A 57,671-nucleotide genomic window follows, 5' to 3' on the forward strand; every position below is an offset into this window, starting at 1 on the left:
AAATTTGCTTTAAAAGCCTACTTTCATAGTAAATCTATCTTATTTAAAATATGAAAATTTGTCTAAAAATTAGTTAACTTCTAGGAGATCATAGATTTAAGACCCTAGCCACCTTTAGAGCGCTTGCAAATGCAAAATGTAAGTTATATCCGCCAAGCATGCCAGTGATGTCCAAGACCTCACCAATGAAATAAAGCCCCTTAATGTTAGAGGCTTGTAAATTTTCATCTAAAAATTCAATCTTTATACCGCCTTTTGTAACTTCCGCTCTTTCAAAGCCAAACGTGCCAGCCGGGGCAAATTCATAAGCAAAAAGCCTTTTTATGATTTGTCTCTCTTTATCGCTAAATTCATAAAAAGCTCTATCTTTTAGGCCAAAATTTTTTAAAAACTCCAGCACAAATCTCTTTGGTAAGGGCAAAACAGAACTAAGTTGCTTTTTGCCATTTATTAAATTTTTCTCACTAAATTTGGGCAAAAAATTTACGCAAATTCGCCCCTTTTGCCAAAATAGAGAGGCGTTTAGTATTACCGGTCCGCTTATCCCCCTATGTGTAAAAAGTAGATTGCCACTAAATTTATGGCTTTCATTTTTGCTATTTATCTCCACTTCGGCGTTTAGGCTAACACCACTAAGTTCTTTAAACCAAAACTCATCTTTTTGCACGCTAAATCCAACAAGTGTAGGTGCAAGAGCTGATGTTTCAATGCCAAAATCATTTGCTATTTTATAGCCAATGTCACTTGCGCCAAGGGCTTTGTAGCTTAGTCCGCCACTTGCGATGACTAAATTTCTAGCTCTAAATTTCTCATCTTTTGTCAAAATTTGAAAAATTCCATCTACTTTTTTAGCGCCAAGAACTTCTTTATTGTAAAAAATATCTGCATTTTGCCTTTTTAAAAGTACGCTCAAGACACTCTTTGCGCCGCTATCGCAGAAAAATTGATTTTGCTTTTGCTCGCTAAATTTAAGCTCGCAAAAAAAATTTAAAACTTGATCTGGAGTCAGTACTTTTAAAATTTGCTCTATAAATTTTTGCTCACCAAGGTAGTTTTTAGCGCTTATAAAGCGGTTTGTGATGTTGCATCTGCCTCCACCACTTGCTAGAATCTTTTTGCCAGCGCTGCTATTTTTCTCTAAAATCGCAACCTTTTTACCCTTTAAATTTGTCCCTAAAAAGAGCCCACTAGCTCCAGCACCAACGATGATGACGTCGTAGATCAAAACTTCAAACTCTCTTTTAAAACTGCCTCACTTGTTAGGCGAGAGTCAAATTTGATTACTTGATTTTTCTCGTTTTTGTAATAATCCACAACACCTTTTTGGCTATTTAGTAATTCTAAATTTAAGCTAACTTCAGGACTTAGATAGATGTTCTTAAAAATTCTTGGATCGCTTAGGCTAAAGAGCAAAACAAGCCATATCACGCAAAGTACCACGCAGATGATGGCTAGTGCTTTAAAACCAAAGGCATGCAATATATACCCACCAAATGCACCTCCAACAAAGCTTCCTAGATAACCAAATGAATTAAATACACCAAGAGCTGAGCCTTTTTGTGAGGATTTTACAAATTTTGTTGCGGTTGATTGCATGATGGGCTCGTGAAGGTTAAATCCTATAAAAAATATAGCAACTCCCAAAACGAAGATAAAAAGCGTAAAACTAATGGCAAAAATAGTGTAGGTTAGGGCAAAAAGTAGCGTACCAGCTATCAAGATAACCTTGCTAAGTCCCTTGCCATCGCCCAAGGCGCCAGCTAGCCCCATAGCCAAAAAGCCAAGTACGGCACCAAGTGTATAGACCTTGTAAAGCTCACTACTTTCGTAACTATACTCTTTTACCAAAACGATAGGGATCACCAAAAATGCGATGCTTGCTAGCATCTTTTGCATAAAAGAGGTGAAATTTATGATCATGTAGTCTTTTTGTAAAAAAAGCTTACCAAATGGCACTTTTTCACTTTTAGCACTCACTTTTATCTCTTTTGGCACAACGGTGTAAAGAAGTACAATGCAAAGTAGGCTAAGAGCGGCACTTAGGTAAAAGAGGCTTGAAAGCCCATAGTCTTTGGCAAGAAGCGGCCCAAGCACCATAGAAAGTGTGAAACTAAGCCCTATAAAAGCACCCATTATCGCCATAGCTTTTGAGCGTTTTTCTTCTGTTATATAGTCACTTATCATCGCAGTTGCAACTGCTCCGATAGCACCTACGCCTTGTAAAAATCTACCAAATAGCATGGTAAAAATATCGCTTGTAAGTGCACAAATTATTGAGCCGATGATAAAAACCAAAAGTCCGATCGTTAATGTTTTTTTGCGTCCTATCCTATCCGAGAGCGCTCCAAAAGGCACTTGAAATATCATCTGTGAGATCGCATAGACGCCTACTATTAGCCCTACTAAAAACTCGTTTGCTCCGCGTAAATTTAAGGCATAAAGGCTAAGCACTGGCAAAACTATAAAAAGACCTAAAAATCTGCTTGCTATGATAAAAGATAATGGTAAAACGCTTTTTAACATAAAATTTTCCTTATTTTTAAAAGGACTAAGTTTATCATTTTAACGCTAATTTAAATTTAAAAATTTAATCTACTTTTTTGTAAAATACGCCCAAAAATCAAGGAGCTCTTACAATGAAGATCGTGCTTGCGACATCAAATTTAGACAAAGTAAAAGAAATAAAAGAGTTTTTAAAAGGCTATGAAATTTACGCCTTAAGCGAGATTGTAAAGCCATTTGAGATCTTTGAAGATGGCAGCACTTTTCAGCAAAATGCGCTCATAAAGTCAAGAGCTGTCTTTGCAAAGCTTAAAGAGCAGGGGCTTGAAGGCGAGTTTATCGCTCTTAGCGATGATAGCGGCATTAGTGTAGATGCACTTGGCGGTGAGCCGGGGATCTACTCAGCTCGCTACTTTGACCTTGATGAAAATGGCAAAGTGTGCGGCAAAAACGCAAATGACGCAAACAACAGAGTAAAGCTAATTAGCAAGCTAAAGGTGCTAAATTTAAAGAGCTCACCAGCTCATTACACCGCCTGTATCGCTATTAGCTCGAAATTTGGTGATTACACGACGCATGGCTTTATGTATGGCAAAGCAATAGATGAGGAGCGTGGTACAAATGGCTTTGGCTACGACGCGCTCTTTATCCCAGATGGCTTTACTAAAACGCTTGGCGAGCTAGATAATGAGACGAAGCTTAAAATTTCTCACCGTTCAAAGGGACTTGAGCTTGCAAATTTCGTGCTAAAAAGTCTAAAGAAAAACTTTAGTTAAGCTCTTTTAGTCCTTTGTTGGCTCGCTCTAAAAGATCCCGTGCGCGAGGATTTTGCTCTTTTTCATTTAAAATTTCAAGCACTTTTTTGTAGTTTTGGGTAGCTTCGTCCTTTTGATTAAGCTTTGCTAGGTCGTTAGCAAGCTCTACTAAAAGCTCTGATCGCACAAGCTCGTTGCCACTTAACTCCGGCGTGATATCAAGTAAATTTAGCGCTAAAAGGTGGTTTTCGCGGGCTTTGTCAAAGTCGTTTTTTAGGTAGTAGGCGCTAGCGATGCCTTTTATACAGATGAGTTCGTCGTTCATTGGGGCATTTGGCGCGTTGTCATAAATTTTTAGAGCTTCTTGAAAATTAGCAAGTGCTTCGTCGTATCTGCCTAGCGCCTTTTGTGCCGCACCTAGGCTGTGATAAGAGCGAGCTAGTAGCAGCTTGTCGCTAACGTTTGCCGCAAGCTCTAGGGCTCTTTGTGAGAGCTCTAACGCCTTTTGTGGCTCTTTATTTACCATGCAAATGCTAGCGCTATTTATGAGCGAAGTGATCGCCTGCTCGGTGTTGCCCTCTTTTAAGCAGACATCAGTCGCTTGCTCGGCTAAATTTATGGCTCTCTCCAAATTTCTATCGCTTTTATAAAACTCTCTCACACTCTCTTGTATTAGCTCGTCACAGCTACTTGCAAAGAGGCAAATAGGCGCTAAAAATGGCAAAATTTTCTTCATCTTTTTACCTTTAAATTTTTGCCTTATTTTACCTTTTAAAGCGAGAAATTTATATTAACTTCGCTAAAATCACTAAAATTTAAAGGAGTCCAAATGTCAAATATCTTAATCATCGGGGCAGGTGGCGTGAGCCAAGTCGCAACCGTAAAATGCGCGATGAACGCGGACGTTTTTAGTAAGATCACCCTTGCAAGCCGCACCAAAAGCAAGTGCGACGCGATCGCTAAATTTATAAAAGACCGCCTAGGCGTGCAAATTGACACCGCCCAGATCGACGCGGACGATACCGATGCCGTAGTCGCGCTCATCAAAAAAACGGGCGCCGATTTGCTTTTAAATGTGGCGCTGCCGTATCAAGACCTAACCCTCATGGACGCGTGCTCTCGTGCCGGCATCCCATACATCGACACCGCAAACTACGAGCACCCAGACACTGCCAAATTTGAATACAAGCTGCAGTGGGCGAAGGACGGCGAGTTTAAAGCCGCAAACACTATGGCGCTACTGGGAAGCGGCTTTGACCCGGGCGTGACGAACGTATTTTGCGCCTATGCACAGCACAATCTCTTTGACGAGATCCATGAGATCGACATCCTAGACTGCAACGCGGGCGATCACGGCTATCCGTTTGCGACGAATTTCAATCCAGAGATAAATTTACGTGAAGTTAGTGCAAAAGGCCGCTACTGGGAGCGCGGCGAGTGGAAAGAGACCGAGCCGATGGAAATAATGTTCAAATGGGACTACCCGAAAGTCGGCGTCAAGGACAGCTACCTGCTCTATCACGAGGAGCTAGAAAGCTTAGTAAAAAACATCAAAGGGCTGAAGCGAATCCGCTTTTTCATGACCTTTGGACAAAGCTACTTAACTCACATGAAGTGCCTAGAAAACGTCGGCATGCTGCGCATCGACGAGGTCGAGCATAACGGCGTAAAAATCGTGCCGATACAGTTTCTAAAAACTCTACTGCCTGATCCTGCGAGTCTCGGCCCTCGCACAAAGGGCAAAACCAACATCGGCTGCGTGATCCGCGGGCTCAAGGACGGCAAAGAGCGTCAAGTCTATATCTATAACGTCTGCGACCACGAGGCTTGCTACGCCGAGACGGGCGCACAGGCGGTGAGCTACACGACGGGTGTGCCTGCGATGATCGGCTCGATGATGGTGGCAAAGGGTATCTGGAGCGGCAAGGGCGTCTTTAATATGGAAAATTTCGACGCCAAGCCTTTCATGGACGAGCTAAATAAGCAGGGCTTGCCGTGGGAGATAATCGAAATGAAGCCAGGCGAGAGGTATGAAGTCTAAATTTAGGCTTGTCTTTTTGCCTTACTCTGCGTTGTATTTAAATTTTACTCGGTCACGTATTTCATATACGCTCCCGTCATAAAATTTAAATCCGCCTTGATTAAGGCAAAAATACTTCTCCCTATTTGGTGGGTATATTTAAATAGATTTGAAATTTTTGCCCCCCCCGCGACAGACTATATGTCTAGTCTTGGAGCGAAAATTTCGTCACTTCTACTTGCAGCTACAAGCGAAGTGAAGTAGAAATTTCGCCTCATCTAAGCAAAAAATACCGCGCTTTGCTATGTAGTATTTAAATTTCTAGTTTAAATTTTGCACCGCTAGCATTCAAATTTTACATCAAATTTAATTTAAGCTTCCACACCGAAAAGCGTTTAAATTTAGCTATAATCGCGCAAATTTTATTAATGCCAATTTGAGTAAATTTATAAAGCTCTCAATCTCCAGTCGCTCAAACCCTGCGCCCACTCAAATAACAACAAAAGGAAAAATTTAAACTCTTCAAAAACTTCACTATCTTTTTTAGTCGTGCTAAGCGCGCTCGCGGCGTATTTTAATAAATAAATTTAGCCTTGCGGGTTTGACTCAAATTTCGGTCAAATTCGCAAATTTTAGGTCGCTAAAGCCAAAAATCAAATTTGACTCCAGCGGGCCGAGCCAAATTTTACTTTTTCTTATTTTCGCTTTTTTGCGCGCTTAGCGCCTAAAATTTCTGCTTTAAAATTTTAAAAACCTCGTGCTTTGAGAGCTCGTATTTGTCGTATGTCACGGCGTCATCGTCGCCGATAGGCTGCATGAGACCATATGCTAGCCTGCCTTCTTTTTTTAAATTTTATGTTTGAAACACTAATTTTGCGCTTGGCGTCTATCTCGGGGATGCCAATTTCATTGATATCTTTAAAATAAAATTTCGCATTTTTGCCGCCTTTTTGTATGAAAAATCCGTCATTTTCGATTTTTCGGTATCACAGAATAAGAAACTAGGATAAAGAGGTAACTTCGGCGCAAGCTAACTTACTGGCGCCGAATTTGAAAGTTATTTTATAGTTGCCTCAAATCCAACATCTACATCTGGATAGCTCTTTCCACCATGAAATGGTTTGGCAGCAGCGGCAAATTTATCAAAGCTCTCATTTAGCTTCAAATCATTTACAAGATCAACTGAAAATTTTGCCATTAGCTTGCCATTTTGTACTTCATATTTTGTTTTAAAAATTTTTGAATTGCCATTTATGCTAAGCTCAACATCCATTTCTCCGGCTTTATCATCGCCATTTACCGCTACGATCTTGCCATCTACTGCCTTGCCATCGAAAATAATGCCAATCCTTTTATCGCGGTCAGGCAGCTTTGTATCGATATCTTTTGGCTCTAGCTTAAATTCAAAGCTCTTTAAAAAATCAGCAAAATTTGCATTTTCTTGACTTTTAAAATTTATCGTCTTAAAAGTACCTGGTACGGCTGTTTTATTTGCTAGCTTATAGCCAGTAAATGTTACCTTTGGTTCACCTTCTACGCTAAATGCAAGAGCTGAAACTGCAAAAAATGAAGCTGCTAAAGCAACAGAAGTAAGTTTATTCATAAAATATCCTTTTTATAATATTGATAATAAATATCGCAAATTATATACCTACTTACTTCAAAAAAGACTTAAAAACTCTTTTTAATTAATGAATAAATTTTTAATATCTTTTTACTCTGGATCATCGCTAAAATCGTTATCCCTAAAGATCACATAAAAATTTATGAGCCAAAAAACAAAAGCGATTGCTATGAATGTTGCTGGTAAATGAATGTAAAAGCCACTCCAAAAATAAGCCAAAATTCCTCTGCTAATGCCAGCTAGGAGGACTAAAATAAAAGCAATTTTACTAAGGCGTAAAAACTCAAGCTCTTGTCCGCTGTGACGAAGTCCAGCGACATTAAATATAAGCATTACGCTAAAAATTACTGCATTTATCGCTATTAGATGCATAAAATTTGTTTCAAGATGGAGCCCAAAAATACCGCTAAAGCCGATCCCTAAAAAACCAACCGCTAAAAATAGTTGCATAAAATAGTATAAAAGCACAAAACTATGCCTAAAAAGCTCTTTATAGTGCCACTCCTTAAGCTTTGCAAGTACTGCACTTCCACAAGCTATCGCAGCATAATAGACACCCATGCTTGCTTCAAAAAATATATTTAAAAGCAAAAAGGCGCAAACGCAGCAGATAGCGATATTTTTATAGATAAAATTTGGCACAAAAACAGCTTCATCCATACCTTTTTCTCTTTTTAGCGCTTCTTTGCCAAGCACGACACTAACGCGGTAGGAGATGAGTAAGATAGCGATCACGTGGATAAAAACTTGTAAATTTAGAAATTTTTCATTGCCACTTATTAGATAATAAATTTCAAAGCCTAAAATGCCAAACAAAAAGCCAAGAACGCCAAATTGATCATCGTTTTTATCCTGCCAGATCATATAAAGACAAAGCAAAACCAAATAAAGCCAAAAAAGAGCGATAAAGCAGTGTGCTAAAAATAGGCTAAAAAATGCCAAGATAAAGCTTATAAAAAAGAGTGAAAATAATATATAAGCATGTATTTTTAAAGATGCTTGAAAATTTGTCCAATCAGTTAGTCCAGTTAGCAAAAATCCAGCATAAGCAAGCGCTAAGAAAAGTTGCAAAAATATAAATTTATGCAAACTCACAAAATCAGTTGGAGTAAAAAACACACTAGCACCAAGCACCGCACAGGCGGCGCTCATTAAGAAAAATATCCTCATAGGATGAGTAAAAAAGTTATTAATCATAATAAATTTGCCCTTTGAAATTTTCATCTATCATCTTGCTAATAAACGTAAAATCGCGCTCTTTGAAATCTTTGTCTATTTCAAGTTCTCTTTGTATAAATGCGCCTTTACTTGATAGGAAATAAATTCTATTTGACATCTTTACGGCCTCTATTCTATCGTGCGTGACGAGAACTACGCTCATACCTTCACTTACTCTTTGGCCAATAATTTCAATTAAAATTTCTTTCATATCATAATCAAGTCCAGAAAAAGGCTCATCCATCAAAAGCAGATCAGGTTTTGTTACGACCGCTCTTACGAAAGCGACTCTTTGTCTCATGCCGCCGCTTAGCTCGCTTGGGTATTTTAAAGTATCCTTTTGGCTTAATCCAACCTTTTTAAAAAGCTCTAAAACAGCGTTAATGTCTGGTTTATCCATAACTAAAAGGACATTTTCAAGAGCATTTTTCCATGTTAGTAGGCGATTTTCTTGAAAAAAATATGTAGTCTTTTTAAAGCTATTAGAAATTTTCCCTTTTCTGGGCTCATTTAGTCCGCTAATAAGCCGAAGTATCGTTGTCTTGCCACATCCAGATGGCCCAAAAAGCGTCACCACCTCTCCACTTTTTACATTTAGGCTAAAATTTCTTACAACCTTATCTCTTAAAATTTCATACTCTACATTTTTAAGTTCAAGCATCATCTTCTCCAAGGCATCAGAGCTATTTTTAAGGGCTCGATGATGAGGTACTCAAAAAGCATTATAAGAGTGATACTTAAAAGAACATACGCCATTACCTCGGTTGTTTCAAGCATTGCCCTTGCATTTGCTATCTTTGCTCCCATGCCGTTATTTGCACCTAGTAGTTCGGCCATTATGACTATTTTTACACCCATTGCAACAGCTACGCTAACAGAGCTTATGATATAGCTTGTAAGATGTGGGATATAAAGGTGTTTTATCTTTTTTAAAAAGCCTAAATGATAGGCATCAAACATCTCTTTTAGCTCCTCATCTACGCTACTCATAGCAACTGCTGAGCTTGCAAAAGTAAGCGGTAAAACGGTTATAAAGATAGTAAAAACGGTGCTAAAATTTCCAAATCCAAACCAAAAAATAGCAAGCACTATCCAAATAATCGGTGGCATTGACAAAAGCAAGGTGATAACAGGCTTTAAAAAGGCTGCAAAACTTTTAAAACTACCTGCTATTAGCCCTAAAAATATACCAAAAAATGTTGCCGAGCAAACTCCAATCAGTGATCTGCAAAGCGTTATATTTATCTCGCTGTTTTTATAATCTTTTAAAATTTCACAGGCTTTTAAAAATACATCTTTTGGTGGCGGAAGCAAGAGTGTGGAGCTAAACTCGCTTCCCACTTGCCAAATGGCTAAGATCAAAAAAACTACGGCAAATCCGCTAAATCCGCCCCAAAAATAGTCAATTGTTTTTAAAAAGCTTGAGCGATCTTTTTTGATGCCATCAATTAGTATCATAAGAATAGACCTTTATCTGGCATCTTGCCACCTAAAAATTTTGGATTAAACTGATAAATTTCTTCAAAAAATGCCATGATCTCATTTTGTAGTTCATTTGCTTTTGTTACTGTTAGATTTGCCTTGTCAAAAGCATTTGCGAGTGCTACTTCTGGAGCTGGCAAGTAGCTTGAGCCTATCTTTGCTGCACTTTGTTTGTTCTCAAGTATCCATGAAAGTGCATTTTTAAGATCGCTATGAAGCGTATCAAATAGATTTAAGTTTTTCTCGTAAAAGCCTCTTTCTACGATAATGCCAGCCATTGGGATTATCGGTTTTGTACCAAAGCTATCGCCCCAAATTTTTGGAAAATCAACTGAATAATGCACGCTAACGCCTGCTTTTTTACCACGCAAAATAGTCGCTTCGCCAAGAGGTTGTGGGACTATTAAAATGTCAAAATCTTTTTGTAAAAATAAAAGCAGAGCCTCAGGCGGCGTTGCTGTATAGGTGATGTCTATCTTGCTAACGTCTATGCCTTGCTTCTTACAAAGCGCTCTTAGGACAAGATCAGGCATATCACCTCGAAATGGCATGATGAGCTTTTTGCCTACAAAATCCTCTAAATTTTTGATTTTTTCATCCTTAACCATAGCGTTCATAACGCCAAGAGTCAGTAAATTTAGCATCGCAAAATCAAGCCCTTGATTTCTTAAATTTGCAGCAACATTTGATGGCGACATCGTGACTTTGATATCTCCACTAGCCACGCCTGCACGAAGCTGATCTGGTGTTTTCCAGATATTTAGACTTACATCATAATTTTTATTTAGCTCGCCTTGCAGTGAAGCAACTGCCATGATAACGCTTGGGATCGCTGGTGCGCCCCACATAGTAAAGCTCTCTTTTGCAAATAAATTTGGCGCAAATGCGCTAACGCCTAAAGCTGTGCTAAGTCCTAAAAATTTTCTTCTATTTAACATCTTTTTCTCCTTTAAAAACTGCTGTGAAAGCTAATGAAAAATGTCCTGCCAGGGGCATGAACGACTACCGGATCAAGTGCTGCTACGTGATCGCCGCTGATAAATTCTGCATAATCTTTGTCAAATAAATTTGCTACGCCAAATCTTATGCCAACTTTATTTTTAAACTCTACACCACCATAAAGATCAAGCAAGCCAAATCCCTTTGCGGCCTCTTTTTTATCGATGCCTAGACCATTTTGCTTGCTAAAATCACCTCTAGTTTGCTTTGAAACTAGCCTTAGTGCAGTGCCAAGATTATAGCTACCAAAGCTTGCATAGTCTTTGTAGTCAAATGCAAAATTTGCCTCAAAAGGCCTTATTTGATAAAGCGGTCTGCCATCGGTTTTGTTTTGTCCGTAGTTGTAGTAAAGTGAGCTTTTTAAGCCAAAGTGCCTTGCAAAGCTATACTCTGTATTGAAATTTACACTATAAAGCGTTGCATCAACGTTTCTTGAGATGACTGCGTTTTTATTTGGTTGCATCGCAGCTTTTGAATGGCGTCTATCAAAAATGATCAAATTTCTAACGCTATCAGCGATGAAATGTCCTCCAAAGCTAAATGCATCTTTGTTTTGAAGTGAGTTTAGGTATTCTTTGTAAAACTCACTGCCAAATTTAAAGCCAAGAACTGCTCTATTGTGTCTTTCTGGCTCTAAATTTGGATTTGCTATCCAGCCTTTATCGTCTGCGCCATAAAGTGCGTTAAAACGCTCCATATTACTTGGCAGGCGAGATAAGCTTTCAAGCTTTGCAAAGTAGCTATCCTTGTCGTTTGGCGTAAATTTATATTTTAAACTTGCGCTAAAAGCGTCTTTTTTGATCTTATCGCTTACGTCTTTGCCATAAATTTGGCGAAGTAGTCCGCGAGTCGTGCTAATAGCTGGATTTGGTGCAAAAAATTTAGTATCAAGTCCGTTAAGCTTACTTCTTTGCTCTTCATATTTTAAGGCAAGAGAAGCTTCATTTGCTTCATTAAATTTATAAGCAAGTGTGTCAAAGAGCATAAATTTATCATTTCTAACATCAGCAAATCTGTATCCATTAAAGACCCAGTTGTTGCCTTGCTTCATGTATCTTTTGCCGTCATGTTTATCTTTTTCAAAGCCAGCGCCTATTTGATTGTGAAAGCTTGCAAAGTCAGCGTCATACTTTAAATTTGCCTCAAATATATTCCTCTTTAAATCCACTTTTACATTTTGAGTGGCATCTCTTAGATGAAAATTATCAGCTTTTCGCTCAACTTTTTTTAGGGCAAATTCAAAATTTAGCGTATTTGAAAGATCTTCCTCGCCTAATCTAATATTTAGCTTGCCGACTTTTCTTGTCGTTTTAAAGGCATCCATCACGTGCTCTGGCTGCTTGTCTTTATCGATATTATCCCTTAAAAACGTAAGCCTAAGCTCGCTAAGATCATTTGGCACGAAGCCTAAGATAGCGCTTTGGCCTTGCCTATTGTAGCCATAGTTCCATTTTTTGCCACTTCCATCTTTATAATTATTTGCTTTGGTGAAATTTGCATTTAAAATGGTATAAAAATTTGCGCCACGATATTTAAAAAGCGATGAGTTGTAAAAGCTTTTGCCATACATTCCAGCCGAAATATGAAACATATCAGCTGAGTTATCAAGCAAATTTGTAACAAATGGATATTCGCCTCTTTGAGTGCGGTCAAATTGATTTTCAACAAAGGCACTTTGTGCAACGTTTGGCGTAATGACTGGTGGCGGAGCAAATTCTCTAATAGACTTTATAATGTCTAAATTTGCTTCATTTGCTATAAGCAGTGATGAAAGAACTGCTAGGCTTAAAATAGGCCTCATGTAAACTCCTTTTAAAGATATAATTATGATTTCTTTTATCAGAATTGTAGTAGCAAAACCCTTTATAAAAGTTGATGTAAGTCATCTTTTAAATTTTTAATCCACATTTACGAGCTTATTGTAGATAAAATGCTTTATTTTATTTTTGCAAGAGTAGCTAAATGGTGTAAATTTAATGTGAAAAAATGTATAAAATTTTGATAATTGTTATATAAAAAATTTTAGATCATAGGTCGATTTAATTAGGCTCTAAAATTATTAAGCCTATCTCTTAGCTCTTTTGAAATGGTAAATTTTGAAAGTTCATATTTGTCAAAAATGATGATCAAATCATCACCTAGTGGTTGCACTAATCCAAAGCAAGCATTTCTATCAAGACGGTTTTTCTTAAATTTTACGCTTAATGTTTCAACTTTTTTCTTATCGCCAAAGCTTTTAATGGCGATCTCGTCGATATCCTTAAAGTAAAATTTTATGCTTTTTGAACCTTTTGTGATGATAAATCCATCATCTTCAATACTTAAAAAGTTGTTTTGAAAAATTTTTCTAACACAAAAGAATACTGAGAGAGCACCAATGATGATGCCAAAGAGAGACGCTGTGCCAAGAGCTAGATAAAAGTAGCCAACGATGCTAAAGGTAAAAAGCCCAAGCCCAAAGGCTAGCGCCCAAAAAACATCTTTTTTACTCTCTTTTATTATCATCATTTTTCCTTTTAAGCTAAAATTCCAGCACCATTTATCGCTTGGCTACGCTCTTTTGCATAAATTCTCTCGCCATTTATCACATCATATTTCCAGATCGGTGCATTTGCCTTAAAGTCCTCGACAAACTCATTGATTAGCCTTAGCGCGACCTTTCTTTGAGGGCTCACAATGCCTGCTATATATGAGCTCGTATGCACAGCCACATCGCCTTTTGAATGAGCAAAGAGTACGTAGCCATTTTCTTTTTTGGCTCGCTCTTCCCAAGCTTCTAGCCATTTTTTAAGGATCGGCTCATAGATATCAAAGCTAAGCGCCGAAATACCACCTTCCTCTCTTACGATCCCAACAAAAGTGATGAGTGCACCGCAGTTTTTATCTTTAAAGCGTTCATACCACTCGTTTGTGATGCTTTGAACGTCCAAGCTTCCATTATAAATTTGCATCTTAGCCCCCACAAACTGGCGGTAATATAGAAATTTTATCGCCTGATTTAAGAGCGAAATTTATATCACTTACGATCTCGTCATTTACAGCCACAGCACAGATATTTAGCCATTTTTTAAGTTCTTCTTTTTTGCTCAAAGTCGCTTTTACATCACCTAAATTTTTCGCTTCTATTTTTATACTCTCAAGTCCGATAGGCCCAAGAAATTCGATCTCTATCACATTTTATCCTTTGAAATTTTTGCTGATTTTACTTAAAAATAAATTTAGATATACTTATTTGAAAATTTAAAAAGCGAGAGAAAATGAAGGAAATTTTAAAAAAAATAAAAACCCCAGCCTACGTCTGCGAAGAGGCAAAAGTACGTAAAAATTTGGAGCTTTTAAAATACGTCAAAGAACAAAGCGGAGCCAAAATTTTAGTAGCACTTAAGGGCTTTGCATTTAGTGGAGTGATGGATATGGTGGGCTCATATCTTGACGGAGCGACTTGCAGTGGGCTTCATGAGGCAAAATTTGCAAACGAATACCTAAAAGGCGAGATCCACACATATAGCCCAGCCTTTAAGGACGAGGATTTTGATGAAATTTTAAAAATTTCAAAGCACATTACATTTAACTCTTTTGCACAGTGGCAAAAATTCAAGGGTATTGCCTTGCAAAACGGCATCATCTGCGGCCTGCGCGTAAATCCAGAGGTCTCGCTAGCCCCAACTGACAGCTATAATCCATGCGGTAAATTTAGCAGGCTTGGCATTACAAGGGCAAATTTTAAGCCTGAGCTTCTTGGTGGTATTAGTGGGCTTCATTTTCACGCACTTTGCGAGGAGAGTGCGAGCAGCTTGCAGGTCGTGCTGGAGGCATTTGAGGAGAAATTTGGGGAGTTTATCCCAAGGATGAAGTGGATAAATATGGGCGGCGGTCACCACATCACGAGGGCTGATTATGACGTGGAGCTGCTTATAAATATCATTAGACGCTTCCGCGAGAAATACGGCGTAGAGGTCTATCTGGAGCCTGGCGAGGCCGTTGGCTGGCAGACTGGCTTTTTGATAAGTAGCGTGCTTGACATCGTGCATAACGAAAAAGACATCGCCATCCTTGACACCTCGGCCGAGGCGCATATGCCTGATACTGTGCTCATGCCGTATCGTCCAGCCGTTAGAGGTGAGAGTGAAAATGGCAAATTTGCTTATAGATTTGGCGGTAATACCTGCCTGGCTGGCGATATAGTGGGACTTGAAGCAGGCGATGCGGAGTATAAATTTGATAGCGAGCTAAAAATCGGCGACCGAGTCATCTTTGAAGACCAAATTCACTACACTATCGTGAAAAACACGACATTTAATGGTATAAAACTACCTGATCTACTACTTTTAAAAGAAGATGGCGATATAAAGATGATTAGAGAGCTTGACTATGAAGAGTATAGGCGTAGAAACTAATAGCTGGTGTTGCGGCTAGTTTCTAGCTACTAAATACTAAAAACTCATTTGTATTTATATCTATAAATTTTTATACGGATCAGTATCCATAAATTTTGGCAAATTTGTCTATCTTTGCACTCTTTTGCCAGTTGCATTCGGTTTCATTTGCGATATTTTAAGCTAATTCTTTACCGAAATGATCACTTATGAAGCCAAGAGCCATATCCATGCCAGCGGCTACACCTGAGGCGGTGTAGAATTTACCATCTTTTACCCACATGGCGTGCGATTGCCATTTTACGGCATCACGGCACTGTTTTACCCATTCAAACGACTTTTTATTTGATGTGGCTTTTAGCCCATCGAGTACTCCAGTGCGAGCTAGCAAAGCTGATCCAGTGCAGACACTAAGGCAAAAATTTGAAGCCAAAACACACTCTTTAAGATGTGATATAAACTCGTTGTCTTTTACTAAAATTCTTGTGCCCTGACCACCAGGTACCAGCAAAATACTATTTTTTGGTAAAGTGACCAGCTTTTTTGTTTTTACTTCAAAGCCTTGCTTGCTTTTTATTGCTTTACCATTAAACGATACAAAATTTAGATTTATTCCAGGTACTCTTGCTAAAAATTCTACAGGACCCATGAGATCAAGTGTCTCGTAATCATCAAAAAGAAGACAAAATAGATTCATCGCTCTGCCTTTTGGATAGAAATTTCAAAAATACTTTGATATTTTAGTTTAAATTTTTAAGAAATAAAGGGGAAAATATAAATTTTGAAAGAATTTTTATCTAAAAAATTGAGATAACTGAAAATTGTTTTTAAAATTTAGATAATAAATTTTTAGGTATATTCTAGTAAAAAATTAACAAAACTTAAATATATTTTATCAAATTATTAGTAATTTTTTTTACTAAGGTTTACTTGTGATTAGCTCTGATATAATAGCAACTAAAACAGCATAACTATGTGATTTTAGCATATTTAACTAAAAGCTCAAATCATTAAGTTTTATGCAAATAAAGGAATAAAATGACGAGAATTCTTACTCTACTTTTTACATTGTCCGTTGCGGCAATGGCCATTGAAGGACCAACTGGTGTCAATCAATTTGACAGCACCATTTGGGCAGCACAGAGGATAGAAAATATCAAGCCTTATGAGCATGGCTGGGGCCCGATATTTACTTTTATACAAGGCAACGACTACTTCGCGATAGCTGCACTTTCTATCATTTTAGCTGTTATCGGCGCGTTCGTGCTACACTTCTTGATCATCGGACCAAAACACTTTAGTCACGATGGCAAAAAAGTATTTGCGTTTTCACTGATCGAACGTATAGCTCACGGCTTAGCTGCGATCTCTTGGATCATCTTAGTGCCAACTGGCATCATCATCATGTGGGGTGCAGAGCTTGGTGGTGGCACATTTGTGCGTTTCTGTAGATACTTGCACGATATAGCGACTATTATATTTGCTATTTCTGTGCTTCCTATGCTATTTGCTTGGACTATCAGAATGCTTCCAGCTGTTTATGACATAAGATGGATGATGATAGTTGGTGGCTATCTATCAAAGAAGAAAAAACCAGTCCCTGCTGGTAAATTTAACGCTGGTCAAAAAGCATGGTATTGGATCGCTATTCCTGGTGGTATCGTGATGATCATCACTGGTGCGATTATGTATTTCTTAGACTTCAAAGAGCCAGCAGTTGCTACATGGCTTGGCATAACACAGATCGACCTTTTAAGATATAGCGTAGTTATACACAACTGCCTCGGTATAGTCTGTGCGGTATTTTTCCTAGTTCATATCTATATGGCTGCTATCGCTATCCACGGTGCGATCTGGTCGATGGTCACTGGATACAAAGAGGAAGAAGAAGTTTATGTTCTTCATCACTACTGGTATCAAGAGCTTGTTAGAGAGAATAAAATTCCAGTATCTGATTATGAAAAGTCTTATACAAATTTAAAATAATTAACTTTACTTTGACCTTGCTAGTAAGCGGGGTCAAAGCTCTCTTTTATCTCAAATTTATACATTAAAATTTTTAAAATAATTAATATTTTTTTGGCTATAATCCAAACTAGTTTCAAGGTTTGAAATACTAATTGCAAAAGGAAAAATCATGACAACAATTGATTGTAGAAATTTAGAATGTCCAAAACCAGTCATAATGACAAAAAATGCACTTGATAGTTTAAGTGAAGGCGAAAGCTTAGAAATTTTGGTAAATGCACTAGCCCCAAAAGAAAATATTTCAAGATTTTTAAAAAATCAAAATATAAACTTTAGCCTCGAAAGCAATGGCAACGAAACTAAAATTTTAGCTACAAAAGGCAAAAATGCGCTTGAGCTTACAAATTTTGATGAGTTTGTCTGCGACATAACACCAAAAAATAATAAAGTACTCTATCTGAATGAAGAGCGCGCTGGAAGTGGCGAAGTGGGAATAAATTTACTATCAAAATTCTTAGGAGCATTTCTTCAAGTTGAGAAAAAACCAAAGATAATAATCTGCGTAAATAACGCTGTAAAGATGACTACAAACCGCTCACACCCAAGCTTTAAGCCGCTTAAAGATCTTGAAGCTGCTGGTGTTAAAATTTTAAGCTGCGGAAGCTGCTTGGAGGCTTATAAGCTAGTGAGTGATCTTGCGATTGGCGAAATTTCAAATGCTTATGAGATCATCGACATACTCTCAACTCACGAGCAAATCAAATTATGATCTATCACGACAAAAAGCTTACGCAGTTCGTTAGAGCCGCTGGTTGAGCTGCTAAGCTTGACCCGTCGGGTCTAAACAAAACGATTAGTAGTTTAAATTTATCTCATCCAAATCTGCTCTCAAGCACCAATTCTAATGAGGATGCGAGTGTCTTTAAAATTTCAAGTGATCTTGCACTTGTTCAAACGCTTGACTTTATAACGCCTGTGGTAAATGATCCATTTATTTACGGTCAAATCGCTGCTGCAAATAGCCTAAGCGACGTTTTTGCAATGGGTGGCGAGGTGATAAATGCTCTAAATATCGTGGGCTTTGATAGCTGCAACTTGGCACCTGAAATTTTAGGTGAAATTTTACAAGGTGGAGCCGATAAAGTAAAAGAGTGTGGTGGCATTATTGTTGGCGGGCATACGATCGAGACACAGCAGATGTATTATGGGCTTAGCGTTACTGGAAGGGTACATCCTGATAAATTTTGGGCAAATAATACTGCCATAAATGGCAATGTTTTGATACTTACAAAGCCCCTTGGAAGTGGTATTTTAAGTACAGCGATAAAGGCTGATTTATTAAGCATGGAGCAAATAAAAGAGGCTGCAACTATCATGGCACAGCTAAATTTTTATGCATTAAAGGCACTTGATGACATCAAAGTCTACGGCACTACTGATGTGACTGGATTTGGCTTTTTGGGACATTTAAGCGAAATGCTAAATGAAAAGATCAGTTTTGAAATTTATGAAAAAAACGTGCCAATTATTGCAAGCGCAAAGGAATTTGCAGATATGGGTATCATTCCAGAAGGAAGCTATAAAAACCGCGAATTTGCAAAGCATTTTGTAGATAAAGAAGCTGACATTTTACTATTTGACGCACAAACTTCAGGCGGACTTTTGCTTGCAGTTGGTGAAAAGGATGCAATGCTTGCAGTAAAACGCTTAAAAGAAGTAGGTTATGAAAGTTCAGCTATTGTTGGCTCCGCGGTATCAAAGAGCGAGTTTGGTATATTTTTAAAATAAATTTTTAAAAATAGCATGCTATCTCATTGCGTTAGTGAAATCTTTTAATTTACTTAGCCATTCTATAATTTCAAAAACTACAAAGGAGAGATAATGAATTATCTTGAAATTTTAAAATTTCGTCATGCTTGCAAGGTTTTTGATGAAAGCAAAAAAATCGGCGCTGGAGAGTTTGATTTTATACTAGAGGCTGGCAGGTTAAGCCCTAGTTCAACCGGTCTTGAGCAGTGGGATATCTTAGTTGTTCAAAATAAAGAGCTTAGAGAAAAAATAAAAGCTCTTTCATGGAATCAAGCACAAATCACATCTTGCTCGCATTTAGTTGTCGTTTTAGCTAAGATCAAAGAGGTGAAATTTGGAAGCACATACGTTAATAAAATGATCGCTAGAAATACCAATAAAGATCCTGAAGCCATTGCTGCAAGGCAAAAATTTTATCACGACTTTTTGCTAGCAAATTTTAAAAATGATGATGAGCTAACATTTCAGTGGTCACATGAACAATGCATGATAATTGCCACAAATATGATGAATGCAGCCGCGAGTTTGGGCATTGATAGTTGCCCAATAGAAGGCTTTGATAGACACGCTTTAAATGAACTTTTGGGGCTTGATGAGAGCTTTCAAAGAGTGGCTATCATGGTACCATTTGGCTACCGCCTAAATCCACAGCCAAAAAAACTTCGCAGAGAAATTTCTGATATCGTTACTTGGATTTATTAAGATATTTGAGCCAAATTTTAAATAAATTTTTGGCTCAATTTTAAATAAATCAATAAATTCTAAATAAATACTTACCTTTATAAACCCAAATCAAGTAAAAATGGGATAAAATCAGAGCCAAAACCTAAACTAATGAGGTGTCTATCGTGCTTGAGAAACAAAAAACCAGCCTTCAAATAGTAAAAATGTTTTATACAAAGGCTATTTTACTTTTACTCTCATTTATATTTTTAGCATTATTTGTAGTTTGTGCCGGCACGAACGATATAAAGTATGATCTTAGCTCAACTAATTCAAATATAAAATCATCAATCTCAAATAGCTTTTTTATAATAAAAAATGATCTATTTTTAAAATCAAAAATGGTTGAAGCAGGTCTTAGTGATATACTATTTGATAAAAATTCAACAAAAAACGATCTTTATATAGCTTTTTATGTTTTTGATAAAAATAGAAATTTACTCTATTCAAAGAGATTTTTAGGTGCTGATGACATAGCCGAAAAGGATCTATCTTGGCTTAGTTTAAACGAGACAGATGCTGGGAAATTTACAGTATCAGATCGAGTTTATAAAAACAATCGTTTTAGAGATATTTATGCATCTTATGGACTAAAAAATGGAGGCAGCATTTTAGTTCAAATTGATATAAAATTTTTGCAAAACTATACTAATGTAGATTACGATGAGAAAACCAAAACTTATGCTTATCTGGTAGATAAATATGGAAATTTATCAAGAGATGAGTTTTATAAAAAATTTGATGAATCGATGTTTTTGCCTTATGTGAGTCTTGGCGACGAGTTTAAAGAGGATAAAATAATATTTTCTTTAAGCCATATGGACTTTTATCTTATAAGCTATATGCCAGAGTATAAAATTTTTGTTATTACAGCTTCAACGAAGCATTTTCACATCTTTATGCAGTTTGTGTTATTTTGGCTATCGATCTTTTGTTTTATATCTTCTTTAATTTTATGGGTTAGAGATGTAAAATTTATAAAAAATAGAATAATGCCAGCTTTAAAAGAGGTAAGAGATACTTTAGATGGCGATGAATACGAGATAAGACGAAGCCTTAATGTAACAGAATTTGAAGATATAAAAAATGGAATAAACAAGCTAAAGATAGAAACCAAAAAAGCAACTGATGGACTAGAAGAATACAAAAGTAGATTTGGCTATATTTTTGAGCAAAGCTTTTTGAAAATAGTAGTTTATGATGCTTATAGCGGCGATATTATTGATGCTAGTAATGCATTTTTATCTTCCGTTGGCTACACAAAAGATGAGATTATAGAGCTAAATTTAAATGATTTAATAGATGGCGATTTTGCATTGTTTATGCAGATGAAACAAGACGCTCAAAATAGCGATATGAGCTTTAAGATCGAGCTAAAAATAAAAGATGGCGGCACTAAAGAGGGATTTTTACAAGAGTCGCAGATCGAGCTAAGGGATTCTAGGCTAAATTTTATGCTTATACACGAGCTTGACGATGAAAAATTTACGAAAAAGGATAACGAAGCAATAAATGATTATTCGTTTTTATCGCCAAATGTAATAGCAGAAGCATTAAATAGCGATCCATTTTCTATCGTAAGAAGTACGCAAAATATCGATAGTGTCTTTAAAGCCCCGCAAGATAAGAAGCTTATAAATTTAAAAGATCTAATAAGCCCTGAAAGTTTAGATGAGTTTGCTGTAAATATTTCTAATGAATCTAAAAAATTCTTTGAAAAAGGTAGCAAAAATAGCGAGATAAATCTCGTAGCCAATATGCAAACAAATGAAAACAACAAAACGCCATTTAAGATAAAAGTAAAATTTATAGATAATGGTGCTGACAAAGAGCAAAAAATCATCTACTTTTTTAATGACCTAAGCGATATAGCAAAGTTGCAAGAAAAATATGATGCTGAATTAAAATATTTTCAAAGCATACTTTGGGCAAGCCAAGCGCTTGTCTTTTCATGGGATAAAAAAAGCGATACCCTTTATATCCCAAATGCTATTGCCAAGTCGCTCGGATATGCATTAAATGGGGATATGAGTATAAATTTTGAACGCGCAAAAACTATATTTGTAGATGAATTTGTAAGCTTTAAGGACTTTTTTGACCTTATAAAAAAAGGTGAAGTATATGATGGCGAAGTGCGTTTTTATAGGGCTGATAAAGAGATTATTTATGTAAGGATTAGAGCAAAAGCAATAGCTTTTTATGATGGTGAAGTAAGCGTCATAAAGGGCACAATGCAAGATCTTAGTGTGCAAAATAGCTTTTTTTCTTATCAAGACCTTTTAGCAAAAATTTTCTCATACGCAAAAGAGCAAATTATTATGCTTGATGATGAGTTTAGGATCATAGATGCTAATGACGCTTTTTTTGATACGCTTGATATTTCTAGAGATAAAAATTTTATAGAGAAAATTTACTCAAAAGATATAATAAATTTTAAAAACGGACTAAAAGATATTAAAGATGAAATTTTAAATTCACTTAAAATAACTAGCTTTTGGCAAGGTCTTATTCATGATGTTCGAAGCAGAAATAGACTCGAAGTTATAAGTATAATCAAGCTTTTAAACGCATTTGGCGATCAAGAGGGATATATTTTGTTAGCTTCAAGCGCAAATGATGATTGCTACAATAAAGAGTACCTCGAATTTATCGCGTATCACGATACACTGACTGGACTACCAAATAGATTTTTACTTTTTAATAAGCTAGAAAATCTGCTAAAACAAGCGAAAAAAAGCTTAAAAATAGCAGCTTTTTATGTCGATTTTGATAATTTTAAATCGATAAATGACGGATACGGACATCAAGTAGGCGATAAAATCCTAATAGAAATTTCAAAAAAAATAGATGAAATTTTTCCAAAACAAGGAATATTTGCAAGAATAGGCGGGGATGAGTTTATAGGTGCTATGCCTTATGAAAATTTGGGAGAAATTTATGAAACTGCTGAAAATATCTTAAGAGTGGGTCAGAGTAAAATTTCTATTGATGATGATGAAAAAAAACTTAGCGTAAGTATTGGTATTAGCTTAAGTAGTGATGCACTTAGCGTTGATGATCTAATTGAAAGAGCCGATTGGGCTATGTATCAAGCAAAGCTTAATGGAAAAAATAAATATTATGTATTTAATTCGAAAAAAGATACATACTTTAAAAATGAATATAGAGATGACTCAAAGATCATTGAAGCTATCGATGCTGGCGAGATGTTTTTACTATATCAGCCTGAGATTGATATAAAAAGTGGAGAAGTTAGCAGCTTTGAGGCATTTATTAGATGGAAAAATGGTGATAAGATATTAAGGCCATCAGACTTCTTGCCACTTGCAAAAGGCTCAAAAGCAGTTGTTGCTATCGCATTATTTACACTAAAAGATGCTTTAAAAGCTAGGGCTGTATGGCTAAAAGAGGGAATAAATGCAAAAGTTAGAGTAAATTTATGCATTAAAAAGCTAATGACTTCTGAGTTTTTTGAGAAATTTAAAAAGCTTTTAGAAGATGAGCAGCTAGACGCTAATGGGCTAATCATAGATATCGTTGACTCTGCAAGTGGCGTAAATTTAGATGATGTTGTTAGATATATCGATGCTTATAAGGAACTAGGCGTTAGCTTTTCGCTTGATGATTTTGCGTCTTATTCAGGCTCGGTAGAAGCTTTAGGTATGTTAAAAACAAATAGATTTAATATAGATAAAAGATTTTGTAAACAAATTTTTGATTCAGTAGAAGCACTAAAGACCATACGCATGATAAAGTATGTATCAGATACATTTAATTTTGATGTCATGATAAAAAATTTAGAAGATAAAAGCATGCTTGAAATTTTTGTCGGATTTGGCTTTAGTAGATTTCAAGGACGGCTTTTTGCGCCAGAGCTTAGCCTGGATGATGTGCTCAAATTTAAATTTGCTCTATCATCTCCGCTAAATGTAAGAAATTTTCAAGATGATGAGAACTACAATATGCTTTGCAAAATAGTAGGTGCAAAAGAGCTTATGATTCGTTTGATAAATTTGCTTAAATGTGATGAAAAAGTAAGCGAAAAATTAAAAATCGAAATAGCAAATCAAGTAGATAATATCAGAACAATAAATGAAAAATTAGCTGAAATTTTGGATACGATCCTTGCAAAAATAGACAAAGAGAACGTAATAAATTTAGCTAATGAGGCAATTTTATTATGCGATAATGATCTAAATTTGAGTGGAGCGAATAAATAATGAATGAAAATGCTTTAAATGTTTATGAGCATGAAATCCCAAATGGAAGCAAGCTGTACTTTGCCAGTAGCGCAAAGCTAAAGAGGCAGATCGAGCAAAAAGCTAGTGAAATTTTAGAAAATGAAGGCTTTAGCGAGATCGTAACGCCATTTTTCTCATATCACCAGCATTTAAGTGTAGATGCTACAAATCTTTTACGTTTTAGCGATAGCCTAAATCACGAAATAAGTCTAAGAGCTGATAGCACGGTAGATACTGTAAGGATCGTACTTAGAAGGCTAAAGGCAAGCGAGTCAAGAAGGTGGTTTTATATCCAACCAGTCTTTCGCTATCCAAGCCAGGAAATTTATCAAATTGGAGCTGAGCTAATTGGCGAAAATGATGTTTTAAAAAGTATTAATATCGTTGCAAAGCTTATTGATGAGCTAAAAATGGATACATTTTTGCAAGTGAGCAATATACAAATTCCAAGGGTAATTTGTGAAATTTTAAGTGTGCCTATTGAAATTTTTGAAAATGGACAAATGGAGAAAATTTTATCTCAAAATGTTCCATGGCTAAGCGCTCTTGCTCTTTTAAAGTCAGTTGATGAGCTGGATGAGGTGATTAAAATTTCTCCAAGCAAACTAAAAGAACCGCTTGAAAATTTGAGAAATTTAGCCAGTGCTTTAGAATATAAAAATTTAAGAATAGTTCCGCTATATTACTCGAAAATGAGATATTACGATAGTTTATTTTTTAGATTTTTAAGAAATAACAGCATAATAGCAAGTGGCGGCAGCTACGAAATAGACGGAAAAATAAATAGTGGTTTTGCTGTTTATACAGATGCATTGATAGAAGAAAAAATTAATTTAAGGAAGTAAGAATGAGAAAGGCTGATTTAGTAGTTGGAGTTCAATGGGGTGATGAGGGCAAAGGCAAGATAGTTGATATGCTAGGACTAAACTATGACATGATCTGTCGCTCACAGGGCGGCCATAATGCCGGCCATACGATCTGGGTTGATGGCGTTAGATACGCGCTTCACCTTGTTCCAAGCGGAATTTTGCATAAAAATATTATAAATATCATTGGCAATGGCGTTGTTGTTTGCCCAGAAGTATTAATCACTGAAATGGCGCAGTTTGAAAATTTGGAAGGAAGGCTTTATATTAGCGATAAAGCACATTTAAATCTAAGCTATCATAGCCAAATCGATCAAGCAAAAGAGAGACTAAAAGGCGAAAAAGCTATCGGTACGACTGGCAAAGGCATCGGACCAACTTATGCAGATAAAATAAGCAGAAGTGGCCACAGGGTAGGCGAACTACTTGAGCCAGAACGTTTGTGCGATGCTTTGATGCATGATTTTGAGACAAACAAATGCGTATTTGACGCACTTGGTGTAAAAATTCCTAATGAGAGTGAATTGCTTGAAGAGCTAAAAAGATATAAAGAGGTGCTTGCTCCGTTTATCGCAAACACTACAAATTTAGTTTGGAAAGCGCTAGATGAAGATAAAAAAGTCCTACTTGAAGGTGCTCAGGGCACGCTTTTAGATATCGACCATGGCACATATCCATACGTAACTAGCTCAAATACCATAAGTGCAGGTGCTTGCACAGGTCTTGGACTAAATCCAAAAGAAATCGGTGAAGTAATAGGCGTCATAAAGGCCTATACGACTCGTGTTGGCTTTGGCCCTTTCCCAACAGAAGATAAAGGCACGAGTGGTGATAAGATGTGTGATATCGGCAAGGAATTTGGCACAACAACAGGCCGCCGCAGACGTTGTGGCTGGTTTGATGCTGTGAGTGTAAAATATGCCTCAAGACTCGATGGTGTAGATAATTATGCGCTCATGAAACTTGATGTACTTGATGGATTTGAAGTGGTAAAAATTTGCAAAGCTTATCAATATAATGGTGAAACTATCGATTATATGCCGACAGATCTTGAAAATGCAACTCCTATCTATGAAGAACTTGCAGGCTGGGATAGCGTAAAAGGTATAAGCAAATATGAAGATCTGCCAGCAAATGCAAGAGCTTATATCGAGAGAATAGAAGAGCTAACTGGCGTAAAGATCGGCTATATCTCAACAAGCCCTGAAAGAAGCGATACGATCATTAGATGAAAAGCAAATTTACCTCTATCGTCCGCGTAAAAAAACAAGAGATGGATAAGGTAGAGGCAAAGCTTGCCGTTGCTAGGCTTAATGTAAGAAATTTTGAAGAAAATTTAGTACATTTAAGAGCAAGGCTTGAGGAGTTTTGCTTGCCAAAAAGTGGCAATATAGGCAAGCTAAAGGAAAATTTAGAGTTTATAAAGATAGCAAGGCAAGAGTTAAATGCCTGCAAAGAGAGCCTTGAAATAGCTAAAAAAGAGGTTTCGCATTACGAACATAAATATAAAAATGCAAATTTAGAGTACGAAAAGATGAAATATCTAGAAAAAGAAGAGTTTAAAAAAGAGATAAAACGCATACAAAAGGCCGAAGCACTTGCGCTTGATGAGTTTGCAGTGATGAAATTTACAACTAAGAGCGAGTTGTGATGAGAGCGGTTTTATTACTCTTAACTATTTTAAATTTTGCATTTTGTTTTGAAGTGCCAGTTGATTGTACGCAAATTTTTGAAGCTAGAAAAGAAGAAATTTCGAAGGAACTTGAGATCATAGATGAACAGCGCCAAGCTTTAGAGGTATTTCGCGCAAGCTCAGCAGCAGCTTATGAAGAAAATAATAAAAAGCTTGCCAAAAAAGAAGCTGACCTAAATGCGACAATGAAAGTGATCGAGCAAAAACGCAAAGAGATCGATGAAGTGGTCGCCAAAAATGAAAAAATTTTAAAAGAACTTCGCACAATGACTAGTGATAAAGTCAATGAGTCGTATTCTAAGATGAAAGATGGCGCGGCAGCCGAGGTGCTCTCTAAAATGCCTAGATCAAACGCAGCCACCATACTTTATACTCTTGATGCCAAAAAGATATCTACTATCATGGCAAAAATGGATCCAAAAGTAGCATCTGAGATCACCACTTTGCTTCAAAAAGGGCCACCATTTGCTGATGAAAAAGGAGATATGCCAACTCCAGCCGGTAGCATAAATATACAGTAATAAATTTTTGCACAAGCAAACAAAATTTTAAAAAATTTAGATACCAAGATATAAAGCACTTCCTTATAAATTTTTAATTTTAAGCTCACCTAACTTTAGCTTGTATACTTTTGTGGTAGCTATTTTTTAACCAAACTTACTAGGACCCCAACTCCAAGGATGGTTAGAATGATAAAAAGGCTAATTTGTGCAGAAATTTCAAAACCATGATGAAAGATATGAGCAGTCGCATTTACAGCTAGCTTTGCTGCGATAAAAAACAAAAGTACTATCACAGAAATTTCTAAATACTTTAAAAAATTTTTGAGTGCTTCAAGCACAAAATAAAGCGTTCTTAGCCCAAGTATCGCAAATATCATTGCTGAATAAACAATCACAGGATCTTTGCTCACAGCAATGACGGCTGGAACGCTATCAAAAGCAAATATCACATCGCTTAGCTCAATCACGCAAAGACACAAAAATAATGGTGTTGCTATCCAAGTGGCTTTTAGCCTTAAAATTTCATCGTTAAGAGTAGTTTTTTGACTATCTGAAATTTGCTTAGAAATTTTGCTAAATTTAACAAAAAAACTATGTCCAAAAAGCTGTGGTAAAACCGGAAAGAAGCGATAAACTGCCCTATAAGCTATGTGGTTTGAATAATCTTTTATATCCTCATCACACTTATCTTTTTTTATCATCATTACGGCACTATATGCGACTATTGCTGCAAATATTAGCTCCATCCAAGGCGAGATGGCAAAAAGCATCGTACCTATGGCTACAAAGATGAGTCTAAATATCATAGCTCCTATAACGCCAAAATAAAGCACTCTGTGGCGGTAAATTTCAGGTATCTTAAACCATGAAAAAATCGCCATCATCACAAAAAGATTATCTACTGAGAGCGACTTTTCTAGCGCATATCCTGCAAAATAAAGACTTGCTATTTCGCTGCCTCGCTCAAAATATAAATATATGCCAAAAAGTACCGAAACTCCTATCCAAAAGATAGACCAAATACCGGCTTGTTTTAGTGAAATTTTCTCATCATGCTTATGAGCAAAAAGATCTATTCCAAAGGCAAGTGATGTCATTAGCAGAAAAACTATAATTGTTTGAATTTCTGACGTGTTCAACTTTTATCCTTAAAATTTTAGTAAGGCATCATCAAGACTTCTACTATCTCGCCTTTTTTAAGAATTTCTTTATCCATTGGGATCATTAAAAGTGCAGCTTTGTTTGTTAAATTATTTACGATTGCTGAACTGCCAAGCTTTTTGCCATTTAGATTTACAAAATTTTTTCCTTCACGATTTTCTAAATTTACAGCCGTAAATTCTAAAAATGGTGAACGCTTTTTATAGTCTTCGTCCATTATTGCCGTGATCTTTGGCTCTTCTTGACCAAACCACGCATTTATTAAGACCCTTACGTAAAGCACACACATAACCATTGCCGAGTACGGAAATCCTGGCAGTGCAAAGATATATTTATCGCCTGACTTTGCCACTCTGATGTGACGGCCCGGTTTTATGGCAGCACCTTCGATGATAAGACTAAAATTTTCATTTAAAGCGCCTTTTACAAAGTCGTAATCACCCATGCTTATGCCACCAGTCGTCACTAATATATCAGCTGATTTTAGTGCGTTTATGATCGCTTTTTCGACAAGCTCGGCCTTATCTCTTACGATCTCGCAAAGGACCGGCTCTGCACCCATTTTGCGTATCTGCATAGCGATGCCTACGTGATTTGAGCTGTGAATTTGCGCTGGATTTTCTAATGGCTCGCCAAGGTCTTTTATCTCGCTGCCAGTCGCTAGTATCGCAACTCTTGGACGGATAAAGACGCTTATGTGAAAGTGGCCAAGCTCTGCTAGAAGTGCGATTTCAGCGTAGCTTAGACGTGTGCCTTTTTTGATCAAAATTTCACCTTTTTTGTAGCTTTCTCCTACTTCGCGCACGGCAAAACCCTTTGGCACGCTTTTTTTAATGAGTATTTTTGATCCGACAACCTCGACATTTTCTACCGGCACAAGTGTGTCAGTGCCTTCGCTCATTAGTGAGCCAGTGAAAGTTTTTACACATTTACTACCCTCTATGACTAGTCCTTTGTCGCTTCCAGCAGGCAGGTCTGTGATGAGCTCAAGCTCGCTTAGGCCATCTTTAAAGGCAAAAGCGTATCCGTCCATTGCTGAAACTGGCTTTGCTGGGTAATTTTCGGCGGCTGTCACATCGTAGGCGATATTTCTATCAAGTGCGTCCGTGATGGCTACTTTTTCGACCTTTTCCCATGCATTTATTGTATCTTTTAAAATTTTTAGGCTATCTGCGTAACTCATAAAATCTTTCATTTTTATCCCTTTTATGAAATTTTTGCATATTTTATCTACTTTGCTCTTAAAAAAATTAATCTTTGTTTTATTTAATGATTATTAAAATGTCGTTTAAGAAATCAGTTTGATTTTACCCTATACACAGGAATATTCATGAATAAAACAGTGCTTTACATCATTGCAGGTGCAAGCCTTGGCATTCTTGGCCCAGTGCTTGTTTATTTTGGTAACCCAGCAAATATGGGTGTTTGCGCGGCTTGCTTTTTAAGAGATAGCGTAGGTGCTTTTGGCTTTCATCAAGCCAAAGTGGTACAGTATCTAAGGCCTGAAATTTTAGGGCTTATCATCGGAGGCTTTTTAGCAAGCATGCTTTGGAGCAGAAATTTTACTCCAGTATCTGGCAGTGCGGCTTTTTCTAGATTTTTCTTAGGCGTGTTTGCTATGATTGGTTGTCTTATCTTTTTGGGTTGTCCATGGAGAGCGTTTTTGCGCCTTGGCGGCGGAGATATGACTGCTATTGCTGGTCTTGTCGGTCTATTTGCTGGCGTTTTTGTTGGACGATTTTTCAAGAAAAATGGTTACGTCATACCTGAAAATGATGTCACAACAAAACCAGTTGCGTTTTTGCCATTAATCATTGCTATTTTGCTTTTAATAGCCCTTGTCTTTGGTTTAAAACTTGGCGATAATGGTGCATTATTTAGCTCAGAAAAAGGCCCAGGTTCACAGCATGCAAATATCTTTATCTCACTTATTTGTGCCATTGTTATTGGCATTTTTATGCAAAGAAGTAAATTTTGCTCAGTTGGAGCGATTAGTAAAGTTTTTGAGCGCGATCTTTCAATGTTTTATGGCATTGTATCTATCATCGTTTTTGCAAGTATCACAAATTTAGCTCTTGGACAATATAAATTTGGCTTTGAGGCTCAACCTATCGCTCATAATGACGTCCTTTGGAATTTCCTTGGCATGAGCTTGGCTGGTCTTTGCTTTAGTCTAAGTTATGGCTGCCCAGGCAAACATTTAGTGCAAATGGGAGCTGGAAATTTAAGCTCAGCTGTATTTGTTTTAGGCATGGGGGCAGGCGCTGCGATAAGCCATAACTTCATACTTGCAAGCTCTGGAGCTGGCATCACTCCTTACGCTCCATATGCCGTAGCGATCGGCTTTATCTATGCTATTTATGTCGGAGTTTTTACTAAAAAAGCATAATATAAATTTGGCTGCCTTTGCAGTCAAATTTACTCACTTTTTATATCTATCACCTCATCAAAAAGTTCAAAAAGCTCACGTTGATGTGTGATCATCATCACGCCAAGTTCCTTAAAATCGCTCTTTAAATTTTTCAAAATTTTAGCTGCTGAAGTATTATCAAGTGCCGAGGTTGCCTCGTCTAAGAATAAAAATTTAGGCTTTGCAAGATAGACTCTGGCAAAATTTAGCCTCTGAGCCTCGCCTTCACTCATGATCTTAGGATAGTCTAAAATTTCATCTAAATTTTTAAATTTGTTAAGGCCAACTCTGGCTAAAATTTTATAAATTTCACTATCATTTTGCTCATTTTTGTTCGGATAGGAGATGAGTTCTCTTAGGCTAGATCTAACCAAATATGGCTTTTGGGATAAGATTTGTTGCTTTTAGGTAGCTTATGCTAAAGCTAAAATGTATATTTATGGGAGTTAAAATTGAAAAAAGTTTAATTCTATTGAGAGGATTTAGCCGCCAAATGACGGCTAAGAGAAGTTATCTTAAAATTTGAATCTTTGCTTTTGCGCGGAGTTTGTCAAAATAATCAGCCATAAGTTTTTCTTGCTCACCTTGATAAAGCTCGTTTATAACATTATCCTTAACGTCTGCAAAGCTTGGAGTGTATGAGCCTATTTTTTCCTTTACATAAAACATATCAAAACTATCAGCGCCTTGTAGTATTTGGGTAAATTCTCCATTATTTGTACCAGCTATGATGGCAGCTAGTCTTGGATCTATGCTCTGATAGTCTAGGCTAAGCTCTTGTGTTCGTACGCTGTTAAGTAGTGATGGACTTGTTTTTTGAGCTTCTAGCTCTTCTGGATTCTTTGCCCTATAAAGGACCACTTTAGCAGCGCTAAAGACCTTAAATTTATCAGGATTAGCATCAAAATACATCTTTGCTTTTTGCTCATTTACATTTTTACCAGCTTCAGCCAAGATGCTTTTATAAAGCTTTTCTTGAAGCATCTTTTTTTCTATGTTGTTTTTAAACTCCAAAAAGTCCATGCCTTGAGCTTGGATAGAGCTTCTAAACTGCGAATTTGTCATGCCATTTTGCTTTGCGATCGATTCGATTCTATCGTTTAGCTCAAATGGCGTTACACTAATGTTTAAATTTTTTATCTGAGCATCTTCGAGCCTATCTCTTATGAGTAAATTTAAAGCATCTTGTTCGCTAGCTCTTAGCTGTTCTTTCAAGCTATAAACTTCATAAAGCGTGATTGGTTCGTTCTCTACAATAGCTGCGATACCGTTTATCATCTGAGCCGAATATAAATTTAAAGCACTTAGCATGCCAGCAGCCAAAAAGAGCAATTTTTTCATAATAAAACCTTTATTTAAGTATTTAGTAAATATAATTTTGGGCAATTATAACATAAAAATAAGGCACAAAATGATAGTTACTAGATTTGCTCCGTCGCCTACTGGATACCTACATATAGGCGGACTTAGGACAGCCCTTTATAATTATTTATATGCAAGAGCTAATAATGGAAAATTTTTACTTCGTATCGAAGATACTGACCTAAAACGAAACTCAGAAGAGGCCACGCAAGCCATAAAAGAGGCATTTGCTTGGTGTAAGCTTGATCACGACGGCGAAGTGACATATCAGTCAAAGAGGTTTGATCTTTACAAAGAGTATGTTAAAAAATTACTTGAAGAAGGCAAAGCATATAAATGCTATATGAGCAAGGATGAGCTTGAGGAGCTTAGAGCCAGCCAAGAGGCTAGAAAAGAGCGCCCAAAATATGATAATAGATATAGAGATTTTACTGGCACGCCTCCAGCTGGCATCGAGCCAGTCATCCGTATAAAAGCCCCGCTTAGCGGCGAGATCGTCATACATGATGGCATAAAGGGCGAGGTTAAATTTAAGGTTGAAGATATCTTAGATGACTTCATCATCGCAAGAAGCGACGGCACACCAACTTATAACTTCACGGTTGTGATAGATGACGCACTAATGGGCGTAACAGACGTCATCCGTGGTGACGATCACCTCTCAAATACTCCAAAACAGATCGTTCTTTACGAGGCACTTGGCTTTAAGGTACCAAAATTTTATCACGTCGCTATGATAAACGGAGAGGATGGTAAAAAGCTTAGCAAAAGACACGGCGCAACTGACGTTATGGAGTATAAAAAGATGGGCTACCTGCCTGAAGCGCTCTTAAATTTTCTCGTTCGTCTTGGCTGGAGCCACGGCGATGATGAGATTTTTACTATTGAGGATATGCTTAAATACTTCAATCCAAACGATATCAACAAAAGCTCAAGCACTTACAACGCTCAAAAGCTTGACTGGCTAAATTCTCACTACATTAAGACCCTGCCTTACGAGAGACTAGCTCACGATATGCTCGAGTTTGGCGTTGATTTTAAGGCTTTGGTAAAGGGCGAGCTACTGCTAAATTCGCTCCGTGAGAGATCAAAGACATTAATTGAAATGGCAAATAGCGCAAACGCGATCATCAACGCTCCAAAAAGCTACGATGAGAAAGCTTGGGCTAAATTTATAAATGAAAATAGCAAAGAAATTTTGGCTAAATTCGCTCAAATTTTAGACCGTGACCTCGACGTGAAGGGCTATGAGGAGCTAACTAATAAATTTTTAGAGCAAAATGGCTTAAAGCTAAAAGACCTAGCTCAGGCTCTAAGGATAGCGCTAACTGGCTCAAGTGTTAGCCCAAGCATATTTGAAGTGCTTGAAGTAGTGGGCAGTAGCGAGACGAAAAATAGAATACAAAATTTATTAAAGGAAGAGAAATGACACATGTAACTAAAGAAGAAGCACTAAACTACCACATAGGCGGTAAGATCGAGATAAAGGTAAAGACGCCTTGCGAGACATCAAGAGACCTTTCAATGGCCTATACACCAGGCGTTGCTGAGCCTTGTAAAGAGATAGAAGCTGATAATGAACTAGCTTATAAATATACAAATAAAGCAAATTTAGTAGCTGTCATCACCGATGGCACGGCTGTACTAGGCCTAGGCGATATCGGTGCGATCGCTGGTAAGCCAGTTATGGAAGGAAAGTCAGTCTTATTTAAAAAATTTGCAAACGTGGATGCCTTTGACATCGAGCTAGATGAGCACGATCCTGATAAGATCGTTGAGATTTGCAAGGCTCTAGCTCCGACATTTGGTGGTATAAATTTAGAAGATATCCGTGCTCCAAAGTGCTTTGAGATAGAAAGAAAGCTTCAAGAAGCAGTCGATATCCCTGTAATGCACGACGATCAGCACGGCACAGCGATGATAACAAGCGCTGGTATGATAAATGCGATGGAAATTTCTGGCAAAGATATATCTAAGATAAAAATCGTAGTTAGTGGCGCTGGTGCAGCTGGCATTGCATGCGCGAAGATGTATAAAGCGCTTGGTGCAAAACATATCGTTATGATAGATAGCAAAGGTGTCATTCACTCAAAAAGAACAGACCTAACGCCTGAAAAGATAGAGTTTGCGCTTGAAACTGAGGATAGAACTTTGGCTGATGCGATGAGGGGTGCTGATATGTTTTTAGGTCTTTCTAAGCCTGGTGTGCTTACAAAAGAGATGGTTGCGTCAATGAATAAAGAACCTATCATCTTTGCTTTGGCAAACCCAGTGCCTGAAATTTATCCAGAGGATGTTGAGGCTGTAAGAAGTGACGTTATGATGGGTACAGGCAGAAGCGACTATCCTAACCAAGTAAATAACGTTTTAGGTTTTCCTTTTATCTTTAGAGGCGCGCTTGACGTTAGAGCTAAAAAGATCACTGAAAATATGAAAATGGCTGCAGCTAGAGCGCTTGCGCAGCTTGCAAAAGAGCCAGTACCAGCTGAAGTTTTAAAAGCAAGTGGCGTTAGCGAGCTAAAATTTGGCAAAGAATACATCATCCCAAAACCATTTGACAAACGTGTGCTAACAGCAGTCGCTCCAGCAGTTGCAAAAGCTGCTGTTGAAGATGGCGTAGCGAGAGTAAAAGATTTTGATGTTGAGGCTTATAAAGCCAAACTTGCAAAAGGTTTTTAATCAAATTTAGCCCAAATATGGGCTAAATTCTTCTCTTGGCATTTTGTAAAAGACAAACCTTGTAAAAACAGTAAATTTAAGGACAAAAAATGCAAAACGTAAAGCTCATCTCGCACCCACTGATCGAGCATAAATTAACCATTCTACGTGATAAAAACACCCAACCTTTTCAGTTTCGTATGCTAGTTGATGAGATCAGTTATCTTATGATCTTTGAGGCGACTAGAAATTTAAAGGTAAAAGATGTCAAAGTCCAAACCCCAGTTGCGGTAGCAGATGCAAAAAGGCTTACTACAAAGGTGATGATATGTCCTATTTTAAGGGCTGCTCTTGGTATGCTTGATAGTGTTTTTACCATCATCCCAGATGCGAGTGTGGGCTTTTTGGGTTTTCAGCGAAACGAAGAGACCGCTCAGGCTGAGTTTTTCTACGCAAAGCTTCCAAAAGACGCAAAAGAGCGCATGGCGATCATCATCGATCCTATGTTTGCAACTGGCGGCACGGCGATAGATGCGGTCAAATTCTTGCGTGAAAAGGGCGTTAAGGAGATCAAATTTATCTCTATCATCGCTGCACCTGAGGGGCTAAAGAGATTTAGCGAAATTTACCCAGACGTCGAGGTCTATACGGCATCGATCGATGAGAAACTAAATGAGAAAAACTACATCGTACCAGGTCTTGGTGATGCTGGCGATAGAGTTTTTAACACGCTTTAAGGGCAAAATTTGAATAAAAGACTTTTGCCAGCTTTAGTTGCCTTTGTCATTGCTATCATCATCGGTACTTTATTTTTTTCAAAAGATGGCGGCGAGGCAAACAAAAACGCTCAAATTTTACTTGAGCAACTAAACAAAGAGGGACAAAAGAGCCAGAGCATTACAGAAAATGGCTCGTACACCTCAAAAGATGAGGTCGCTCTTTATATCTATAAATTTAACAAGCTACCAAAGAATTTCATAACCAAAAAAGAGGCACTTGATCTTGGCTGGAATGCAAAAAGCGGAAATTTATGGCAGATAAGTGGTGGCAAAAGTATCGGCGGAGATAGATTTTCAAACAGAGAAAAGAGGCTGCCAGATGCTGATGGTAGAAAGTGGTTTGAGTGCGATGTAAATTATAATGGTGGCAGGCGCGGTGCTGAGAGAATTTTATACTCAAACGACGGGCTTATCTACTACACACCCGATCACTACGAGCATTTTTATCTGCTTTATGAGAAGAGGATGCAATGAAAAGTGTGATCTTAGATGCCAAAGAGATGGTTGAAAAAGAAAAAATGCATGAGTATTTTACAAAAAAATTTGGCCTGCCAGAGTACTACGGCAAAAATTTAGACGCACTCTTTGACTGTCTTTGCGAGATAAATGAGCCAACATTTATAAAGCTAAAAAATGAAAATTTTTTGGATAGTGGCACAAAAGAGAGCTTGATTCAGCTATTTCATGACGTTTGTAACGAAAATGATCTAGTTAAATTTGAGTTTGTAAAAGATGAAAAATGATATTTGGAAAGATTGATTATCTAAATTTACTTCCATTTCACGTTTTTTTAAAATCAGCTCCACTAAGCTCTCAGATAAAAAAGGCGATCGAGTTTAAAAAAGGCGTGCCAAGCAAGCTAAATAGGGCACTAAATGCCAGAAAGATCGACGCTGCGGTGATCTCAAGTATAGCTAGTAAAAAGGCAAATTTAAAGAAGCTAAATTTTGGAATAGTCGCCAAAAACGATGTAAAAAGCGTGCTTGTGCGCAAAAACTCAGCCCCAAAGCCAGATCCTGCCTCTGCTAGCTCAAACGCCCTAGCTAAGGTGCTTCGTCTAAATGGCGAGGTGATCATAGGCGACAGGGCACTAAAGGCATACCTAAGCGAGGGCAAAGAGTGCTTTTACGACCTTGGTAACATTTGGCACGAAAAGACAAATTTGCCATTTGTTTTTGGTAGATTTTCATATGTAAAAAATGGCTCGTTTTACAAAAAACTGGTCGCAAAATTTCTACAAAAAAATGTAAAGATCCCAAACTATATCTTAGCACAGTATGCTAAAAGTCGCGGCATAAGTGAGCAAGATATCAAGTGGTATCTTAAATTTATAAGCTACAAAATAGGTCCAAAAGAGCAAAAATCACTCAGAAAATTTTTTAAAGAAAATAGATTATTAAAAGTAGCAAAAAGAATTAAATTTTTATAGCTTCTTAGCAGCTGCCAAGAAGCTATAAAATTTAGTGATGCATGTGCATATTAGTTGAGTTATCATCACCCATATTTTGCATCATCATATTCATATGCATCTCACCCATATTTTGCATCATCTTGTGGTGATCGTGCATTGGCATATCTGCTGGCATGTTCATTGGCATATTCATATGCATACCCATCTCACCGTTTTCAGCCTTGTAGCCAGTTATGGTAGGATCAACCATGCCAAATATCATTGCGACGTGTGCGACGATCAAGGCAAATATGAGTAGGAAAAAGTGAAGCTTTAGCTTTGCCTTTTCGCTTGCGTTTTTGTAGATCAAATTTAGCTCTAAAAGCGCGATGCCAAGAAGTGGTATGACGCTGATGAGATATGAGTAGACAGCGATGACATCGGCATATCCACGCCATTTTATACTTGGATAAATTTTTGCCATAAAATAGATCACAAGAGCTGTAAAATAGACCCCAAGCACTATGCCAGCAAATTTGCCAACAGCCTTATAGCCAGCATTTTTACCGCTATCCATGTGATACATAGTGAGAAACTCCATCGCCACTAAAAGCTCCGTAAGCCCCACAGGTATCACCATGAAGAGGATTAGATTGTAAGGTTGATTGAGCGATAAAAGCTCCATGTAGTGTGTCATTACCATTGTAAGTCCTTTGTAAAAAATTTAAAGAAGATTAACGCCAAATTGCTAATAATTATAAAATATCAAGATAACGAATTTAAGCTAGTCTTTAAACTCGTGTGAGATGACTGGAGAAAATTCTTCCCAATGAAGTTTGGTTTTGATTGTTGGCATCTTGCTTTGAAATGGTTCTTTCTTAAGTGCCGCCATAGCGACACTATCGCCTTTTGGCTTAGCTGGTGCTTCTACGTTTAGTATGGAGCGCTCAAGCTCGATGAAGTCTTTTAAAATGACTGTGTATGATTTAAAGAAATTTGCCTCTTTGCAAGCTGAAAGTAGCTGAGAAAACTCATCTACAAATAAATTTAAAGTTTCAGAAAATAGCTTATTGCTAATATTTTTTGCATCATCAAACTCATCTTTTAAAAATGTAGCCATCGCTAAAAATATAAATCCAACGTAGTCCTCGCTATCTTTGCAAAGCTCGCTATCACGTCTATATGGGCTTAGTTTTAAACATTCGATAACCCTAAGCCTAGCTGCTCCGTTATCTCTGCCCTCTTCATAAAATGAAGCGCTTAAGGGGATATTTGTAAAGCCAAAAAGAACGTCATTTTGTTCTTTTGAAAATTCTTTAAAGCTAAATTTATCTAAATTTTTAAACGCAGCATTACTATCCTCGCTTAAAGGATTTGCGCTTAAGTATCTTAACTGCTCTTTCCACCTTGCAAATTTCTCATCATTTGTGTAAAAAAACATAGGATATGCTAGAAATTCGTAAAAATATGATCTTGCTTTTATGATGTTTTTATCCATTTAATAAATCCTCTTTCATCGCGTTTATTTGGGCTTGAACCATTAGTTTGGCTTTACAGTCAGCACAGCAGTAAAGTGCTTTTATCTTGACCCTATCGTTGCCAAATCTTGGTTGCATTATAGTTGCGATCTTTTCGACTGCTTTTTTGGTTGCAAACTCTTTTCCGCACTCAACACAGGCAAAAAGCTCATCTCGTGCCAGTTCATTATAGGTAAAAAACTCAGGCTTAAGAGAAATTTTTCCAACTTCAAGGCTTATGGTATCTTTTTCAGCACAGCTTAGTTCGCAGTATCCGCAAGCTGTGCAGACGCTTGGATTAAATAAAATAGAATTTGTCTTTTTATCAGCCACTAGAGCACTTACGTTACAAGCGCCAACGCAACTTAGACAAAGTGTACAGCTATCAGTGTTTATCTTGACATCGCCGTATCTTATCATCTCGCCGCTTTTTACCATGCCAAGATCTTCGCTACCTACTAAAAACTCGAGCCTTTTTGCAAAAATTTCTCTTTTTGGTAAGGCATATTCGTTTATCGTGTGTTGTGAGTCAGCTATAAATTTTGCTTTTTTGAGCGATTCTTCAAGCTCATTTTTATCTTTAGCGTGATAGATCGCCGTCTCTTTAAATTTAAGCTCATAAATTTGATTTAAGATGCTAATGGCGTCTTTTTCGCCTTTGCCAAGAGTTTTGCTAAATAAAATCACACTCGCACCACTTTCTTGAAGCAATGTAAGAAGATGAGCTTGATTTAACATATGTGGTGCTGATATGAAAAAAGGCAAGACATTTTCAGGTAGGCTTATATTTAGCTCGTCTAAATTTGTTTCATTAGAGATTATTAGTGGAATTTTACCTTTGTAAAGTTTGGCAATAGTAGCAAAAGAATTTTGTGGCATAAGTGTAGAGTCAAGAGATCCGCTAGGGCAGACGCTAATGCAGTTGCCACAATTTACACAATCGATTTGTGAGAAAACAAGATGCTTTGTCTCGTCTTCTTTTAAAATGGCTACAGTTGGACAAACATCGACACAGCGTCCACAAATTTCATTTCGTCGTTCGTGATATTGACAGATCGAAGAGTCATATTGAGTTAGGCTTTTGTACTTAAATTTTGGAGTTTTTTCATTTAAAATTTTAAGCACAGCTTCATCTTCTAGCCCAGCTATTTCATAACAGCCGCTTTGCTTTAGCATATAATCCCTTGCATTTTCAACCAAGAAAAAGTCGCAATCAACTTCAAATTCGTCGTTTGCTCTAAGCACCAAAACACTTAACTCGCCAGCCGCACCGTATAAAAATTTTACTTCAAAGTGCGTTAGCTCAATGACTTTGTAACCATTTTCTTTTAGTAAATTTGCTAGCTCTTCGCGGCCTGAGTTGCTAACTATTACGACATTTTTGCCAACCTCTTTTTCGTAGTCGACATCCTTTGCCATGTCAAAGGCGCTAGCTCTTGCCTCGTAGAGCAAAAGCGTGTTTTTGGCTTTTTCTAAGACGCTTGCGGTTGTATTTTTTAGATAAAAATTTATCTCAGGTGCGATAATGTTTGCTTTAAGCTTTGGTGAGTTAGAAACTAAATATTCTTCCTTTTCGTTATTTATTTCTATCTGTTCATTTAACATCAAAGTATCGTCAAAATCGTTATAAAAGCCAAATTCTTTCATAATTTCTCCTATTATCAAAAACAGGCTTATTTTAATATTAATGGGATTAATAGACTCTGAATTTTATATGTTCCTTTTTGCTCTAAGGTTTAATTTATAATATTTTTTATGTTAAAATCACGGCTTGGTAAAACTAACTTACTAGGAGCACGAATTGAGCGATTTAAGAGATATCCCACAAGTTGATAAGATTATAAAAAACGAAGCATTTTCAGGATTTGATATAAATTTAGTCACATTGCTTGCAAGGCAAATTTTAGATGAAATAAGAGCTAAAATTTTAAATGAAAATGCAAATTTCGCGTTGCAAGAAATAATAGATTTAATCTTAAACGAATATCATAAATTTAATGAATCAAGCCTTCAAAGAGTGCTAAATTTAACCGGTGTGACCATTCACACAAACCTTGCTAGAAGCGTTATCGATAAAGAAATTTTAAGCCGTGCAACTCCGGTAATCACAGGGTATTCTAACCTTGAATACAACCTAAAAACAGGCAGCCGTGGTAACAGATATGACTATATAGGCTCACTCATAGCAAGAGCATTTGGCTTTGAAGATGCCATCGTAGTAAATAACAACGCAAGTGCAGTATTTTTAGTGCTAAATACCTTTGCAAAAGGCAGAGAAGTCGTCGTTAGCAGAGGCGAACTAGTAGAGATCGGCGGTAGTTTTAGAGTGCCTGAGGTGATGGCAAATGCAGGTTGCTTTTTAAAAGAGGTCGGCACGACAAACAAAACTAGACTTAAAGACTATGAGTCGGCTATTTGTGAAGATACTGCAATGCTTGTAAAAGTGCACCGCTCAAATTTCGACATCGTGGGCTTTAGCGAAGAGGTTACAGCAAATGAACTAAGTAAATTGGCGTGTGAGCAAAATTTGATAGATTATTTTGATCTTGGCAGTGGATTTTACGGAAATTTGCCGTTTAACTTAGATAAAAATGAGCCAGATCTAAAAAATTTAAAAGATGTTTCGCTAGTTAGCTTTAGCGGTGACAAACTCCTTGGTGCGGTGCAGTGCGGCATAATAGTTGGCAAAAAAGAGCTCATCGCAAAGCTTAGAAAAAATCAGCTTTTAAGAATGCTTCGCGTAGATAAAGTGATCATTTCGCTTTTGGCTGAGAGCATGAAAGCTTATTTAAATAAAGAATTTGAGCTAATCACAACACAAAAACTACTTCATAAAAGCGTAAAAGAGCTTGAAAACTTAGCAAATTTTATAAATAAGAATCTAAAAACATCGCTAGAAATCGTTCGCACACAAACCTTTGTAGGAGGCGGTGCGATGCCAAATAAAAAAATTCCAAGCGTAGCTTTGGCGGTTAGTGGAGATGCAGTTTTAAATGAGCAGAAATTTAGGCAAAAAAAGGTAATCGGCCGCATAGAAAATGATAAATTTTTGCTTGATTTAAGAACGCTTTTAGATGAAGATGTAAATGAACTAATAAAAATAATAAATGAAACGGAAGAAAAATGAGTTTAATAATAGGAACAGCAGGGCATATCGACCACGGCAAAACCGCACTTATAAAAGAGCTAAACGGCTTTGAGGGAGACAATCTTGAAGAGGAGAAAAAGCGTGGCATAACGATCGATCTAAGCTTTTCAAATTTAAGTAAAAATAATGAAAACATCGCATTTATCGACGTACCAGGGCATGAAAATCTCATAAAAACGATGATAAGTGGCGCATATGGCTTTGACGCATGCTTATTTGTGGTGGCGGCAAATGACGGACTTATGCCTCAAAGCTTGGAACACCTTGAAATTTTAAATCTTCTTGGCGTAAAATCCGTGATCGTAGCGCTTACAAAGTGTGACCTCGTAGATGAAGCGACTATAAATTTAAGAAAAAAAGAGATAAGAGATGAAATTTCTAAATTTAAAAACCTACAAATTTTAGAAATTTTTGCCGTTAGTATAAAGGATAGGGCAAGCATCGATGAGCTTAGAAACTATCTTTTTACTCTAAGAGCCAAAAAGCGTGATGAGGACGGCGTTTTTAGATACTACATCGATAGGGTTTTTAGCCTAAAAGGTATCGGTAGCGTCGTAACTGGCACCGTGATAGAGGGAAGCGTTAGCAAAAATGAGAAGCTTTTTAACTATGACGCTGGCAAAGAGGTGCTAGTAAGAAGCGTGCAAAGCCACGATAAATTCGTAGATAATGCAGGAGTTAGCAGCCGTGTGGCGCTAAATTTAACTGGCATTGAGCTTAATGAGCTAAAAAAGGGTCAGCTACTTAGCAAAAAGGGCTATTTTAGAGGATTTAGAGAGGTTGATGCGGTCGTAACTGCTAAAAATCTCATTCACTCGCAAAGCGTAACCTTTTGCGTAGGAGCTAAAAATGTGCCTGCAAAGGTGCTAATCCTTAGCCAAAAAGATGATAGCTACTTTGTTACCTTTAAATTTCAAAGCGATATGTTTTTGAAATTTGACGAGGCCTTTGTTCTCATCTCAGATGCACGCGTGATAGGAGGTGGCAAGGTGCTAAATCCTGTGCTTGAGCCACTAAAAAAGGCTGGTAAAATTCTCTTTTTAGCTGCACTTTTAAAGTATGATTTCGTTGGGGTATTTTCTATACTTAAAGAAGCCCACAAAAATGGCTTTGGCATCATCTCTTCTTATCAAAGGTTTGGACTAAGTCACGAAGAGGCCGTAAATGTGGCTAAAAAAGTCTCAAACGTCTTTGTCGATGAAAAGGCTTTAAATATCTACGATCTAAGCGCGGTTGAGCGGATAAAGTCTGTGGTTAAATTTATGATAGAAAAGAACGAATTTGCCGTTTTCTCAGCTCAAAGTATAAGCTTAAAGCTTGCTTGGGCTAGTCAAAATTTGGCTCAAAAAGCACTTGATGAGCTTGAAAGTATAAACTTGATCTCTAAAAATGATGGCGTCTATACAAAAAAGGGCGTTGATATAAGCAAACTAAAAGTAAGGCTTGAAGAGAAAATTTATGAAATTTTAGAAAGCGGAAAGCTAGCTCCAACGGCACCTTATAATATATATGATGAGCTTGAAATAGATAGACTAAGTGGTGATAATGCACTTAAAAAACTAACTGCAATGGGCAGGGTTGTAAGGCTGGAGCATAACCTTTTCATCACTAGAAATTCACTAAAAATGGCACTTGATAAGCTAAGAGAGATCATAAAAAATCAAGGCTTTGTAAATGTCACAAACGCCAAGGATGCGCTAAATTTAAGTAGAAAATATGTAATTGCTTATCTTGAGCAACTTGACCTTGAGAGTGGCATAATGAAGCAAGGAAATGATAGAGTCTTTCGTGGTTAGTATTCATTTACAAAAAGTAAATATAATCCGCCAAATTTTTAAAAAGGAAAAAAATGAAAAAAGTGGTTTTGGCCTCAATATTAGCGGCAACTAGCCTAATGGCAGCTAGTAATAAGCAAATAGAAGATTTTTACTCAGAAGTTTTTAAAAATCAAAATATCGATGGTGTTAATGTAAAAGTCGTAGAACGCACTAAAATTTTAGATGATATAGAAAAAGTAAGCTTAAGATTTAGCAAAGGAGATATGTCTCAAGAAGATGTGACTTTTGTTAAGGGCGATCTTATGTTTCCTGATGTTGTAAATTTAAAGGAGCAAAAGTCTTATTTAGCTGAAGAAAAAAAGGTTATCGCAGAAAAAGCAGCACTTGATTTAGTAAAATCACTAGCTAAAATTTATAAAAATGAAGACAAGGCAAATGTTATAACTCTTGGCAATGATAGCAAAAAGCCAACTCTTATCATGTTTTCAGATCCTGAATGCCCATATTGTAGAGCCGAGCTAGCAAAGATCGAAACTACGCTAAAAGACAATAACGTTGAAATCATCCTAACTCCAGTGCATGAACTATCATCTTTGCAAAAAAGTGCTTTGATCTATAAAGATATAAAAAATGCAAAAAGTGATAGCGATAAGGTTAAAATTTTAAGAAAGTATTTTTCTGAAGATTATAACGTGGATGAAAAAAATGTTAGCAAAGAAGAGAGCGACAAGATCGATACTTTACGTAAAAAATATTTCTCAGCCGGCGTTAGATCAGTACCATTTATCATAAACAAAAGTGATCTAAAATAACCTTTTCTAGGGATCTCTCCCTAGAATTTCTTCTTTTAATAAAAATTCTTAAATTTTAAAATACATTTAACTATATTTTTAATAAATACTTAATAAATATAACTAATATTATATATTTACTTTTATTATTTTATAAATATGCTAAATTTACACAGTTTAATTCTAGGCTCTAAAAGCCCTGAAATAGACTGTTTGCAATATTTTAGTATCTCTAAATATGCAAATTTTACATATTATGGAACCAAATTTCTCAAATTTTTAAGATTTGAGGGGCAAGGAGAAAAAATGCAAGGATCAAGAAGAGATTTTTTAAAGAAATCTCTAAAAGTTGGTACTGCTGGCGGAATACTCGCAGTTTCTGCAATAGCAAAAACAACTAGTGATGACTTAGCTCCTGATGGCAATGGCGTCGTCGTTGGCAAGTCAAACAAAAAAGAGGTGCTTTATAAAAAAAGCAAGAACTGGGAAACCTACTATAAAATCGCATACTAAGGGAGAAAACCATGAGTGATGCACGTATAGGAAGACGTTCATTTTTAAAGCTAGCCGCACTTGGTGCTGGAAGCACAATGGCTTTTGGAGAAAATGAAACAATAAGAAAAGCAAGTGATGAGGAGATAAAAAATCCTTTCCCTGGCTCAAAAAAGGTTAGAACGATTTGTTCTATTTGCTCAGCAGGCTGTGGTATCGAGGCTGAGGTAAAAGATGGTGTTTGGGTTCGTCAAGATATGGCGATGCATCATCCGATATCTCAGGGCTCACACTGTTCAAAAGGTATCGATCAGATCGACCTTACACATAGCAAACAACGCATCAAATATCCTATGAAAAAAGTTGATGGTAAATGGCAAAGAATTTCATGGGATCAAGCTGTAAATGAGATCGGCGATAAGATGCTTCAGATCCGTAAAGAAGATGGCCCTGATAGTGTTGTTTTCTTAGGATCAGCTAAATTTAACAACGAACAGTCTTATTACTTTAGAAAATTTTGTGCATTTTGGGGTACAAACAGTAACGATCACGTAGCAAGAATTTGACATAGCGCAACAGTCGCCGGTGTGGCGAATACTTGGGGTTATGGCGCGATGACAAACCACTTTGGAGATATGGCTGCAAACTCAAAATGTATATTTATCATTGGAGCGAACCCAGCTGTGGCGAACCCAGTTGGTGGCATGAAGCACACTTTACAAGCAAAAGATAGAAACAATGCAAAAGTAATTGTAGCTGATCCAAATTTTACAAAGACAGCTGCACATGCTGATCTTTATTTGAGACAAAGATCAGGAACTGATATTGCGCTTGTTTATGGTCTTATCCACATTATTCTTAAAAATGGCTGGGAAGATAAAGAATTTATAGAAAATAGAACTTATGGTATTGATGAGATAAGAAAAGAGGCTGAGCACTGGACACCAGAGGTTACATCTGATGTTACTGGAGTACCAGTTGATAAGCTACTAAAAGCTGCAGACATTCTAGCTCACACAAAACCAGGTACTGTTATTTGGGCTCTTGGTATAACTCAACACTCAGTTGGTACATCAAATACAAGAATTTTACCTATCCTTCAACTAATTCTAGGAAATATGGGTAAAGCAGGCGGCGGCTGTAATATCATTCGTGGTCACGACAACGTTCAAGGCTCAACTGATATGTGCAACCTTTCAGATAGCTTGCCAATGTATTATGGCTTAACTGATGCAGCATGGAAATATTACTGCAAAGGCTGGGGCGTTGATTATGATGAATTTATTAAACGCTTTGCAGTCTCAACAAAAGAGCCAAAACAAGGCGGTACTCCTGTTAAAAACACAGTCTTTGAAGAGTATTATTACCATGATCCTAAAAATCCAGAGGATAGAAACTGGAGAAACGAAAAAGGCTGGTCACTTTCAAAATGGTGGCAAGGCGTCTTGAAAGAGGAGAATACATTTAGTAGTGGTGCATTGAGAGTTCTTTGGGTTCAAGGAACTGGTCTAACATCTATGGCGCACTTAGCTAAAATCCAAGAAGCAGCTTCAAAACTAGATATGATCGTTGTAGCTGAGCCATTTGTAAATGAAATTTCTATCCTTTCAGACAGAAAAGATGGTGTTTATATCTTGCCAGTAGCGACTGCATTTGAAAATGAAGGTCACTTAAGTGCTACAAACCGCTCAGGACAATGGAGAACAAAAGTTGTTGATCCACTTTATGAGAGCAAGGGCGATCACGAAGTAATGTTCTTATTTGCTAAGAAATTTGGCTTTTACGATGAATACGTAAAAGGCATGAAAATGGGTATCGTAGATCGTGAAATAAAACAAGTAAAAGATGACTTTGTATGGCCTGATGATGCGACAAATGAGATAGCAAGGATTGGAAATTCTATAGGTTATGGTGGTAGAACAGCTGAGATGTTTAGACGCCATCAAGCAAACTGGGATAAATTTGATCCAGATACGCTAATAGGTATTGGCGGTGAAGTCAAAGGCGAGTACTACGGTAAACCATGGCCGGCATGGGATGAAAAACACCCTGGAACTCCAATACTATATGATATGAGCAAGCCTTATGTTGAGGGTGGTTCAGGCTTTAGAAATCGCTTTGGTCTAGAGCATAATGGCGTTAGTCAACTAGCTAGCGAAGAGACAACACTTGTTGGCTCAGCTATAAAAGGTGGCTATCCACAAATCACAAAAGAGAATATAGAAAAAGTCTTAGGCATAACTCTAACTGAAGAAGAGAAAGCTAAGATCGGACCAAGCTGGAGCATGGATTATAGTGGTATTATCTTTGAAAAATGCCGTGAAAAAGGTGTTGTGCCTTATGGTAATGCAAGGGCAAGAGCTATCGTTTGGGAATTCCTCGATCCTATTCCAAAACATAGAGAGCCTATTCACTCACCACGCTGGGATCTTGTTCAAAAGTATCCGACATTTGAAGATCAAGCTAGAAATTTCCGTGTTTCTACTAAGTTTAAGTCAGAGCAACAGGCAAAAGATTGGTCAAAAGAGTTCCCTATCGTATTTAGTACGCAACGTGTCGTAAACTTAAGTGGTGCTGGCATGATCGAAAGAACCAGTAAATATCTATCAGCTATTACGCCAGAGATGTTTGCTAATGTTAACCCAGAGCTAGCTTTACAATACGGCATAAAAGACCGCGATATGATGTGGATTCACAGCCCACAAGGCACAAAGATCAAAGTAAGATGCTATCACAGCCAGATGGTAACTCCAGATAGAATTTGTATGCCATACAACTTCGCTGGTATTATGCAAGGCGTTGATCTTTCAGCTCGCTATCCAGAGGGCACTAAGCCTTATGTTATCGGTGAGAGCTTTAACACAGTTACTAACTACGGATTTGACCCTGTTACTCAAATATCAGAGTTTAACGCAGGTCTTTGTCGTATAGAAAAAGCTGAGGAAAATACATTTAAAACATCGTTTTTCCATGAATATGGCGAGAGAGACGCCATGGGTAAAGAGTAAGGAGGAATAAAATGGCAAGAATGAAATTTTTCGTAGATACTGATAGATGTATTAGTTGTTATGGTTGCCAAGTTGCTTGCTCTTCTGCTCATGAACTTCCAGTGGGAATTTACAGAAGAAAGGTCATTACACTTCACGATGGTATCGAAGGCAAAGAGGTTTCAACTACTATTGCATGCCAACACTGTACTGATGCACCTTGTGAGCAAGTTTGCCCAGTTGATTGTTTCTACATTAGAGCTGATGGTATCGTGCTTCATGATAAAAATATATGTATAGGCTGTGGTTACTGCTTATATGCTTGTCCGTTTGGTGCACCACAGTTCCCTAAAGATGGAGCATTTGGCGTAAAAGGCGTAATGGATAAATGTACTATGTGTGCAGGTGGTCCAGAGCCAACAAACTCACACGAAGAGAGAGAGCTTTATGGCCAAAATAGAATGGCTGAGGGTAAAGTGCCTATGTGTGCAGCAGTTTGTGCTACAAATGCACTTTTGGTTGGTGATGCAGCTGATGTGTCAAATGTATACCGCAAACGCGTTATGCTAAGAAACACCGGGCTAAATGCCTAACAAGAAGGAGAGCATTTGCTCCCCTTTAAATTCTAAATTTTAAACTTAAAAACCTTTTCATTTTTTATAAAGCGACTATTTTTTATTCAAAAGATAAATTTTAAATTTACATTAGAAAATTTCTAAAACCATTTAAAATTGGCTATTTGAAGACAAATTTCTTTTTATTATCTCAATTTGCTCTATTTTATGATAATCGTTTTTATTTTAATCAAAGTAAAGCCTTGATAATATTCACTTCAAAAAAATCTCACAGGTGGTTTATTTAATGAATAAATTCTTAAAATTTATGCTAATTATGTTGTTGCCTATTTGGCTTATGGCAAAAAATGACGACTATGAGCAGGTCGCAGCTCAGATAAAAGAGTCGCTACAAAAAGTAATAACAGAGTATAGAGCGGGCAATGTTGAACAAGCGGTCAGTGATACTCAAAATGCTTATTTTGGCTTGTTTGAAGATGTTGAAGCTGGCATCAGAATAAATTTAGGTCAGAAAAAAGCTTACTCTATGGAGAAGCAGTTTGGCGAGATCAGAAAGGCGATAAAAGCAGGCGAAGCGCCAGATGATGTGCAAAAAAGAATAGATCAGATAAATAGCGAGATCGCTGAAGTTCTACCAGTTATCTTAAAAGGACATAGACTAGTTGGTGAGTATTCAGACAGCCCAGCTCAAGCTGCTACAACTGATTATGATACTTCTAAATTTATCCCTGAGTGGAAGGTGGCATTTGCAAATTTATCAGCCGATCTAGATAAAGCAATAGCAAGCTATGAGAGCGATAAGCAAGATGACGCCAAAAGTGCTATTCAAGATGCTAAATTTACAGATTACAGAAATACTCAACTTGAAATCGCTATTCGTCAGCATATAGAAAATGGTAAAAGCATAGATGCTGACATCCAAAGAAAGATGGGTGAAGCAATAAGCGGCATCACAAATGGCATAACAAAAGATGACTTTAAAGTAAAGCTAGAAGAGATCAAAAAGCTAGCTTATGACGCTGTCTCAAAACTCCCAGCTGATACTGCAAAACTAGCAAAAGTTGATATGAGTGATGTAGAAGCAGCTTCTGAAGAAGATAGTGGTGCAGATTATACCAAAGTCGTTCAAAACATAAACGACAAAATTCAAGTTGCTATCACACTTTATAAAAATGGTGATGTAAAAAAAGCTATGGGCGATATCCAAGACATCTACTTTGATGAGTTTGAAGGTAGCGGTATGGAGAATAAAGTAGGCGCAATAGATGTAAATTTAAAAACAGCTATTGAAGCTACATTTGGCAATCTTGTAGCCCTTATGAAATCAGGTGTAGACGAAAAAACTCTTCAAGAAAGCGCAAGCAAGATGTCATCTCAGCTAGCAGCCGCACTTGAAAAAACTAGCGGTTCAAGCTCACCTTGGACGCTATTTATCTGGGCACTAACTATCATCTTAAGAGAGGGCTTTGAGGCTCTTATCATCGTTGCAGCCGTCGTTGCATACCTTGTAAAAACTGGCAATGCAAAAGCTATGGGTAAGGTCGTATATAGCTCAGTTGGCGTGGCTGTCATCTTAAGCTTTGTTATGGCGTGGATCATGAACGTCATCTTTGGCGAGGCAGCAGGTCAAAAAAGAGAGCTTATGGAAGGCATCACGATGCTTGTTGCAGTGGGACTTCTATTTTATGTTGGCTTCTGGCTTCTTTCAAATGCTGGTGCTAAAAAATGGAACGACTACATCAAATCTCACGTATCTGAGTCTATCTCAAGTGGCTCAAGCACAGCGCTTTGGTGGACTGTATTTTTAGCCGTATTTAGAGAGGGCGCTGAGACAGTGCTATTTTATCAGGCACTTATCTTTGACGCAAAAGACTCAGCTGGCTACTCAATGATTGCAGCTGGCTTTGTCGTAGGTCTTATCGTTCTTTTAATAGTCTATTTCTTATTTAAAATTTTTGCTGTTAAAATTCCTATTAAACCATTTTTTATATTTACGTCAGCGATCATCTTTTACATGTCGATCGTCTTTGTTGGCAAGGGTGTTGGCGAACTAGTTGAGGGCAAAATTTTCATCCCAACTATCATAAAAGGACTTAGCTTCCCTGACTGGATGAGAGACTGGCTAGGACTTCAGCCATATTATGAGAGCTTAGTACCTCAAATCATTATGGTGCTTGCCCTAGTTATAGGCATCGTTATCATGAAATCAAAACAAAATAAAAATTAATCTTATTTAAAGGAGAGAATATGAATAAAATTCTTAGTTCAGCTCTAGCACTTAGCCTAGCAGCTGGTTTTGCACTTGCTGGTGAGCACCCAATCGGCGAGCCTGTAGAGGCTAATGGTATGGAGATAGCTGCAGTTTATTTGCAACCAATCGACATGGAACCAAAGGGTATTGACCTAGCTCCAAGCCTAGCTGATTTTCACCTAGAAGCTGACATACACGCTATTGCTGGTAATAAAAACGGCTTTGGCGAAGGTGAGTGGATCCCATACCTAAAGATTAACTACGAGCTAAAAAACCTTGATAACGGCAAAGTTAAAAAAGGTACCTTTATGCCAATGGTTGCAAGCGATGGCCCACACTACGGTGCTAACGTAAAAATGGATACAGGTGTTGGTAACTATGAGCTTAAATTCCACATCGACAATCCAGAAAAACAAGGTTTTGGTCGCCACGCTGACAAAGAGAGCGGTGTTGGTAAATGGTTTGAGCCTTTCACAACAACTTATAAATTTCAATGGACAGGTGGTCCTGTTAAATAATCACCAGGGGCGTTCTCGCCCCTTTTAAAAAATTCTCACAGGGTTTAGTTATGTCAATTTATTTCTATCAGGTCTTTTTAGCCCTCCTTGGATTTACGCTTTTTGCTGCCTTAAATAACAAGGATAAAAGTTTAAAAACACTCTTTTTACCGTCACTTTTTGGAGTCGTAGCTGGCGTATTTATTTTTAAAGTCGTTCGTCACGCACTTATAGATGATCAGTTTAAAATTTTCATCGATTCAGTGACGCTAGTTTTTCTACTAATTAGCGTTTTATGGATATTTCTTGAGCTTAAGATAGCAAAAATTGTAACGTTTTTTATTTTAGGCATCGGCTTTGGCTTTGGCTATAGTTCAAGCAGTGTGTTATTCCCGCTATTTGGTGGTGAGCTACTAGATACGCTTTCGGTTATTAGCTTCTTTCTAATGATATTTGCAATGATTTTACTCGTATTTTTATTCTTTTTTATTTCGAATTTAAAATCTAGCGTTTCTCCATTAATAGCTAAAACTTTAGCCCTTATCACTTTAGTTTTCTTGCTAATCGATAGGAGCTCTCAGACAGCACTTGAGCTTTTGCGTGCTGGGGCTTTAAAAATAAGTAGTGAGTTAAACTCTCAAATTCTATCTATCAGTGCAAAAGGTATTTACGTATCAGAATTTGGTACTTATTTTTATATCTTTGTGATCTTACTTTTATGCATCACTGTACTTTTCTTTATGCCAAAAAGTATTGATAAAAATAAATTTGGTTCTATCAAATACCGCTTTATAAAAGCCATTAGAGAAAATATTTCTGATAATGCAAAATTTGCATTTTGTAGTATTTTGATAGCACTTGGATTTTCGCTCTATTATGATCTTTACGCATCTCGTCCACCTGAAATTTCAGAGCCAGTCTTGGTTGAGCCAGTGGGAGATAAATTTATATTTGATGTTGATATGCTAAAAGATAATGAACTTCACAGATTTGCTTATATAACAGATGAGGGCAAACAGATAAGATTTTTCTTGTTAAACCGCTTTAGCGACCGTGTATCGCCTGTCATCGTCTTTGACTCTTGTATGATTTGCGGCGATATGGGCTATATAAAAAGAGGAAATGATCTTATTTGTATCTCTTGTAATGTTAGAATTTTCTTGCCATCAGTTGGTAAAGAAGGTGGTTGCAATCCGATACCAATGCCATTTATCTTCGATGGTAAAAATATCATAGTTGATTATAAAACCATTACAGATGGAGCAAATTTCTTTAGTAAGGTTGTCGAAAAAATGGTGCTTGACCCAGTTAGTCGCAAAAAAGTGAGCAACCTTGAGTCAAGATCATATTTATATTATGGACGCACATATTTCTTTGAAAATAACGAAACTCAGGCGAAATTTGAAGCAAATCCAGAAAAATATGTAGAAACAAATGGAACGTTAAAATGAAAAATATGCAACTAAGAATGATAAAAAGCTCGATCACGGGCTCAAAGGTGCAAAAGACGATGGCCTTTATCACTATCTTGCTAGCTGCTCTTTTGATAGCTTGCATGCTAAACATTACACTAAAAATCGGCGATCAAGTAGCAACCGAGCTTAGAGGATATGGCTCAAATATCGTTGTTTTACCGCGCGGTGAGAGTTTAAGCATCGAGATCGAGGGTAAAAATTTCACTCCACTAAAATCACAAAATTTACTCCCAGAAGCTGATATCTACAAGATAAAAGAGATCTTTTGGAGAAATAATATCGTTGCTTTTGCGCCGTTTTTAGAGGCAAAAGTTAAAGATGAAAAAGGAATTGAATTTGCCTTTGAAGGAACCTATTTTGATAAAAATGTCGGTCTAAAAGATGAGCCAGAATTTAGTACAGGCGTTAAGAGTTTGTATGGATTTTGGGGCGTTGAGGGTGTTTGGCCAAAAGATGAAAGCATGGATGAAATTTTAGTTGGTGAAGAACTTGCTAAGGCTAAAAATTTAAAGGTTGGCGACAAGCTTAGCCTTGTGGGCAAAAATGGCACAAGGGAGGTTAGAATAGTTGGAATTTTAAAAGGAGCTAGTGATGAGACGCATAAGCTAATAGGCTCGCTCAAACTCGCTGGTGATCTCTCAGGGCATCCTGGCTCATATACAAAAGCTGAAGTCTCAGCCATGACGATCCCAGAGAATGACCTATCGTTAAAAGCAAGAAGAAATTTAGACAATCTTGATAGCGCAGAGTACGATAAATGGTACTGCTCAGCCTATGCAGGATCAATCGCATTTCAGATAGAAGAAAATTTACCAAATGTTAGCGCAAAGGCAAGCCTTCAAGTAAGTGATGCGGAGAGTAATATCGTAAAGAAAATCCAAAGCCTAATGGGTATCGTTAGCATCATCGCTCTTGTGGTTTCAGCCATTGGTATAACATCGCTAATGACAAGTGAAATTTACCGCCGCAAAAAAGAGATCGGTCTTTTAAAAGCCATAGGCGCAAGTAACTTTGAAATTTACGCCCTTTTTGCTAGCGAAAGCCTTGTGGTTGCATTTTTTGCGGGCATCACTGGAGCATTTTTAGGATACGTACTAAGCTACGTGATGTCTTACATTATCTTCTCTCACGGCATAGGCATAGCGTGGATCGTGCTGCCAATCAGCGTGGCATTTGCCCTACTTATCTCAGTCGTTGGCTCGCTAATGCCAATGAGAAACGTCATAAATTTACTACCTGCGGAGGTGCTATATGACCGCAAATAGCAAATTCTTTTACAATACAATTTATAAAAGTTTAAAAAACGGCTCATCAAGAGTAATGGTCATCGTGATCTCTATCTTGCTTGGAGCATGCGTGTGTGCTGCATTTGTCAATGTCTATCTTGACATTGACTCTAAAGTCTCACGCGAGCTAAAAACTTATGGTGCAAATATGATCTTTGCTCCAAAAGATATGGCTACAAGCGATGATATGAGTGAAAAAACTTACAATGAAATGATCGCTAAAGTGCCAAAAGACAAGCTTCTTGGTGAGAGCGGTTATCTCTTTGCTCAGGCAAATATCGGTCCAACAAACGCTATCGTCATGGGAACAAAATTTAGCAATCTAAAAAAAGTTAAACCATTCTTAGATGTTAGAGATGGAACGATGATAAATGTTGATTTTGACGATAAAAATGTGCTAATAGGCGTCGATCTAGCTCGTCAGGCTGGCTTTAAAGCAGGCGATGATATAGAAATTCGCGCCATTGGCTCAAATGAGAGCATAAATGTAAAGATAAAAGGCGTAGTCGCAAGCGGCGATAAAGAGGATGCACTTTTGATCACGTCACTATCTTTGGCTCAAAAAATTTCAAATAAAGCTGGCAAAATAAACTATGCTGAAGCTGTTGTGCTTGGTAACTTTGACGAGATAACATCGCTTGCAAAGACTATAAGCAATGATGAAATAGCTGCAAAACCAGTGGCAAAGGTCTCAAAGTCTGAGGGCTATATTTTGGAGAAAATAAAGCTATTAATGGCACTTGTTAGCCTTGTTATTTTGCTCATTACTTCAATGTGCGTAAATACAACGCTTAGTGCTATCTTGCTCTCTCGCTCAAAGGAGATCGCACTTCTAAGAGCCATAGGTGCAAGCAAAAAAGATGTATTAAAGCTATTTGGCTTTGAAACATTTGTGACAGCGCTCATCTCAGCATTAGTTGGTGCATTTTTAGGATATTTACTAGCTCAAATTTTAGGTTATGCGATATTTGATTCTAGTATTGATTTTAGAATTTTAAGCATCCCAGTAGCTGTGATAATATCGCTTTTATTTGCAGCGATCGCAGCATTTTATCCGATCAAACGGGCACTTAATAATAAAATGGCAGATACATTAAGAGGAGAATGATATGCAAAATGCACTAGAATTAAAAAATATTTGTAAAATTTTTGGTGATGTTAAAGCACTTGATGATATAAATTTTGAGGTTAAAAAAGGTGAGTGGGTCAGCGTAATGGGGCCAAGTGGTAGTGGTAAGAGTACGCTTGTAAATATCCTTTCACTAATGGATACTCCAAGTAGTGGCACTTATATGCTTGGTGGCGATGATGCGAGCAATCTAAATGCTGATGATACACTTAAATTTAGACGTGAAAAGATCGGTCTTATTTTTCAGCAGTTTCACTTAGTGCCATATCTTAGTGCACTTGAAAATGTGATGATCGCTCAGTACTATCACAGCTCAGTTGATGAAGAGGACGCTAAAAAGGCACTTGAGGCAGTTGGTCTTTCTCACAGGCTAACGCACAGACCAAGTCAGCTAAGTGGTGGCGAGCAACAACGCCTTTGTATCGCTCGATCACTCATAAACGATCCTGAAATTTTAATAGCAGATGAGCCAACTGGTAACCTTGATGAAGCAAATGAAAGAGTTATACTTGATCTATTTTGCAAGCTAAGAAAAGATGGCAAGACGATACTTCTAGTAACTCACAACCCTGATCTTGGCGAGTATGGCGATAAGATCGTCTATCTAAGACATGGTAAGCTAGAGAAAATTCGCACTATTGAAAACCCAAAGGTGCCAAATGAGATATAAAATTTTATTTTTATATCTAGTCTCAGCCCTAGTTATGGGCTGCGTCAAGCAGTATGAGAAGCATCACATTACGCTAAATGACTCAAGCGGCATTGATACGCAGTTTTTTCCAACAGAAAAGAGGCTAAAGATAGGTGATAAGCCATATATGCTATTTTTCTTTGGTACGGACTGCGGAGTGTGCAAGGCTGCTATACCTGATCTAAATACACTTGAAAAAGAGTATGGTAAAGAGGTTCAATTCATTGGTGTTTTAGGACCTAGTAAAGGCTTTGATAAAGATATTGAGCTTTTAAAAGAGCACAACATCACCTTTAAAACTACGAGTGACAAGGTTTCAGTTGATTACTTTAGTAAGGCAGTTGGTGGCGTCATGGGCGTGCCAGTTATCTATTTTTTTGATAAAGATGGTAAGATGCGATCAAAATTTATCGGTCTTACACCAAAAAGTGTACTTGAAAGTGCTATAAGATCGCTCTTGTAGGAGTGAATATGAAAAATTTCTTTTTATTTGTCTTAGCGGTATTTTTTGTTGGATGTGCTAGTAGCACTCCAAATATCTCGGTCAAAACGAGTGATCCGATCTTTTTTACGCTTAATGAATCAAACAGAAGCGTCTATGTAAATTTTAAAAATAGTGCGACCGGACAAGATGTAAATGCTGAAATTTTAAGCGAATTTATAAAGGCTGGTTTTAGAAACGAGCCAAATATCAAGAATGCTGACTTCATCATCCTTGGCGATGTGCAAAGCTTTTCTAGGATAATCAAAAGAGATCCTAGATTTTCAATGGGGATGGGATATGGCTTTGGTAGACCAAGCTTTGGCTTTGGCTACTCGATGTTTTTCCCATTTGGCTATTACGACGATGATGACTTTAGTACAAATAGCTATACTTATCACATGCAAGTAAGCGTGCTAGTGCGTCCAAAAAATGGTGGCGAAAAGGCGACAAATATTTCGCTTATGCAAGCTGGCAATGTCTATTCGCCAAGCTACATTTGGCCATTTTTTAAAGAACGCCTAGCAAAACAGATCGTTAGCTTTTTTTATAATGTCTCGCAAAAATAGGAGAAATTAGTAAATTTAAAAGGATTTAAATGCTAGTTGATGAAAGCTATGAAATTTTATCTTGTGATGATATTGAGCTTGGTATAAAAAGAAGCTCTCCTCTCTCCTTTTATTCCTGTTATGACAATGCCAAAGATGCAAAAGCTCTTTTGGTAATTATCCCTGGGCTTGGAGAAGACTCTGACCTTGGATATAGAGCTAATCTTATTCGGACTATGGCAGAGACTTATGATGTTGCATGCATTAGTGTGGATTATCACTGCATAGGCAACCGCCCACAGCTTGGGGCGAAATTTGGACTTGATGATATAGATCGCGAAATCTTAACAAGAGAACTATCAAGCATAGGTATAAATTTACCAATTGATCTAAAAAGTATCGACTGCCACGAGAAGATTGATTTGCTGCTTAAATTTCTCAGCAAAGAGATTACTATTCGAAAAGAGAGAGGTATTTTGCCGGCTGATTTTAGACTAAATGCTAGCATTACGATGGTGCCAACAAAAAATGAATATCAAAATTTTGGCGTTATGCAAGCAATGGATGTGCTAAATGCTGTGCTTTACACAAAAAAATATATAAATAATGCCAAATTTGAACATCTGCCAGTGATAATGGTAGGTAGCTCACATGGTGGATATCTGGCACATATGTGTGCTAAGATCGCTCCATGGCTAGTTGATGCCGTGATAGATAATAGCTCTTATGCCATATTTTTATGGCGTCTTATTGGCTTTGGTAAAGAGATAGATTTTACTAACTATTTTTGTTTTGGTACTGACACTTTGTATCAAAATTTATATATTTATTTTTTTTGATAAGACCTACTGGACGCTTAATGAAAAATCACCATACTATTTTATTGACGCAAGAGAAGAGATAAGAAACATCCTAAATTTAGATCATTTAAATGTTCAAAGCAGCTATAAAAAGCCAATTTACGTGAGCTATCACTGTATTTGCGATAAAGAAATAGCTCCAGCAAAGGATAAAATCGAGCTTTACGAGGCTCTTAAGAAGCTTAAATTTAACGCAACACTACATATGATAAAAGATGGGAGTGAGGTTGATGGCAAATTTATAAAGTCTCTAACGCATGGGATGGGGATGTCTTATAAACTACTTTTACAAAAAGAGCTTCCCAGTATGATGGAGAAAATTTTATCTCAAAAAAACAAGAAGAGCAGCAAGAGTATTGAGTATAAATGCGGCGATACGATCTATAAATTTAGTGAAGTCTTAGATCAAATAAATCTTGAAATTTTAGATATTGCTTAGTATTTAACTAGGCTCATAAAGACCTAGTTTTTATCAGTCATTATCTATCTCAAAGTCGTAAAATTCGCTTTCATACTCAACATTTCCTATTTTGCTGTATTGCATAAGAGCTGCTTTTATATTGTCTATCTGCTGATACATTAGGCCAAGAGCTATTCTATTTTCGATAGCACTAGCATCATTTAGT

General features: G+C 37.2%; 53 protein-coding genes and 2 pseudogenes (1 of these 55 running past the window's edge). 34 read left to right on the forward strand and 21 right to left on the reverse strand.

Annotation, left to right across the window (positions count from 1 at the left end; translation table 11 throughout):
* Nucleotides 1–88: 88 nt before the first annotated feature.
* Nucleotides 89–1,225, reverse strand: coding sequence for a BaiN/RdsA family NAD(P)/FAD-dependent oxidoreductase (locus tag F3G75_RS08730; protein WP_149717272.1), 1,137 nt, complete (start codon nucleotides 1,223–1,225; stop codon nucleotides 89–91).
* Nucleotides 1,222–2,523: an MFS transporter gene (locus F3G75_RS08735; RefSeq protein ID WP_149717273.1), complete on the reverse strand. Its 1,302-nt coding sequence runs from the start codon at nucleotides 2,521–2,523 to the stop codon at nucleotides 1,222–1,224. The genes F3G75_RS08730 and F3G75_RS08735 overlap by 4 nt, the downstream gene beginning before the upstream one ends.
* Before the next feature lie 113 nt (nucleotides 2,524–2,636).
* Here F3G75_RS08735 and F3G75_RS08740 point away from each other — a divergent pair, with 113 nt between their 5' ends.
* On the forward strand, nucleotides 2,637–3,278 hold the full coding sequence (locus tag F3G75_RS08740) for a non-canonical purine NTP pyrophosphatase (protein WP_149717274.1): 642 nt from the start codon (nucleotides 2,637–2,639) through the stop codon (nucleotides 3,276–3,278).
* Here F3G75_RS08740 and F3G75_RS08745 read toward each other — a convergent pair.
* Nucleotides 3,271–3,993, reverse strand: a complete 723-nt coding sequence (locus tag F3G75_RS08745) for a tetratricopeptide repeat protein (RefSeq protein WP_149717275.1) — start codon at nucleotides 3,991–3,993, stop codon at nucleotides 3,271–3,273. The genes F3G75_RS08740 and F3G75_RS08745 overlap by 8 nt on opposite strands.
* A 93-nt stretch (nucleotides 3,994–4,086) precedes the next feature.
* Here F3G75_RS08745 and F3G75_RS08750 point away from each other — a divergent pair, with 93 nt between their 5' ends.
* Nucleotides 4,087–5,298 carry a saccharopine dehydrogenase family protein gene (locus F3G75_RS08750; protein WP_149717276.1) on the forward strand — a complete coding sequence of 404 codons (1,212 nt, stop codon included), beginning with the start codon at nucleotides 4,087–4,089 and terminating at the stop codon, nucleotides 5,296–5,298.
* 1,036 nt (nucleotides 5,299–6,334) lie between these two features.
* On the opposite strand, the gene F3G75_RS08760 is transcribed toward F3G75_RS08750, so the two are convergent.
* The 9 genes from F3G75_RS08760 to F3G75_RS08800 all read right to left on the reverse strand — a co-directional run bounded on the left by F3G75_RS08760 (nucleotide 6,335) and on the right by F3G75_RS08800 (nucleotide 13,774).
* The gene (locus F3G75_RS08760) at nucleotides 6,335–6,880 is read right to left on the reverse strand and encodes a hypothetical protein (RefSeq protein WP_087585204.1); all 546 of its coding nucleotides are present in this window, start codon (nucleotides 6,878–6,880) and stop codon (nucleotides 6,335–6,337) included.
* A gap of 111 nt (nucleotides 6,881–6,991) precedes the next feature.
* On the reverse strand, nucleotides 6,992–8,098 hold the full coding sequence (locus F3G75_RS08765) for an NnrS family protein (protein WP_149717277.1): 1,107 nt from the start codon (nucleotides 8,096–8,098) through the stop codon (nucleotides 6,992–6,994).
* Nucleotides 8,091–8,780, reverse strand: a complete 690-nt coding sequence (locus tag F3G75_RS08770) for an ABC transporter ATP-binding protein (RefSeq protein ID WP_149717278.1) — start codon at nucleotides 8,778–8,780, stop codon at nucleotides 8,091–8,093. Before F3G75_RS08770 ends, F3G75_RS08765 begins: the two co-directional genes overlap by 8 nt.
* On the reverse strand, nucleotides 8,780–9,577 hold the full coding sequence (locus F3G75_RS08775) for an ABC transporter permease (RefSeq protein ID WP_149717279.1): 798 nt from the start codon (nucleotides 9,575–9,577) through the stop codon (nucleotides 8,780–8,782). The genes F3G75_RS08770 and F3G75_RS08775 overlap by 1 nt, the downstream gene beginning before the upstream one ends.
* Nucleotides 9,574–10,539: an ABC transporter substrate-binding protein gene (locus F3G75_RS08780; RefSeq protein ID WP_149717280.1), complete on the reverse strand. Its 966-nt coding sequence runs from the start codon at nucleotides 10,537–10,539 to the stop codon at nucleotides 9,574–9,576. The genes F3G75_RS08775 and F3G75_RS08780 overlap by 4 nt, the downstream gene beginning before the upstream one ends.
* An 11-nt stretch (nucleotides 10,540–10,550) precedes the next feature.
* Complete coding sequence (locus tag F3G75_RS08785) at nucleotides 10,551–12,401, reverse strand: TonB-dependent receptor domain-containing protein (RefSeq protein WP_149717281.1); 1,851 nt, start codon at nucleotides 12,399–12,401, stop codon at nucleotides 10,551–10,553.
* A gap of 242 nt (nucleotides 12,402–12,643) precedes the next feature.
* The gene (locus F3G75_RS08790) at nucleotides 12,644–13,105 is read right to left on the reverse strand and encodes a molybdate transport repressor (protein WP_149717282.1); all 462 of its coding nucleotides are present in this window, start codon (nucleotides 13,103–13,105) and stop codon (nucleotides 12,644–12,646) included.
* A gap of 11 nt (nucleotides 13,106–13,116) precedes the next feature.
* On the reverse strand, nucleotides 13,117–13,551 hold the full coding sequence (locus F3G75_RS08795) for a molybdopterin synthase catalytic subunit (protein ID WP_149717283.1): 435 nt from the start codon (nucleotides 13,549–13,551) through the stop codon (nucleotides 13,117–13,119).
* Nucleotide 13,552: 1 nt separating this feature from the next.
* Nucleotides 13,553–13,774, reverse strand: a complete 222-nt coding sequence (locus tag F3G75_RS08800) for a MoaD/ThiS family protein (RefSeq protein ID WP_149717284.1) — start codon at nucleotides 13,772–13,774, stop codon at nucleotides 13,553–13,555.
* A gap of 83 nt (nucleotides 13,775–13,857) precedes the next feature.
* Between F3G75_RS08800 and nspC the strand changes: the two genes are divergently transcribed.
* The gene (gene nspC / locus F3G75_RS08805; RefSeq protein WP_149717285.1) at nucleotides 13,858–14,997 is read left to right on the forward strand and encodes a carboxynorspermidine decarboxylase; all 1,140 of its coding nucleotides are present in this window, start codon (nucleotides 13,858–13,860) and stop codon (nucleotides 14,995–14,997) included.
* 157 nt (nucleotides 14,998–15,154) lie between these two features.
* Here the strand turns inward: nspC and F3G75_RS08810 are convergent, their stop codons facing one another.
* Entirely contained in the window at nucleotides 15,155–15,673 is a 519-nt protein-coding gene (locus F3G75_RS08810; RefSeq protein ID WP_223154363.1) for a DJ-1/PfpI family protein, read from the reverse strand.
* A 341-nt stretch (nucleotides 15,674–16,014) separates the two neighbouring features.
* Here F3G75_RS08810 and F3G75_RS08815 point away from each other — a divergent pair, with 341 nt between their 5' ends.
* From F3G75_RS08815 to F3G75_RS08855, 9 genes are all read left to right on the forward strand, one after another.
* Complete coding sequence (locus tag F3G75_RS08815; protein ID WP_107686242.1) at nucleotides 16,015–16,962, forward strand: formate dehydrogenase subunit gamma; 948 nt, start codon at nucleotides 16,015–16,017, stop codon at nucleotides 16,960–16,962.
* A 151-nt stretch (nucleotides 16,963–17,113) separates the two neighbouring features.
* A complete protein-coding gene (gene yedF / locus F3G75_RS08820) occupies nucleotides 17,114–17,713 on the forward strand; it encodes a sulfurtransferase-like selenium metabolism protein YedF (protein WP_084041655.1) in 600 nt (199 codons plus the stop codon).
* Nucleotides 17,710–18,732 carry a selenide, water dikinase SelD gene (gene selD, locus F3G75_RS08825; RefSeq protein ID WP_410470372.1) on the forward strand — a complete coding sequence of 341 codons (1,023 nt, stop codon included), beginning with the start codon at nucleotides 17,710–17,712 and terminating at the stop codon, nucleotides 18,730–18,732. Before yedF ends, selD begins: the two co-directional genes overlap by 4 nt.
* Nucleotides 18,733–18,825: 93 nt before the next feature.
* On the forward strand, nucleotides 18,826–19,455 hold the full coding sequence (locus tag F3G75_RS08830) for an NAD(P)H-dependent oxidoreductase (protein ID WP_087576581.1): 630 nt from the start codon (nucleotides 18,826–18,828) through the stop codon (nucleotides 19,453–19,455).
* A 146-nt stretch (nucleotides 19,456–19,601) separates the two neighbouring features.
* On the forward strand, nucleotides 19,602–23,696 hold the full coding sequence (locus F3G75_RS08835) for a diguanylate cyclase domain-containing protein (RefSeq protein WP_149717286.1): 4,095 nt from the start codon (nucleotides 19,602–19,604) through the stop codon (nucleotides 23,694–23,696).
* Entirely contained in the window at nucleotides 23,696–24,562 is an 867-nt protein-coding gene (locus F3G75_RS08840) for an ATP phosphoribosyltransferase regulatory subunit (protein ID WP_149717287.1), read from the forward strand. Before F3G75_RS08835 ends, F3G75_RS08840 begins: the two co-directional genes overlap by 1 nt.
* A gap of 2 nt (nucleotides 24,563–24,564) precedes the next feature.
* Nucleotides 24,565–25,815, forward strand: coding sequence for an adenylosuccinate synthase (locus tag F3G75_RS08845; RefSeq protein WP_149717288.1), 1,251 nt, complete (start codon nucleotides 24,565–24,567; stop codon nucleotides 25,813–25,815).
* A complete protein-coding gene (locus F3G75_RS08850; protein ID WP_149717289.1) occupies nucleotides 25,812–26,234 on the forward strand; it encodes a flagellar export protein FliJ in 423 nt (140 codons plus the stop codon). The genes F3G75_RS08845 and F3G75_RS08850 overlap by 4 nt, the downstream gene beginning before the upstream one ends.
* Complete coding sequence (locus F3G75_RS08855) at nucleotides 26,234–26,797, forward strand: MotE family protein (protein WP_149717290.1); 564 nt, start codon at nucleotides 26,234–26,236, stop codon at nucleotides 26,795–26,797. The genes F3G75_RS08850 and F3G75_RS08855 overlap by 1 nt, the downstream gene beginning before the upstream one ends.
* 119 nt (nucleotides 26,798–26,916) lie before the next feature.
* Here F3G75_RS08855 and F3G75_RS08860 read toward each other — a convergent pair whose 3' ends face one another.
* A complete protein-coding gene (locus F3G75_RS08860; protein ID WP_149717291.1) occupies nucleotides 26,917–27,918 on the reverse strand; it encodes a TerC/Alx family metal homeostasis membrane protein in 1,002 nt (333 codons plus the stop codon).
* Nucleotides 27,919–27,935: 17 nt separating this feature from the next.
* The gene (locus F3G75_RS08865) at nucleotides 27,936–29,135 is read right to left on the reverse strand and encodes a molybdopterin molybdotransferase MoeA (RefSeq protein ID WP_084109051.1); all 1,200 of its coding nucleotides are present in this window, start codon (nucleotides 29,133–29,135) and stop codon (nucleotides 27,936–27,938) included.
* 135 nt (nucleotides 29,136–29,270) lie between these two features.
* On the opposite strand from F3G75_RS08865, the gene yedE reads away from it, so the two are divergent.
* Nucleotides 29,271–30,329 carry a YedE family putative selenium transporter gene (yedE, locus tag F3G75_RS08870; protein WP_084109048.1) on the forward strand — a complete coding sequence of 353 codons (1,059 nt, stop codon included), beginning with the start codon at nucleotides 29,271–29,273 and terminating at the stop codon, nucleotides 30,327–30,329.
* Between the two features lie 29 nt (nucleotides 30,330–30,358).
* Here yedE and F3G75_RS08875 read toward each other — a convergent pair whose 3' ends face one another.
* Together F3G75_RS08875 and F3G75_RS08880 are read right to left on the reverse strand one after the other, a co-directional pair.
* Nucleotides 30,359–30,724, reverse strand: coding sequence for an ATP-binding cassette domain-containing protein (locus F3G75_RS08875; RefSeq protein WP_180378690.1), 366 nt, complete (start codon nucleotides 30,722–30,724; stop codon nucleotides 30,359–30,361).
* A 136-nt stretch (nucleotides 30,725–30,860) separates the two neighbouring features.
* Complete coding sequence (locus tag F3G75_RS08880; RefSeq protein WP_103644339.1) at nucleotides 30,861–31,691, reverse strand: peptidylprolyl isomerase; 831 nt, start codon at nucleotides 31,689–31,691, stop codon at nucleotides 30,861–30,863.
* Nucleotides 31,692–31,761: 70 nt separating this feature from the next.
* On the opposite strand from F3G75_RS08880, the gene gltX reads away from it, so the two are divergent.
* The 6 genes from gltX (at nucleotide 31,762) to F3G75_RS08910 (ending at nucleotide 36,578) form a co-directional block, all read left to right on the forward strand.
* Nucleotides 31,762–33,141, forward strand: a complete 1,380-nt coding sequence (gene gltX, locus F3G75_RS08885; protein ID WP_084109284.1) for a glutamate--tRNA ligase — start codon at nucleotides 31,762–31,764, stop codon at nucleotides 33,139–33,141.
* Nucleotides 33,138–34,391: a malic enzyme-like NAD(P)-binding protein gene (locus F3G75_RS08890; protein ID WP_084109039.1), complete on the forward strand. Its 1,254-nt coding sequence runs from the start codon at nucleotides 33,138–33,140 to the stop codon at nucleotides 34,389–34,391. The genes gltX and F3G75_RS08890 overlap by 4 nt, the downstream gene beginning before the upstream one ends.
* An 89-nt stretch (nucleotides 34,392–34,480) precedes the next feature.
* Nucleotides 34,481–35,107, forward strand: a complete 627-nt coding sequence (gene upp / locus F3G75_RS08895; protein WP_004317747.1) for a uracil phosphoribosyltransferase — start codon at nucleotides 34,481–34,483, stop codon at nucleotides 35,105–35,107.
* Between the two features lie 9 nt (nucleotides 35,108–35,116).
* Nucleotides 35,117–35,623, forward strand: coding sequence for a ribonuclease domain-containing protein (locus F3G75_RS08900; protein WP_084109036.1), 507 nt, complete (start codon nucleotides 35,117–35,119; stop codon nucleotides 35,621–35,623).
* Nucleotides 35,620–35,892 carry a barstar family protein gene (locus F3G75_RS08905; RefSeq protein ID WP_084109033.1) on the forward strand — a complete coding sequence of 91 codons (273 nt, stop codon included), beginning with the start codon at nucleotides 35,620–35,622 and terminating at the stop codon, nucleotides 35,890–35,892. The genes F3G75_RS08900 and F3G75_RS08905 overlap by 4 nt, the downstream gene beginning before the upstream one ends.
* Nucleotides 35,889–36,578 carry an MqnA/MqnD/SBP family protein gene (locus F3G75_RS08910; protein ID WP_149717292.1) on the forward strand — a complete coding sequence of 230 codons (690 nt, stop codon included), beginning with the start codon at nucleotides 35,889–35,891 and terminating at the stop codon, nucleotides 36,576–36,578. The genes F3G75_RS08905 and F3G75_RS08910 overlap by 4 nt, the downstream gene beginning before the upstream one ends.
* 31 nt (nucleotides 36,579–36,609) lie before the next feature.
* On the opposite strand, the gene F3G75_RS08915 is transcribed toward F3G75_RS08910, so the two are convergent.
* From F3G75_RS08915 to F3G75_RS08925, 3 genes are all read right to left on the reverse strand, one after another.
* Nucleotides 36,610–37,242 carry a DUF6803 family protein gene (locus F3G75_RS08915; protein ID WP_107792796.1) on the reverse strand — a complete coding sequence of 211 codons (633 nt, stop codon included), beginning with the start codon at nucleotides 37,240–37,242 and terminating at the stop codon, nucleotides 36,610–36,612.
* Between the two features lie 81 nt (nucleotides 37,243–37,323).
* On the reverse strand, nucleotides 37,324–38,037 hold the full coding sequence (locus tag F3G75_RS08920) for a formate dehydrogenase-specific chaperone (RefSeq protein WP_149717293.1): 714 nt from the start codon (nucleotides 38,035–38,037) through the stop codon (nucleotides 37,324–37,326).
* The gene (locus F3G75_RS08925) at nucleotides 38,030–39,703 is read right to left on the reverse strand and encodes a 4Fe-4S binding protein (protein WP_149717294.1); all 1,674 of its coding nucleotides are present in this window, start codon (nucleotides 39,701–39,703) and stop codon (nucleotides 38,030–38,032) included. Before F3G75_RS08925 ends, F3G75_RS08920 begins: the two co-directional genes overlap by 8 nt.
* 154 nt (nucleotides 39,704–39,857) lie before the next feature.
* Here F3G75_RS08925 and selA point away from each other — a divergent pair, with 154 nt between their 5' ends.
* The 15 genes and pseudogenes from selA to F3G75_RS09005 all read left to right on the forward strand — a co-directional run bounded on the left by selA (nucleotide 39,858) and on the right by F3G75_RS09005 (nucleotide 57,484).
* Entirely contained in the window at nucleotides 39,858–41,183 is a 1,326-nt protein-coding gene (gene selA, locus F3G75_RS08930; RefSeq protein WP_149717295.1) for an L-seryl-tRNA(Sec) selenium transferase, read from the forward strand.
* On the forward strand, nucleotides 41,180–43,000 hold the full coding sequence (gene selB, locus F3G75_RS08935; protein WP_149717296.1) for a selenocysteine-specific translation elongation factor: 1,821 nt from the start codon (nucleotides 41,180–41,182) through the stop codon (nucleotides 42,998–43,000). Before selA ends, selB begins: the two co-directional genes overlap by 4 nt.
* Before the next feature lie 53 nt (nucleotides 43,001–43,053).
* Nucleotides 43,054–43,794 carry a thioredoxin fold domain-containing protein gene (locus F3G75_RS08940; protein WP_149717297.1) on the forward strand — a complete coding sequence of 247 codons (741 nt, stop codon included), beginning with the start codon at nucleotides 43,054–43,056 and terminating at the stop codon, nucleotides 43,792–43,794.
* A gap of 285 nt (nucleotides 43,795–44,079) precedes the next feature.
* The gene (locus tag F3G75_RS08945; protein ID WP_087579573.1) at nucleotides 44,080–44,286 is read left to right on the forward strand and encodes a twin-arginine translocation signal domain-containing protein; all 207 of its coding nucleotides are present in this window, start codon (nucleotides 44,080–44,082) and stop codon (nucleotides 44,284–44,286) included.
* A gap of 11 nt (nucleotides 44,287–44,297) precedes the next feature.
* Nucleotides 44,298–47,204: pseudogene (locus F3G75_RS08955) on the forward strand (formate dehydrogenase subunit alpha); the annotation flags it as partial.
* Between the two features lie 80 nt (nucleotides 47,205–47,284).
* A complete protein-coding gene (fdh3B, locus tag F3G75_RS08960; protein ID WP_149717298.1) occupies nucleotides 47,285–47,845 on the forward strand; it encodes a formate dehydrogenase FDH3 subunit beta in 561 nt (186 codons plus the stop codon).
* A gap of 268 nt (nucleotides 47,846–48,113) precedes the next feature.
* On the forward strand, nucleotides 48,114–50,054 hold the full coding sequence (locus tag F3G75_RS08965; protein WP_149717299.1) for an FTR1 family iron permease: 1,941 nt from the start codon (nucleotides 48,114–48,116) through the stop codon (nucleotides 50,052–50,054).
* 20 nt (nucleotides 50,055–50,074) lie between these two features.
* Nucleotides 50,075–50,596, forward strand: coding sequence for an iron transporter (locus tag F3G75_RS08970; protein WP_084041674.1), 522 nt, complete (start codon nucleotides 50,075–50,077; stop codon nucleotides 50,594–50,596).
* Nucleotides 50,597–50,646: 50 nt separating this feature from the next.
* A complete protein-coding gene (locus F3G75_RS08975; RefSeq protein ID WP_149717300.1) occupies nucleotides 50,647–52,026 on the forward strand; it encodes a Fe-S-containing protein in 1,380 nt (459 codons plus the stop codon).
* Nucleotides 52,023–53,315, forward strand: coding sequence for an ABC transporter permease (locus tag F3G75_RS08980; RefSeq protein ID WP_149717301.1), 1,293 nt, complete (start codon nucleotides 52,023–52,025; stop codon nucleotides 53,313–53,315). The genes F3G75_RS08975 and F3G75_RS08980 overlap by 4 nt, the downstream gene beginning before the upstream one ends.
* Nucleotides 53,302–54,444, forward strand: coding sequence for an ABC transporter permease (locus F3G75_RS08985; protein ID WP_072593884.1), 1,143 nt, complete (start codon nucleotides 53,302–53,304; stop codon nucleotides 54,442–54,444). The genes F3G75_RS08980 and F3G75_RS08985 overlap by 14 nt, the downstream gene beginning before the upstream one ends.
* A gap of 1 nt (nucleotide 54,445) precedes the next feature.
* Complete coding sequence (locus F3G75_RS08990; RefSeq protein WP_054196145.1) at nucleotides 54,446–55,135, forward strand: ABC transporter ATP-binding protein; 690 nt, start codon at nucleotides 54,446–54,448, stop codon at nucleotides 55,133–55,135.
* Complete coding sequence (locus F3G75_RS08995) at nucleotides 55,125–55,619, forward strand: TlpA family protein disulfide reductase (protein ID WP_149717302.1); 495 nt, start codon at nucleotides 55,125–55,127, stop codon at nucleotides 55,617–55,619. Before F3G75_RS08990 ends, F3G75_RS08995 begins: the two co-directional genes overlap by 11 nt.
* A gap of 8 nt (nucleotides 55,620–55,627) precedes the next feature.
* Nucleotides 55,628–56,206, forward strand: a complete 579-nt coding sequence (locus tag F3G75_RS09000) for a hypothetical protein (RefSeq protein WP_087585167.1) — start codon at nucleotides 55,628–55,630, stop codon at nucleotides 56,204–56,206.
* Between the two features lie 29 nt (nucleotides 56,207–56,235).
* A pseudogene (locus F3G75_RS09005) lies at nucleotides 56,236–57,484 on the forward strand (DUF2920 family protein).
* A gap of 33 nt (nucleotides 57,485–57,517) precedes the next feature.
* Here the strand turns inward: F3G75_RS09005 and F3G75_RS09010 are convergent.
* Nucleotides 57,518–57,671: the end of a tetratricopeptide repeat protein gene (locus F3G75_RS09010; RefSeq protein WP_149717303.1), read on the reverse strand. 2,216 nt of this gene lie beyond the right edge of the window; the window shows 154 of its 2,370 coding nt (coding positions 2,217–2,370); the start codon falls outside the window, past its right edge — the gene reads right to left on this strand; the stop codon is at nucleotides 57,518–57,520.

Source organism: Campylobacter concisus, assembly GCF_902460705.1.
Classification (GTDB): Bacteria; Campylobacterota; Campylobacteria; order Campylobacterales; family Campylobacteraceae; genus Campylobacter_A; species Campylobacter_A concisus_Z.

Bases quoted from the DNA above. Each gene is read 5' to 3' on its own strand.
- F3G75_RS08735 (WP_149717273.1), bottom strand. From the start codon at position 2,523: ATGTTAAAAAGCGTTTTACCATTATCTTTTATCATAGCAAGCAGATTT.
- F3G75_RS08740 (WP_149717274.1), top strand. From the start codon at position 2,637: ATGAAGATCGTGCTTGCGACATCAAATTTAGACAAAGTAAAAGAAATA.
- F3G75_RS08745 (WP_149717275.1), bottom strand. From the start codon at position 3,993: ATGAAGAAAATTTTGCCATTTTTAGCGCCTATTTGCCTCTTTGCAAGT.
- F3G75_RS08750 (WP_149717276.1), top strand. From the start codon at position 4,087: ATGTCAAATATCTTAATCATCGGGGCAGGTGGCGTGAGCCAAGTCGCA.
- F3G75_RS08760 (WP_087585204.1), bottom strand. From the start codon at position 6,880: ATGAATAAACTTACTTCTGTTGCTTTAGCAGCTTCATTTTTTGCAGTT.
- F3G75_RS08765 (WP_149717277.1), bottom strand. From the start codon at position 8,098: ATGATTAATAACTTTTTTACTCATCCTATGAGGATATTTTTCTTAATG.
- F3G75_RS08770 (WP_149717278.1), bottom strand. From the start codon at position 8,780: ATGCTTGAACTTAAAAATGTAGAGTATGAAATTTTAAGAGATAAGGTT.
- F3G75_RS08775 (WP_149717279.1), bottom strand. From the start codon at position 9,577: ATGATACTAATTGATGGCATCAAAAAAGATCGCTCAAGCTTTTTAAAA.
- F3G75_RS08780 (WP_149717280.1), bottom strand. From the start codon at position 10,539: ATGTTAAATAGAAGAAAATTTTTAGGACTTAGCACAGCTTTAGGCGTT.
- F3G75_RS08785 (WP_149717281.1), bottom strand. From the start codon at position 12,401: ATGAGGCCTATTTTAAGCCTAGCAGTTCTTTCATCACTGCTTATAGCA.
- F3G75_RS08790 (WP_149717282.1), bottom strand. From the start codon at position 13,105: ATGATAATAAAAGAGAGTAAAAAAGATGTTTTTTGGGCGCTAGCCTTT.
- F3G75_RS08795 (WP_149717283.1), bottom strand. From the start codon at position 13,551: ATGCAAATTTATAATGGAAGCTTGGACGTTCAAAGCATCACAAACGAG.
- nspC (WP_149717285.1), top strand. From the start codon at position 13,858: ATGAAGGAAATTTTAAAAAAAATAAAAACCCCAGCCTACGTCTGCGAA.
- F3G75_RS08810 (WP_223154363.1), bottom strand. From the start codon at position 15,673: ATGAATCTATTTTGTCTTCTTTTTGATGATTACGAGACACTTGATCTC.
- F3G75_RS08815 (WP_107686242.1), top strand. From the start codon at position 16,015: ATGACGAGAATTCTTACTCTACTTTTTACATTGTCCGTTGCGGCAATG.
- yedF (WP_084041655.1), top strand. From the start codon at position 17,114: ATGACAACAATTGATTGTAGAAATTTAGAATGTCCAAAACCAGTCATA.
- F3G75_RS08830 (WP_087576581.1), top strand. From the start codon at position 18,826: ATGAATTATCTTGAAATTTTAAAATTTCGTCATGCTTGCAAGGTTTTT.
- F3G75_RS08840 (WP_149717287.1), top strand. From the start codon at position 23,696: ATGAATGAAAATGCTTTAAATGTTTATGAGCATGAAATCCCAAATGGA.
- F3G75_RS08845 (WP_149717288.1), top strand. From the start codon at position 24,565: ATGAGAAAGGCTGATTTAGTAGTTGGAGTTCAATGGGGTGATGAGGGC.
- F3G75_RS08850 (WP_149717289.1), top strand. From the start codon at position 25,812: ATGAAAAGCAAATTTACCTCTATCGTCCGCGTAAAAAAACAAGAGATG.
- F3G75_RS08855 (WP_149717290.1), top strand. From the start codon at position 26,234: ATGAGAGCGGTTTTATTACTCTTAACTATTTTAAATTTTGCATTTTGT.
- F3G75_RS08865 (WP_084109051.1), bottom strand. From the start codon at position 29,135: ATGAAAGATTTTATGAGTTACGCAGATAGCCTAAAAATTTTAAAAGAT.
- yedE (WP_084109048.1), top strand. From the start codon at position 29,271: ATGAATAAAACAGTGCTTTACATCATTGCAGGTGCAAGCCTTGGCATT.
- F3G75_RS08880 (WP_103644339.1), bottom strand. From the start codon at position 31,691: ATGAAAAAATTGCTCTTTTTGGCTGCTGGCATGCTAAGTGCTTTAAAT.
- gltX (WP_084109284.1), top strand. From the start codon at position 31,762: ATGATAGTTACTAGATTTGCTCCGTCGCCTACTGGATACCTACATATA.
- F3G75_RS08890 (WP_084109039.1), top strand. From the start codon at position 33,138: ATGACACATGTAACTAAAGAAGAAGCACTAAACTACCACATAGGCGGT.
- upp (WP_004317747.1), top strand. From the start codon at position 34,481: ATGCAAAACGTAAAGCTCATCTCGCACCCACTGATCGAGCATAAATTA.
- F3G75_RS08905 (WP_084109033.1), top strand. From the start codon at position 35,620: ATGAAAAGTGTGATCTTAGATGCCAAAGAGATGGTTGAAAAAGAAAAA.
- F3G75_RS08910 (WP_149717292.1), top strand. From the start codon at position 35,889: ATGATATTTGGAAAGATTGATTATCTAAATTTACTTCCATTTCACGTT.
- F3G75_RS08915 (WP_107792796.1), bottom strand. From the start codon at position 37,242: ATGGTAATGACACACTACATGGAGCTTTTATCGCTCAATCAACCTTAC.
- F3G75_RS08920 (WP_149717293.1), bottom strand. From the start codon at position 38,037: ATGGATAAAAACATCATAAAAGCAAGATCATATTTTTACGAATTTCTA.
- F3G75_RS08925 (WP_149717294.1), bottom strand. From the start codon at position 39,703: ATGAAAGAATTTGGCTTTTATAACGATTTTGACGATACTTTGATGTTA.
- selB (WP_149717296.1), top strand. From the start codon at position 41,180: ATGAGTTTAATAATAGGAACAGCAGGGCATATCGACCACGGCAAAACC.
- F3G75_RS08940 (WP_149717297.1), top strand. From the start codon at position 43,054: ATGAAAAAAGTGGTTTTGGCCTCAATATTAGCGGCAACTAGCCTAATG.
- F3G75_RS08945 (WP_087579573.1), top strand. From the start codon at position 44,080: ATGCAAGGATCAAGAAGAGATTTTTTAAAGAAATCTCTAAAAGTTGGT.
- fdh3B (WP_149717298.1), top strand. From the start codon at position 47,285: ATGGCAAGAATGAAATTTTTCGTAGATACTGATAGATGTATTAGTTGT.
- F3G75_RS08965 (WP_149717299.1), top strand. From the start codon at position 48,114: ATGAATAAATTCTTAAAATTTATGCTAATTATGTTGTTGCCTATTTGG.
- F3G75_RS08970 (WP_084041674.1), top strand. From the start codon at position 50,075: ATGAATAAAATTCTTAGTTCAGCTCTAGCACTTAGCCTAGCAGCTGGT.
- F3G75_RS08975 (WP_149717300.1), top strand. From the start codon at position 50,647: ATGTCAATTTATTTCTATCAGGTCTTTTTAGCCCTCCTTGGATTTACG.
- F3G75_RS08980 (WP_149717301.1), top strand. From the start codon at position 52,023: ATGAAAAATATGCAACTAAGAATGATAAAAAGCTCGATCACGGGCTCA.
- F3G75_RS08985 (WP_072593884.1), top strand. From the start codon at position 53,302: ATGACCGCAAATAGCAAATTCTTTTACAATACAATTTATAAAAGTTTA.
- F3G75_RS08990 (WP_054196145.1), top strand. From the start codon at position 54,446: ATGCAAAATGCACTAGAATTAAAAAATATTTGTAAAATTTTTGGTGAT.
- F3G75_RS08995 (WP_149717302.1), top strand. From the start codon at position 55,125: ATGAGATATAAAATTTTATTTTTATATCTAGTCTCAGCCCTAGTTATG.
- F3G75_RS09000 (WP_087585167.1), top strand. From the start codon at position 55,628: ATGAAAAATTTCTTTTTATTTGTCTTAGCGGTATTTTTTGTTGGATGT.